General features: G+C 73.4%; 52 protein-coding genes (2 of these 52 cut by a window edge). 34 read left to right on the top strand and 18 right to left on the bottom strand.

The window, feature by feature from the left end:
* From C1N80_RS12705 to C1N80_RS12695, 3 genes are all read left to right on the top strand, one after another.
* Positions 1-825, top strand: partial view of a glycosyltransferase family 1 protein gene (locus C1N80_RS12705; protein WP_137771105.1) — the 3' portion only. 327 nt of this gene lie to the left of the window's left edge; the window shows 825 of its 1,152 coding nt (coding positions 328-1,152); the start codon falls outside the window, past its left edge; its stop codon occupies positions 823-825.
* Positions 826-953: 128 nt separating this feature from the next.
* Complete coding sequence (locus C1N80_RS12700; protein WP_137771104.1) at positions 954-1,709, top strand: gamma-glutamyl-gamma-aminobutyrate hydrolase family protein; 756 nt, start codon at positions 954-956, stop codon at positions 1,707-1,709.
* 77 nt (positions 1,710-1,786) lie between these two features.
* Positions 1,787-2,029 (top strand): hypothetical protein, encoded by a 243-nt coding sequence (locus C1N80_RS12695; protein WP_240811123.1) that lies wholly within the window; start codon positions 1,787-1,789, stop codon positions 2,027-2,029.
* Positions 2,030-2,103: 74 nt separating this feature from the next.
* Here the strand turns inward: C1N80_RS12695 and deoD are convergent, their stop codons facing one another.
* On the bottom strand, positions 2,104-2,826 hold the full coding sequence (gene deoD, locus C1N80_RS12690) for a purine-nucleoside phosphorylase (protein WP_137771103.1): 723 nt from the start codon (positions 2,824-2,826) through the stop codon (positions 2,104-2,106).
* Positions 2,827-2,907: 81 nt separating this feature from the next.
* On the opposite strand from deoD, the gene C1N80_RS12685 reads away from it, so the two are divergent.
* Positions 2,908-4,272 (top strand): MFS transporter, encoded by a 1,365-nt coding sequence (locus C1N80_RS12685; protein ID WP_240811122.1) that lies wholly within the window; start codon positions 2,908-2,910, stop codon positions 4,270-4,272.
* Here C1N80_RS12685 and C1N80_RS12680 read toward each other — a convergent pair.
* Together C1N80_RS12680 and C1N80_RS12675 are read right to left on the bottom strand one after the other, a co-directional pair.
* Entirely contained in the window at positions 4,259-4,885 is a 627-nt protein-coding gene (locus tag C1N80_RS12680; protein WP_137771101.1) for an L-threonylcarbamoyladenylate synthase, read from the bottom strand. The two genes, C1N80_RS12685 and C1N80_RS12680, sit on opposite strands and share 14 nt — an antisense overlap.
* A gap of 49 nt (positions 4,886-4,934) precedes the next feature.
* Positions 4,935-5,300 (bottom strand): DUF952 domain-containing protein, encoded by a 366-nt coding sequence (locus C1N80_RS12675; protein ID WP_137771100.1) that lies wholly within the window; start codon positions 5,298-5,300, stop codon positions 4,935-4,937.
* A 24-nt stretch (positions 5,301-5,324) separates the two neighbouring features.
* Between C1N80_RS12675 and C1N80_RS12670 the strand changes: the two genes are divergently transcribed.
* The 4 genes from C1N80_RS12670 to C1N80_RS12655 all read left to right on the top strand — a co-directional run bounded on the left by C1N80_RS12670 (position 5,325) and on the right by C1N80_RS12655 (position 8,129).
* Positions 5,325-5,666 (top strand): GNAT family N-acetyltransferase, encoded by a 342-nt coding sequence (locus C1N80_RS12670; protein ID WP_137771099.1) that lies wholly within the window; start codon positions 5,325-5,327, stop codon positions 5,664-5,666.
* A complete protein-coding gene (locus C1N80_RS12665) occupies positions 5,663-6,166 on the top strand; it encodes a low molecular weight protein-tyrosine-phosphatase (RefSeq protein WP_137771098.1) in 504 nt (167 codons plus the stop codon). Before C1N80_RS12670 ends, C1N80_RS12665 begins: the two co-directional genes overlap by 4 nt.
* Positions 6,163-7,614: an amidase gene (locus C1N80_RS12660; protein WP_137771097.1), complete on the top strand. Its 1,452-nt coding sequence runs from the start codon at positions 6,163-6,165 to the stop codon at positions 7,612-7,614. The genes C1N80_RS12665 and C1N80_RS12660 overlap by 4 nt, the downstream gene beginning before the upstream one ends.
* A gap of 83 nt (positions 7,615-7,697) precedes the next feature.
* Positions 7,698-8,129: an RNA-binding S4 domain-containing protein gene (locus tag C1N80_RS12655; RefSeq protein WP_240811311.1), complete on the top strand. Its 432-nt coding sequence runs from the start codon at positions 7,698-7,700 to the stop codon at positions 8,127-8,129.
* Between the two features lie 16 nt (positions 8,130-8,145).
* Here the strand turns inward: C1N80_RS12655 and C1N80_RS12650 are convergent, their stop codons facing one another.
* The gene (locus C1N80_RS12650) at positions 8,146-9,579 is read right to left on the bottom strand and encodes a PrsW family intramembrane metalloprotease (RefSeq protein WP_137771095.1); all 1,434 of its coding nucleotides are present in this window, start codon (positions 9,577-9,579) and stop codon (positions 8,146-8,148) included.
* Positions 9,580-9,861: 282 nt separating this feature from the next.
* Between C1N80_RS12650 and clpB the strand changes: the two genes are divergently transcribed.
* A complete protein-coding gene (gene clpB, locus C1N80_RS12645; RefSeq protein ID WP_137771094.1) occupies positions 9,862-12,591 on the top strand; it encodes an ATP-dependent chaperone ClpB in 2,730 nt (909 codons plus the stop codon).
* A 56-nt stretch (positions 12,592-12,647) separates the two neighbouring features.
* Here the strand turns inward: clpB and C1N80_RS12640 are convergent, their stop codons facing one another.
* The gene (locus tag C1N80_RS12640; RefSeq protein ID WP_137771093.1) at positions 12,648-13,925 is read right to left on the bottom strand and encodes a hypothetical protein; all 1,278 of its coding nucleotides are present in this window, start codon (positions 13,923-13,925) and stop codon (positions 12,648-12,650) included.
* Positions 13,926-14,046: 121 nt separating this feature from the next.
* Here C1N80_RS12640 and C1N80_RS12635 point away from each other — a divergent pair, with 121 nt between their 5' ends.
* On the top strand, positions 14,047-15,399 hold the full coding sequence (locus C1N80_RS12635; protein WP_137771092.1) for an MFS transporter: 1,353 nt from the start codon (positions 14,047-14,049) through the stop codon (positions 15,397-15,399).
* A gap of 93 nt (positions 15,400-15,492) precedes the next feature.
* On the opposite strand, the gene leuS is transcribed toward C1N80_RS12635, so the two are convergent.
* The 3 genes from leuS to panD form a co-directional block, all read right to left on the bottom strand.
* The gene (gene leuS / locus C1N80_RS12630; protein ID WP_137771091.1) at positions 15,493-18,414 is read right to left on the bottom strand and encodes a leucine--tRNA ligase; all 2,922 of its coding nucleotides are present in this window, start codon (positions 18,412-18,414) and stop codon (positions 15,493-15,495) included.
* A gap of 236 nt (positions 18,415-18,650) precedes the next feature.
* Positions 18,651-19,577 carry an AEC family transporter gene (locus C1N80_RS12625; RefSeq protein WP_137771090.1) on the bottom strand — a complete coding sequence of 309 codons (927 nt, stop codon included), beginning with the start codon at positions 19,575-19,577 and terminating at the stop codon, positions 18,651-18,653.
* 107 nt (positions 19,578-19,684) lie between these two features.
* Positions 19,685-20,110, bottom strand: a complete 426-nt coding sequence (panD, locus tag C1N80_RS12620; RefSeq protein ID WP_137771089.1) for an aspartate 1-decarboxylase — start codon at positions 20,108-20,110, stop codon at positions 19,685-19,687.
* Between the two features lie 58 nt (positions 20,111-20,168).
* Between panD and C1N80_RS12615 the strand changes: the two genes are divergently transcribed.
* Together C1N80_RS12615 and C1N80_RS12610 are read left to right on the top strand one after the other, a co-directional pair.
* A complete protein-coding gene (locus C1N80_RS12615; RefSeq protein ID WP_137771088.1) occupies positions 20,169-21,818 on the top strand; it encodes a DEAD/DEAH box helicase in 1,650 nt (549 codons plus the stop codon).
* Positions 21,815-23,218, top strand: a complete 1,404-nt coding sequence (locus tag C1N80_RS12610; protein ID WP_137771087.1) for an L-serine ammonia-lyase — start codon at positions 21,815-21,817, stop codon at positions 23,216-23,218. Before C1N80_RS12615 ends, C1N80_RS12610 begins: the two co-directional genes overlap by 4 nt.
* Here the strand turns inward: C1N80_RS12610 and C1N80_RS12605 are convergent.
* A complete protein-coding gene (locus C1N80_RS12605; protein WP_137771086.1) occupies positions 23,199-24,320 on the bottom strand; it encodes an AMP-binding protein in 1,122 nt (373 codons plus the stop codon). The genes C1N80_RS12610 and C1N80_RS12605 overlap by 20 nt on opposite strands.
* Before the next feature lie 266 nt (positions 24,321-24,586).
* Between C1N80_RS12605 and acs the strand changes: the two genes are divergently transcribed.
* Positions 24,587-26,566, top strand: a complete 1,980-nt coding sequence (gene acs, locus C1N80_RS12600) for an acetate--CoA ligase (protein ID WP_137771085.1) — start codon at positions 24,587-24,589, stop codon at positions 26,564-26,566.
* Positions 26,567-26,666: 100 nt separating this feature from the next.
* On the opposite strand, the gene C1N80_RS12595 is transcribed toward acs, so the two are convergent.
* Genes C1N80_RS12595 through C1N80_RS12585 form a run of 3 tightly spaced genes read right to left on the bottom strand, consistent with a single transcriptional unit; the run spans position 26,667 to position 29,598 of the window.
* Positions 26,667-27,605 carry a DUF4097 family beta strand repeat-containing protein gene (locus C1N80_RS12595; protein ID WP_137771084.1) on the bottom strand — a complete coding sequence of 313 codons (939 nt, stop codon included), beginning with the start codon at positions 27,603-27,605 and terminating at the stop codon, positions 26,667-26,669.
* Positions 27,602-28,258: a response regulator transcription factor gene (locus C1N80_RS12590; RefSeq protein ID WP_137771083.1), complete on the bottom strand. Its 657-nt coding sequence runs from the start codon at positions 28,256-28,258 to the stop codon at positions 27,602-27,604. Before C1N80_RS12590 ends, C1N80_RS12595 begins: the two co-directional genes overlap by 4 nt.
* Positions 28,255-29,598, bottom strand: coding sequence for a histidine kinase (locus C1N80_RS12585; RefSeq protein ID WP_137771082.1), 1,344 nt, complete (start codon positions 29,596-29,598; stop codon positions 28,255-28,257). Before C1N80_RS12585 ends, C1N80_RS12590 begins: the two co-directional genes overlap by 4 nt.
* Before the next feature lie 142 nt (positions 29,599-29,740).
* Between C1N80_RS12585 and C1N80_RS12580 the strand changes: the two genes are divergently transcribed.
* From C1N80_RS12580 to rlmB, 4 genes are read left to right on the top strand one after another with little or no spacing between them, the layout of a single operon-like run.
* A complete protein-coding gene (locus C1N80_RS12580) occupies positions 29,741-30,865 on the top strand; it encodes a LacI family DNA-binding transcriptional regulator (RefSeq protein WP_240811121.1) in 1,125 nt (374 codons plus the stop codon).
* A 57-nt stretch (positions 30,866-30,922) separates the two neighbouring features.
* Positions 30,923-31,420 (top strand): phage holin family protein, encoded by a 498-nt coding sequence (locus C1N80_RS12575; RefSeq protein ID WP_137771080.1) that lies wholly within the window; start codon positions 30,923-30,925, stop codon positions 31,418-31,420.
* Between the two features lie 54 nt (positions 31,421-31,474).
* Positions 31,475-32,923 carry a cysteine--tRNA ligase gene (gene cysS, locus C1N80_RS12570; RefSeq protein ID WP_137771079.1) on the top strand — a complete coding sequence of 483 codons (1,449 nt, stop codon included), beginning with the start codon at positions 31,475-31,477 and terminating at the stop codon, positions 32,921-32,923.
* 15 nt (positions 32,924-32,938) lie between these two features.
* On the top strand, positions 32,939-33,877 hold the full coding sequence (gene rlmB, locus C1N80_RS12565; protein ID WP_137771078.1) for a 23S rRNA (guanosine(2251)-2'-O)-methyltransferase RlmB: 939 nt from the start codon (positions 32,939-32,941) through the stop codon (positions 33,875-33,877).
* An 84-nt stretch (positions 33,878-33,961) separates the two neighbouring features.
* On the opposite strand, the gene C1N80_RS12560 is transcribed toward rlmB, so the two are convergent.
* Both C1N80_RS12560 and C1N80_RS12555 read right to left on the bottom strand, forming a co-directional pair.
* A complete protein-coding gene (locus tag C1N80_RS12560) occupies positions 33,962-35,203 on the bottom strand; it encodes a DUF4032 domain-containing protein (protein WP_137771077.1) in 1,242 nt (413 codons plus the stop codon).
* 123 nt (positions 35,204-35,326) lie between these two features.
* On the bottom strand, positions 35,327-36,412 hold the full coding sequence (locus C1N80_RS12555) for an ABC transporter ATP-binding protein (protein WP_137771076.1): 1,086 nt from the start codon (positions 36,410-36,412) through the stop codon (positions 35,327-35,329).
* Between the two features lie 191 nt (positions 36,413-36,603).
* On the opposite strand from C1N80_RS12555, the gene C1N80_RS12550 reads away from it, so the two are divergent.
* Both C1N80_RS12550 and C1N80_RS12545 read left to right on the top strand, forming a co-directional pair.
* Positions 36,604-37,308 (top strand): peptide deformylase, encoded by a 705-nt coding sequence (locus C1N80_RS12550; protein ID WP_137771075.1) that lies wholly within the window; start codon positions 36,604-36,606, stop codon positions 37,306-37,308.
* 94 nt (positions 37,309-37,402) lie between these two features.
* Positions 37,403-38,143 carry a hypothetical protein gene (locus C1N80_RS12545; RefSeq protein ID WP_137771074.1) on the top strand — a complete coding sequence of 247 codons (741 nt, stop codon included), beginning with the start codon at positions 37,403-37,405 and terminating at the stop codon, positions 38,141-38,143.
* 95 nt (positions 38,144-38,238) lie between these two features.
* Here C1N80_RS12545 and C1N80_RS12540 read toward each other — a convergent pair whose 3' ends face one another.
* Entirely contained in the window at positions 38,239-38,751 is a 513-nt protein-coding gene (locus C1N80_RS12540; RefSeq protein ID WP_137771073.1) for an inorganic diphosphatase, read from the bottom strand.
* A gap of 67 nt (positions 38,752-38,818) precedes the next feature.
* Between C1N80_RS12540 and C1N80_RS12535 the strand changes: the two genes are divergently transcribed.
* From C1N80_RS12535 to C1N80_RS12465, 15 genes are all read left to right on the top strand, one after another.
* Entirely contained in the window at positions 38,819-40,219 is a 1,401-nt protein-coding gene (locus tag C1N80_RS12535) for a D-alanyl-D-alanine carboxypeptidase/D-alanyl-D-alanine-endopeptidase (protein ID WP_137771072.1), read from the top strand.
* Complete coding sequence (gene tilS / locus C1N80_RS12530) at positions 40,219-41,301, top strand: tRNA lysidine(34) synthetase TilS (protein WP_137771071.1); 1,083 nt, start codon at positions 40,219-40,221, stop codon at positions 41,299-41,301. Before C1N80_RS12535 ends, tilS begins: the two co-directional genes overlap by 1 nt.
* Positions 41,302-41,351: 50 nt before the next feature.
* Positions 41,352-41,906, top strand: coding sequence for a hypoxanthine phosphoribosyltransferase (hpt, locus tag C1N80_RS12525; protein WP_137771070.1), 555 nt, complete (start codon positions 41,352-41,354; stop codon positions 41,904-41,906).
* 1 nt (position 41,907) lies between these two features.
* A complete protein-coding gene (gene ftsH, locus C1N80_RS12520) occupies positions 41,908-43,983 on the top strand; it encodes an ATP-dependent zinc metalloprotease FtsH (RefSeq protein WP_137771069.1) in 2,076 nt (691 codons plus the stop codon).
* A gap of 1 nt (position 43,984) precedes the next feature.
* Positions 43,985-44,548, top strand: coding sequence for a GTP cyclohydrolase I FolE (gene folE / locus C1N80_RS12515; protein WP_137771068.1), 564 nt, complete (start codon positions 43,985-43,987; stop codon positions 44,546-44,548).
* Positions 44,549-44,563: 15 nt separating this feature from the next.
* Positions 44,564-45,427 (top strand): dihydropteroate synthase, encoded by an 864-nt coding sequence (folP, locus tag C1N80_RS12510; RefSeq protein ID WP_370296999.1) that lies wholly within the window; start codon positions 44,564-44,566, stop codon positions 45,425-45,427.
* The gene (gene folK, locus C1N80_RS12505) at positions 45,424-46,323 is read left to right on the top strand and encodes a 2-amino-4-hydroxy-6-hydroxymethyldihydropteridine diphosphokinase (RefSeq protein WP_137771066.1); all 900 of its coding nucleotides are present in this window, start codon (positions 45,424-45,426) and stop codon (positions 46,321-46,323) included. The genes folP and folK overlap by 4 nt, the downstream gene beginning before the upstream one ends.
* Positions 46,320-46,826: a DUF3180 domain-containing protein gene (locus tag C1N80_RS12500; RefSeq protein ID WP_137771065.1), complete on the top strand. Its 507-nt coding sequence runs from the start codon at positions 46,320-46,322 to the stop codon at positions 46,824-46,826. Before folK ends, C1N80_RS12500 begins: the two co-directional genes overlap by 4 nt.
* An 88-nt stretch (positions 46,827-46,914) precedes the next feature.
* A complete protein-coding gene (locus tag C1N80_RS12495) occupies positions 46,915-47,532 on the top strand; it encodes a PH domain-containing protein (RefSeq protein WP_137771064.1) in 618 nt (205 codons plus the stop codon).
* Complete coding sequence (locus C1N80_RS12490) at positions 47,529-49,205, top strand: PH domain-containing protein (protein ID WP_137771063.1); 1,677 nt, start codon at positions 47,529-47,531, stop codon at positions 49,203-49,205. The genes C1N80_RS12495 and C1N80_RS12490 overlap by 4 nt, the downstream gene beginning before the upstream one ends.
* On the top strand, positions 49,202-50,107 hold the full coding sequence (locus tag C1N80_RS12485) for a Rossmann-like and DUF2520 domain-containing protein (RefSeq protein WP_137771062.1): 906 nt from the start codon (positions 49,202-49,204) through the stop codon (positions 50,105-50,107). Before C1N80_RS12490 ends, C1N80_RS12485 begins: the two co-directional genes overlap by 4 nt.
* Positions 50,104-50,964 carry a pantoate--beta-alanine ligase gene (gene panC / locus C1N80_RS12480; protein ID WP_137771061.1) on the top strand — a complete coding sequence of 287 codons (861 nt, stop codon included), beginning with the start codon at positions 50,104-50,106 and terminating at the stop codon, positions 50,962-50,964. The genes C1N80_RS12485 and panC overlap by 4 nt, the downstream gene beginning before the upstream one ends.
* A gap of 43 nt (positions 50,965-51,007) precedes the next feature.
* On the top strand, positions 51,008-52,516 hold the full coding sequence (gene lysS / locus C1N80_RS12475) for a lysine--tRNA ligase (RefSeq protein WP_137771060.1): 1,509 nt from the start codon (positions 51,008-51,010) through the stop codon (positions 52,514-52,516).
* 1 nt (position 52,517) lies between these two features.
* Entirely contained in the window at positions 52,518-52,727 is a 210-nt protein-coding gene (locus C1N80_RS12470) for a hypothetical protein (RefSeq protein ID WP_137771059.1), read from the top strand.
* A 111-nt stretch (positions 52,728-52,838) separates the two neighbouring features.
* Positions 52,839-53,168, top strand: a complete 330-nt coding sequence (locus C1N80_RS12465; protein WP_137771058.1) for an Lsr2 family protein — start codon at positions 52,839-52,841, stop codon at positions 53,166-53,168.
* A gap of 89 nt (positions 53,169-53,257) precedes the next feature.
* Here the strand turns inward: C1N80_RS12465 and C1N80_RS12460 are convergent, their stop codons facing one another.
* The 3 genes in view from C1N80_RS12460 to C1N80_RS12450 are tightly spaced (each overlapping or abutting the next) and all read right to left on the bottom strand, a layout consistent with a single transcriptional unit that may run on beyond the window.
* On the bottom strand, positions 53,258-54,193 hold the full coding sequence (locus C1N80_RS12460; protein ID WP_137771057.1) for an aldose 1-epimerase family protein: 936 nt from the start codon (positions 54,191-54,193) through the stop codon (positions 53,258-53,260).
* Positions 54,190-54,963 (bottom strand): LUD domain-containing protein, encoded by a 774-nt coding sequence (locus C1N80_RS12455; RefSeq protein ID WP_137771056.1) that lies wholly within the window; start codon positions 54,961-54,963, stop codon positions 54,190-54,192. Before C1N80_RS12455 ends, C1N80_RS12460 begins: the two co-directional genes overlap by 4 nt.
* Positions 54,960-55,483, bottom strand: the end of a protein-coding gene (locus C1N80_RS12450) for a lactate utilization protein B (protein WP_137771055.1). It continues 1,060 nt past the right edge of the window; 524 of the gene's 1,584 nt are visible here — the last part of the coding sequence; its start codon lies off the right edge, out of view; its stop codon occupies positions 54,960-54,962. Before C1N80_RS12450 ends, C1N80_RS12455 begins: the two co-directional genes overlap by 4 nt.

Here is a 55,483-nt window from a genome sequence, read left to right as displayed (position 1 = left end):
GCCGCGCAGAAGGCCGGCGTCCCCACCGTCGCCGTCTACCAGACCGACATCCCCGGCTACACCGCCAAGTACGGGATGCCGTTCCTCGAGGCCGCGTCCTGGCAGCTGCTCAAGGACGTCCACAACCGTGCGACCGTGAACCTCGCGCCCTCCACCGCGACCCGTGACCAGCTCGCGGCCCACGGGGTGGAGCGGCTCGCGCTGTGGCGCCGCGGCGTGGACACCTCCCTCTTCTCCCCGTCGCTGCGCAGCGCCCGGCTGCGGGCCCGCTACGCGGAGGCCGACGAGAAGCTCGTGGTCTACGTGGGCCGCCTCGCTCCGGAGAAGCAGGTCGCGGATCTCCAGGTCATCCATGACATGCCGGGGGTGCGGCTGCTCGTGGTGGGCGACGGGCCCGAGCGGGACGCGCTGCGCCGGGCCATGCCGCGGGCGCGCTTCGCGGGGTTCCGCTCCGGCACGGACCTCGCCGCGCACCTCGCGAGCGCGGACCTCTTCATCCACCCCGGCGAGCTCGAGACCTTCGGGCAGACCATCCAGGAGGCCATGGCGTCGGGGCTGCCGGTCATCGCCCCGCGCCGCGGGGGACCGGTCGATCTCGTGACGCCGAGCCGGACCGGCTGGCTGTACACGCCGGGCATGCTCGACGAGCTCCGCGACCACGCCGCGGATCTCCTGTTCGACGACGCGAAGCGGCTCGCGTTCGGGCGGGCGGCGCTGGACTCGGTGCGCAAGCGCACCTGGCCGGTCCTCGCCGAGCAGCTCCGCGGCCACTACGCGACGGCGATCGCCCGGCACGCGGACGTGCACCAGCGCACCGTCCGCTGAACCGGGAGCGCGCCGTCGCATCCGGTCGCCGTCACATTCGGCCACAGATGTCGCCGCGGGTGCGCGCGATGGGGTGACATGGTCCTGTCGCCGCACGGCGGCCACCCTGCCCGCGGAAAGGACCACTCATGGCGCAGCGCCCCACCACCCGTCGCCCGCTCATCGGCGTGACCGCAGGGACCGGCCGCATGATGTCCGGCGCGTGGGAGGGGCACGAGGCCGTGACCCTCACCGCGCACTACGTCCGCGCGATCCGCGAGGCCGGCGCCCGTGCCGTGATCATCGCCCCGCAGGACGAGTGGACGGACGAGGAGGTCCAGGACCTCGACGGCCTCGTCCTCACCGGCGGCACCGATCTGGACCCCGCGCTCCTGGGCGAGGCCCCGCGGGAGACCGACATGGCGGCGGACCCGGCGCGCGACGCCTTCGAGACCGCGCTGTACCGTGCCGCGCGCCGCACCGGGGTGCCCGTGCTCGGCGTCTGCCGGGGCCTGCAGCTCGTCGTCGTCGCCGAGGGCGGCGACCTCCACCGTCATCTCCCCGTGGACCTCCCCGCGCATCCGCTCACGGGCATCGTCCCGACGCCCGTGACCGCGGAGGTCGACGCGGACAGCGACACCGCGCTCGCTGTCGGCACCCGCGCCGAGGTCACCGCCTTCCACCATCAGGGCGTGCGCGAGGTGCCCTCCTCGCTGCGTGTCGTGGCCCGCCACGCGAGCGGCCTCCCGCTCGCCGTCGAGGCCGTCGCCGGCAGCCCCGTCATCGCGGTGCAGTGGCACCCCGAGCTCGAGAGCGGGTACGGACCGGGGGAGGGCCTGTTCGCGGCGCTCGTCACGGCGTTGCGCACGGCGGGCCGGTCCGCGGCACCGTCGGCGCTGGTCTAGGATGGGCCACGACCGTCTGCGCCCCGTCCCGAACCCGGGACGGCAGGCGCGCCCGGGAGGAGCGGAGGAAGCAGAGCATGAGCACTGAGCAGGCCATCGTCGCCAAGGGCGATCACGTCGAGACCGTCGAACCGGCCACCACGTCGGAGGGCAACAGCACCGTCCTGTCGATCGTGCTGTTCGCGCTGCTGTTCGTCCTCTTCGCGGGCGGGCTGTACGTGCTGAGCCTGTTCACCCCTGTGACCTTCATCGTGGGTCTCGCGATGGTGCTGCTCTCGCTGTACCTCACCTTCGACACGGTCCCGCGCTTCCTCGTCTGACGAGGAACGCCCCGCGACGACACGGGCCCGGCACCGCGAGGTGCCGGGCCCGTCCGCGTCCCGGGATCATCGGGTCATGAGGATCGCCCGTCCATCCGGACGATCGTCTCGAGCGCCATCACGACCATGTCCTCGAAGGTCTCCTGGCGCTCCTGGGCGCTCGTCTCCTCGCCCGTGACGAGGTGGTCGGAGACCGTGCACAGGGCCAGCGCCCGCCGACCGAACTGCGCCGCGAGCGTGTACAGGGCCGCCGCCTCCATCTCGATGCCGAGCACGCCGTAGCCGGCGAGCGTGCTCGTGACCTCGGGGGCGGGGGAGTAGAACTGGTCCGCGGAGAACAGCCCGCCCGCGACGACCGGCAGCAGCCGCTCCTCGCCGACGGAGGCCGCGATCCGCGCCAGCTCGAAGTCCGCGGCCGGGGCGAAGGTGACGTCCCCGAACCGGGCCCGGTTCATGGCGGAATCCGTGGAGGCCGCGACGCCGAGCACCACGTCCCGCACGCCGACCCGCTCCGAGAGACCGCCGCAGGTGCCCACCCGGATGATGGTCTCGACGTCGTAATCGCTGAACAGCTCGTGGGCGTAGATGGCGAGCGAGGGCTGGCCCATGCCGGAGCCCTGCGCGGAGACGCGGACCCCCGCGTAGGTGCCGGTGTACCCGAGCATGCCGCGCACGTCGTTGTACTGGACGGGGTCCTCGAGGAAGGTCTCGGCGATCCACCGCGCGCGGTAGGGGTCGCCGGGCATGAGCACGGCAGGGGCGATCTGGTCCGGAGCGGCTCCGATATGGGTCGACATGCCGCCAGCGTACGGTCGCGCGGCGCCCGGGCGGCGCGGCGCGCTGTCGCCCGGGGCACGAGGGCAGCACAATGGTGCCCCGTGAACGCTCACTCCCCGCAGCCCGGCGATGCCCGGCCCGCCACGCCCTCGCCCGGCGTCGCCGCGGACGCCCGCCGCGCCCGCTGGGCGGTCTCGCTGCTCTTCTTCCTCAACGGCGCCTCGTTCTGCGCGATCCTGCCCCGCTACCCCGAGCTGGTCGAGCACATCGGGCTCAGCAACGCCGCCTTCGGGCTCGCCGTCGGGCTCGGCCCCCTCGGAGGGCTCACCGCGGGCCTCACCGTCGCCGCCCTGATGACCCGGTTCGGCTCCGCGCGCGTGAGCGTCGCCGCCCAGGTGGTCGCCTCGACCGTGCACCTCGCCGTGTACGTCTCCGGATCCTGGCTGTGGCTCGCCGTCTCGCTGTTCCTCGCCGCGGCGGCCGACGCCGTCACCGACGTCGCCATGAACTCCCACGGCATGCGCGTCGAGCGCCGCTACCGCCGCTCGATCATGAACAGCTACCACGGCTGGTGGTCGCTCGGCGCGGTCACCGGCGGCCTCCTCGGCTCCCTCGCAGCCCAGATCGCCCTGCCCACCTGGGGACAGGGCGTGCTCGGCCTCGTGGTCTTTGGCGCGCTGGCGCTGCTCGCCCTGCGCGGCATGCTCCCCGGGCACGACACCCTCGAGAGGGAGCAGGCCGCCCCCGGCGGGGCCACCGCCCAGGCGGCGCCGTCGGCCGCCTCCGGCGGGGCCACCGCCCAGGCGGCGCCGTCGGCCGCCTCCGCCGCCGAGGTCCCCGCGGACCCGGCCCCCTCCGGCCTGCGGATCGCGGGCATGGCGCCGCGCGCGCTCGGGCTCGTGCTCGCCCTCGGCATGCTGCTCGTCTTCGCCGGCTCCACCGAGGACGCCGGCAACACCTGGGGCGCCCTGTTCATGACGTCGACCTACGCCGTCGGCCCCTTCGTCGCGGGCATGGCCTTCGTGGCCCTGCAGGGGGCGCAGACCGTCGGACGCTTCACCGGGGACGCGGTCGTGGACCGCCTGGGCGACCGGACCACCGCCCGGATCGGCGCGCTCGTCTCCGCCGCCGGCATGTCCTTCGCGCTGCTCGTGCCGAGCCCCGTGACCGCCGTGATCGGCTTCGCCCTCGCCGGCTGGGGCGTCGCGACGCTGTTCCCCGCCGTGTACCGCGCGGCGGACGAGGTCCCCGGCGTCCCCCACGGAGTGGGCATGACCGTGGCCGGCTGGCTCGCCCGGCTCGGGTTCTTCGTCTCCCCGCCGATCATCGGCGCGCTCGCCGACGCCCTGACCCTGCGTCACGCCCTGTGGCTCGTGCCGCTCTACGCGCTGGGGATCCTCGTGGTCTCCGGCGCCCTCGCGGGGCGGGACCGCGGCGTGGAGGAGGGGAGCGTCAGAACCGGCTGACGTCCCCCGCGCCCTCCCGGGCGATCACGAGCTCCCCGGAGGAGAGGTCCACGACGGTCGTCGGCTCGATGCCCACCTCACCCGAGTCGATGATGACGTCCACCCGGTTGTCCAGCAGGTCCTGCACCACCCAGCCCTCCGCCGGCGGGTCCTCCTGGCCCGGCAGCAGCAGCGTCGAGGAGACGATCGGCTCGCCGAGCGCCTCGACGAGCGCATGGGCCACACGGTGATCGGGGATGCGCACGCCCACCGTGTGCTTCTTGGGGTGGGACATCCGCCGCGGCACCTCCTTGGTGGCCGGCAGGATGAAGGTGTACGGGCCCGGCGTCGCGTTCTTCACCAGGCGGAACACGGGGTTCGAGACGATGACGAACTGCCCCAGCTGCGCGAAGTCCGCGCACACGAGCGTGAAGTGGTGGTCCTTGCCCACCTGGCGGATGCGGCGGATCCGCTCGAGCCCCTCCGGGGAGTCGAGCGTGCAGCCCAGCGCGTAGCAGGAGTCCGTGGGATAGGCGATGAGACCGCCGTCGCGCAGCACGCGCACGGCCTGGTCGATGTTCCGCGCCTGCGGGTCCACGGGATGGATGTCGAGGTAGCGAGCCGAGGGAGCCATGCTCGATGCTACGTCCGCAAGCGCCGCGACGGCGGCATCCGCACATCAATCAGGCGACGACGACGAACTCGCGGCCGATCCACTTCGTGCGGCGCAGCCGCTGCACGGCGCCGATCGGGAGCGGTCCGTTGATGTGCGGGTAGCCGCGGCCGCGGCCGTCCCGATCCGCCTCGATGTCCACGGCGACGCCTGTCGCCTCGACGCGCGCGACGTCGATCTCGAGGATCACGAGGTCGGCAGGACGGTCCGGGTACACGCGCTTGGCGACCATCGAGACCTGCTCGGGCCAGCAGGCGTGCAGGAATCCCACCTCGGTGAGATCGCGACCCCGGGTGGAGCAGGTGTAGGTGCCCTCCCGGACGGCCGCCTCCCAGGCGGCCAGCTCGGTGATGTGCCAGATCAGGGGCGAGGGCATGAGGGGCAGTGTAGCGTTCCGTGCATGCACGAGAAGCCCGGCGGACCCCCGCACGTGCGGCTGGTCCACGACGAGGATCGCGATCGCTTCGAGGCGCTCGCCGGCGACGGCGTCGTCGGCGTGCTCGCCTACGGGCCGGACCCGCTCCGCGAGGGCGTCCGCGACCTGCGCTCCACGGTGGTCTCCGCGGAGCACGGCGGGCAGGGAATCGGCTCCGCGCTGGTCCGCGCCGCCGTCCAGGACTCCCGTGAGCGCGGCCTGCGTCTCACCGCGACCTGCTGGTTCGCCCGCGCCTGGCTCGAGCGGCATCCTGAGCACCACGACCTCCTCGCCGACGTCCCCGAGGAGGGGAAGGACCCCCGGTGACCTATCGCATCCTCACCGTCTGCACCGGCAACATCTGCCGGTCGCCGATGGCCGAGTTCCAGCTGCGCGCCGCCCTCGAGGAGGCCGGCCTCGGCGACCGCGTCGACGTCGCGAGCGCCGGGACCACCTCCTACGAGGAGGGCAACCCCGTGGACCCCCGCGCCGGGGCCCTCCTGCGCGAGCACGGCATGGACCCCTCCGCGCACCGCGCCCGCGCCGTGACCCGCGAGGAGCTGTCCCGGGCGGACCTCGTCCTCGCCCTGGACCATGACCACGTCCGACCCCTCGAGCGCCTCGCCGGCGAACGGCTCGGCGAGCGTATCCGCATGCTGCGCTCCTTCGACCCGCAGGCCGGGGAGGACCTCGGCATCCGCGACCCCTGGTACGGCGGCGACGAGGACTTCGAGACCACCTACACGCAGGTGGACGCGGCCCTCCCGGGGCTCGTGGAGCACGTGCGCGGCGCCCTCGCCGCGGGCGGGCACGGCACCGCCTCATGAGCGCCCTCGGGACCGCCGCCGCGCTGCGCGCCGGGGACCTCGACGCCCGGGAGGTGACCGAGCAGGCCCTCGCCGCGGCTGCGACCCGCGGAGCCGCCGTCGGCGCCTTCGCCCACGTCCTCGACGAGCTCAGCCGGGAGCAGGCCGAACGGGCCCAGCACGAGCTCGAGGACGCCCGCCGCGCCGGGCGTCTCGAGGACCTCGCCCGCCGCCGGCCCCTGCTCGGCGTCCCGCTGCCCGTCAAGGACCTCACCCGCATCGCCGGCCAGCCCTTCGAGGCCGGGAGCACCGCGCTGCGCGGCACGATCGCGGAGGTCACCGACGGCGTCGCCGCACGGATCCTCGACGCCGGCACGGTGACGATCGGCAAGACCACCACGCCCGAGTTCGGCATGCCCGCGTACACGGAGCCCGCGACCGGTGCCCCGGCCCGCACTCCCTGGGACGTGCGGCGCACGGCCGGCGGATCGAGCGGCGGGGCCGGTGCCGCGGTCGCGAGCGGGGTCGTCGACCTCGCCCACGGATCCGACGGCGGCGGGTCCGTGAGGATCCCTGCGGCCTGCTGCGGCCTCGTCGGGATCAAGCCCTCCCGCGGTCTCGTCTCGACAGGTCCCTTCGGCACCGAGGGCGCCGGGCTCGTCGCCGACGGCATGCTCGCCACCACCGTGCGCGACGCCGCGGCCGGCCTCGACCTCATCGCCGGGCCCCGTCCCGGCGACGCCCAGCCGGCGCCGCTCCTGCCCGGCGGCTACCTCTCCGCCTGCGAGGCCCCGGCGCCCGAGGGGCTCCGGATCGGCGTGCTCACGACGCCCCTCGCCGCCGAGGTCGACGTCCACCCCGCCGCCCTGCGCGCCGTGGAGCGCACGGTCGCGCTGCTGCGCGACCTCGGACACCACCCCGTGCCGGTCCCCGCCCCCTTCACCCCGCAGGAATGGCGCAGCTTCATGCCTCTGTGGACGGTGGGCGCCGCGACGATCCCCGTGCCCCCGGAGCGCGAGGGCGAGCTGCTGACGCTCACCCGCTGGCTGCGCGAGCAGGGACGCGGGTACAGCGGGACGGACCTGCTCACGGCGATCTCCGGCGTGCAGGCGCTCGCACGACGCACGGGGGAGGCCTTCGCGGATCTGGACCTCGTCCTCACCCCGGGGCTCGCGGGCCCGCCCGCCCGCCCGGAGACCCTCCAGCTCGACGACGGCGCCGCGGACTTCGACGCCCAGTGCGCCTTCACCCCGTGGACGAGCACCTGGAACATGACCGGCGCCGCGGCGATCGCGATCCCCGCGCACCGGGAGGAGGTCGATGGCGTGCTGCTGCCCTTCGGCGTCCAGCTGGGCGGCACCGGTCCCGGCGCCGAGGCCCTGCTGCTGCAGGTCGCCGCCCAGATCGAGCAGCACGACCCGTGGCCGCTGCGCGCCGCGGACGCCTCCCGGGGCGGGGCCGGCGCATGAGCGGGGCCGAGGAGGCCGCTGCGGCGGGCACGACATCAGGCGCGAAGGCGTCGGCAGGGCCCGGCGCGCCGGCGCCCGCACCCGTGCGCCCCGCTCCCACCGTCGCCGCGGTGCGCCTGGACACCTGGCTGTGGAGCGTGAGGCTGTACCCCACCCGCTCCGCGGCCACCGCCGCCTGCCGCGCGGGCCACGTGCGGCGCAACGGCGAGCCCACCAAGGCGAGCCAGAGGATCGCGGTGGGGGACGAGCTGCGCCTGCGCTCCCCGGGGCGCGAGCGCATAGTCGTGGTCACGCAGCTGCTCGGGAAGCGGGTGGGCGCGCCCGTCGCGCGCACCGCCTACGAGGACCACAGCCCGGAGCCGCCGCCGCAGCTCTTCGGCGCCCCGCCGCGACGGGACCGCGGCGCGGGACGCCCCACCAAGCGGGAGCGGCGCGCGCTGGACCGGCTGCGCGGCCGGGACCTGCCCGGCGCCGAGCACGACGAGGACCTGCCCGAGGACCGCGCCGGGCGCTGAACCCGACCGGACCGGCTCAGCGCGGCTGGCCGCTCGCGGCGAACAGCTGCTGGCGGTTGGTCGAGAGACGACCCAGCAGACCCGCCTCGAGGGCGACGACCTTGGGGTTCGCGCCGTCGGCCAGGAGCCGCTGGCGCACGGAGGCGAGATCCGCGCTCTCCCGGATGAACCGCTTCATGAGCGGCTTCGCGCCGATCTGCTTCGCCCAGGCACGCCCCTCACGGCGCCCCTTCCAGGTGGCGAGCATCGTGACCTCCTCGTGGGTGAGCCAGCCGGTGTTCGCGTAGTCGCCCAGGCGCACCCGGGTGAGGCGCGCCTCGTCCCAGACCAGCACGCCGATCAGGCACAGCCACAGCAGGGACAGCAGGGCCTCGAGCGCGAACATGATGATCGTGACGGTCCAGCCGCCGGCGAGGGAGGCGGTGAGGTTCCATCCGGCGTGCAGCAGCATCCCCGGGATCACGGCGACCACGAACACGAGCAGGCCCGAGATCGTGCCCCACTTGCGGGCGACGAAGCCCATGATCAGGCCCGTCAGCGAGGTGTAGATGGCGTGGCCGAAGATGTTCAGCGCGCCGCGCATGACGACCAGCACGGCGACACCGCCCAGGCCCATCTGATCGAAGCCGTTCGCGTAGTACAGGATGTTCTCGGTGAAGGCGAAGCCGCCGCCGATCAGCGCGCCGTAGATGAGGCCGTCCAGCGGCCCGTTGAAGTAGCGCCGGGCGAGCAGCATGAGGACCAGGAGCCCGAGGCCCTTCGTGGTCTCCTCGACGATCGGGGCGCTGATGACGGGGCCGAAGAAGCTCGTGACCGCCTCGCTGCCCGTGATCCGCCAGACGAGGACCGAGCCCAGGGTGTTCACCCAGAAGCTCACGAAGCTCGCGATGGCGGCACCCCACATCACCGCGATGAGCAGCAGCGGGATCGGCTGCGGGTCCCAGCGATCCGCGAGCAGGATGATCCCGACGATCACGACGAGGGAGAGGAACGCGAGGAAGCCCATGACGGGCCACCAGACGGGGCTCGAGGAGTACGACAGCGTGAGGTAGACGAAGAAGAAGCCGAGCACGAGGAGCAGGCCGATGCCGAGGACGGCCAGGGCGATCCAGGTGAGGACGGTGACGCGGGGGACCGGCTCCGCCTCGCGACCGACCTCCTGCACCCGGCGGGTCTGGGTCGCCCAGGCCGACTGCGGCTGCGGCTGGACGGGGCGCTGGATCTGCGCGGGGGCGTAGCGGGCCGCGGTGAGGCCCGAGGAGGGTCGCACGGAGGTGTCGTAGGAGCGGGGGATGCCGTAGTCGACGTACGGGGGCTGCGCCTGGAACCCCGGCGCACCCGCGGCGGGGGACCCTGCGCCGGGACGGGGCCGGCCGGTGGGCTGCTGTCCCGGCTGCTGGGGGCGACCCGGGGGCGGCGGCCCCGGATGGGCGGACGGCGGCTGGGTCATGGGAGGAGCGCCTTCGGGATCGGGGAGGGACGACGGCGGTGCGCGTCGCCCGCGGGCGGTGCGGGGGAGGGGAGAACGGTGGAACCGATGGTTCCCTCCTCTCCCCGGCGGGACGGTCTGGATGCGATGCTATCGGTGACGGTCGCCACAGTGAGGGGGTCGTGCCGGCTGTGGACGGGTCGGAGGGAAGCCCCGACCCGACACTCCCGCACCTTGAGCGGAATAGACTCAACTCTGTACCCGTTGCACCTCATGTCCCCCGCACAGCTTGGAAGGAGCGCCATGGAGTTCCAGTTCACCACCCGATCGCAGGAAGCGATCACCGCCGCCGCCCAGCACGCCGCAGAGCTCGGCAACCCCCAGGTCAGCTCCCTGCACCTGCTGCAGGCGCTGCTCGGCCAGGCGGACGGCATCGGCCGTGCCGCCCTCATCGAGGCCGGTGCCGATCCGGCCGCCGTCCTCGAGCAGGTCGCGACCGCGATCGGACAGCTGCCCCGGGTCAGCGGCGACGGCGCCGGCCATCCGACCTTCGTCGGCGCCGGCTATGACGCCCTCGAGGCCGCACGCCGCGAGGCCGACGCCGCCGGCCGCACCTACCTGTCCACCGAGCACCTCCTGATCGGCATCGCGCTCGGCACGGACGCCGCCGCCCGCCTCCTCCAGGCGGCCGGCGCGGGCCCCGCCGCCCTGCGCGATGCCGTCACCCGACTCACCTCCGGAGAGGATCGTATGAGCACCCCCGATTCCCAGAACCCCGAAAGCACCTTCCAGAGCCTCGAGAAGTTCGGCCTCGACCTCACCGAGCAGGCCCGCGAGGGCCGACTGGACCCCGTCATCGGGCGCGACACCGAGATCCGCCGCGTCGTCCAGGTGCTCAGCCGCCGCACCAAGAACAACCCGGTGCTCATCGGCGAGCCCGGCGTCGGCAAGACCGCCGTCGTCGAGGGCCTCGCGCAGCGCATCGTCGCGGGCGACGTCCCGGACTCGCTGCGCGGCAAGCGCCTGATCTCCCTGGACCTCTCCTCGATGGTCGCCGGGTCCAAGTACCGCGGCGAGTTCGAGGAGCGCATGAAGGCCGTCCTCGACGAGATCCGCACGAGCAACGGCCAGATCATCACCTTCATCGACGAGCTGCACACCGTCCTGGGCGCGGGCGGCACCGGCGACGGGGCGATGGACGCCGGCAACATGCTCAAGCCCATGCTCGCCCGCGGCGAGCTGCGGATGGTCGGCGCGACCACCCTGGACGAGTACCGCGAGAACATCGAAAAGGACCCGGCCCTCGAGCGCCGCTTCCAGCAGGTGTTCGTGGGCGAGCCCAGCGTCGAGGACACCATCACGATCCTGCGCGGCCTCAAGGACAAGTACGAGGCGCACCACAAGGTCTCGATCACCGACGCCGCGCTGGTCGCCGCCGCGACGCTCTCGGACCGCTACATCTCCGGGCGCCAGCTCCCCGACAAGGCCATCGACCTCGTCGACGAGGCCGCGTCCCGCCAGCGCATGGAGCTCGACTCCTCCCCGGAGGAGCTGGACATCCTGCGCCGTCAGGTCGATCGCCTGCGGATGGAGGAGATGGCCCTCCAGGGCAGCGAGGACCCGGGCAGCATCGCCCGCCTCGACTCCGTGCGCGGTCAGCTCGCGGACCGCACCGAGCGGATGACCGCGCTCTCCGCCCGCTGGGAGCGGGAGAAGGCCGGGCTGAACCAGGTCGGCGAGCTCAAGGCCCAGCTCGAGCAGCTGCGGATGCAGGCGGACCGCGCCCAGCGCGAGGGCGACCTCACCGCCGCCTCGAAGATCCTCTACGGCGACATCCCCGCGCTGAAGACCCAGCTGCGGGAGGCGGAGGAGTCCGAGGCCGCGGGGGAGGTGGGCGACGAGCGACCGCTCGTGGCCGACCACGTGGGTCCCGATGACATCGCCGAGGTGGTGGGCACGTGGACGGGCATCCCGGCCGGTCGCCTGCTGCAGTCCGAGACGCAGAAGCTGCTCGAGATGGAGGACATCATCGGCGAGCGGCTGATCGGTCAGCGGCGCGCCGTGGCCGAGGTCTCCGACGCGGTGCGCCGTGCCCGCGCGGGCATCGCCGATCCGAACCGCCCGACCGGCTCGTTCCTGTTCCTGGGGCCGACGGGCGTCGGCAAGACCGAGCTCGCGAAGGCGCTCGCCGAGTTCCTCTTCGACGACGAGCGGGCGATGATCCGCATCGACATGTCGGAGTACGGGGAGAAGCACACCGTCTCCCGTCTCGTCGGCGCCCCTCCGGGGTACGTCGGCTACGACGAGGGCGGGCAGCTCACCGAGGCCGTGCGGCGCCGGCCGTACTCGGTGGTCCTGCTCGACGAGATCGAGAAGGCCCACCCCGACGTCTTCGACATCCTGCTGCAGGTGCTCGACGACGGCCGGCTCACCGACGGCCAGGGGCGCACCGTGGACTTCCGCTCCACGATCCTCATCCTCACCTCGAACCTCGGCGCCCACGTGCTGCAGGACACGTCGCTGCCGGAGGCCGAGAAGCACGAGCGGGTCATGCAGGTGGTCCGCGCGTCCTTCAAGCCGGAGTTCCTCAACCGTCTCGACGACGTCGTCATGTTCGACGCGCTGCAGCGCGAGGAGCTCTCGCGGATCGTCTCCCTCCAGATCGAGGCGGTCGGCGCGCGGCTCGCGGACCGTCGGATCCGGCTCGACGTCGACGAGGCGGCGACGCACTGGCTGGCCGACGTGGGCTTCGATCCGCTGTACGGCGCGCGCCCGCTCAAGCGGCTGGTGCAGAAGGAGATCGGCGACGCGCTCGCACGGCTGATCCTGCGCGGTGAGGTGCTCGACGACGCCACGGTCGCCGTGCGCGTGGCGCCGGACGGCGACGGTCTCGCCCTGTCCGTCCTGGAGGGCGATCACCCGGAGGAGGACGTGGACGGCGAGGACCGGGGAGCGCCCGAGGACGGGGGGACCTCCGACGGGGCGACCGTTCCGGGCTCCGAGGACGCCTCCGGGGATCCCGCACTGCGCTGAGCTCGTGCCCGCGGGGAGGGCCGGACGGGTGAACCCTGTCCGGTCCTCCCGCCGTCTCAGGCGCTGCGGCGCTCCCACGGGAACGGCGCGTTCTCGAGCCGGTAGCGGTAGATCTCCTCGGTGTCGGTGATCTCGTCGACCTTCGCCTGCCAGGCCTCGCCCGCGCCGTGCATCGCCTCTCCCGCCTCCCGCAGCGCATCGCCGCTGCCGGGGGAGGCCATGTCCATGACATCGGCCCCGCGCCCGGCGACGGTGCCGATCGCCTCGCTGAGCGCGGGCACCGGGTTCGCTGTGAGCGCATCCGCGCTCGCTCCGAGGTGACGCAGCATGCCGCGCTCGCTGGCACGGGCCGCCCCGGCCCAGTCGCCCTCGCCCACGGACTCGGAGATCTCCGCGGAGGTCTGGGAGACGTTCGCGAACTGCTGGTCCACGGCGCCCGTGACGGTGTCGTAGACGGATCCCTCGCCCAGGGCGACGCCGGCAAGGTCATGGGGGATCCGGGCGAGGCCGACGATCGGTGTCGCGGCGCCCAGCCCCGCGGACTCCATCCGGGACTCGACCCCGTCGAGGAACTCCCTGCTGCTCTCGGTGAGCGTCGCGGCCGTCTGCAGGCCGCCCAGCCCGGGGACCTGGCCGAACAGGATCTTCCGGTTCGTGGAGGCCTCGGTGATCCGGTCCTGGTCCAGGGCGAACGGGGTGTCGTCCTGCACCGCGCCCCGTTCCGGCACCGGAGCGGGCACCGGGTCGGGCAGGCCGTCGGTGGGGTCGTGGGGCAGTGAGGGGAGCGTCGGGTCGATCGGGGCGGCGAGAGGACCGCCGAGCAGCGGGCGGATCTTCTCGAAGGTCTCCCCGGCGCGCTCGCGCCAGCGGTCGAGGGTCTCGTGGGTGTCGAAGGGCCTGTCCGGCCCGGAGGGGCCGATCGGGTGGCCGAGCGGGCCCCCGATCCACGGGCCGAGGTCACCGGGGCCGGGCAGTCCCGCACCGGTGGACGGTCGCAGGCGCCCGCCGAGGTCCCGGAGACCCTCGAAGGCGTCCATCCGCACCATCGCGTAGGGATCCCCGCCGCCCTCGGCGGAGGAAGCACGCTCCTGGGCGTCGCGGTGGCCCTCGAGCAGAGCCCGGCGCGCGGCGAGCAGATCGCACGCGCCGCCCAGGTCATCGGTGACCGCGGTGGTGCGCGAGCGGTGCGCCGCGGCGTCCGGCCCGGTCCAGTCGACGGAGGCGGAGGCGCCGCGGAGCAGTTCGATGAGGTCCCGCAGGAGCTCGATCCGCTCGTCGATGCTCTCGATGTACTCGTCCATGTCGAGGGGGTCGCATCCCCAGAAGGTGTCCATGCGGCGAACCTAGGCGCGGCGGTGCGGCGCGCGCCGGGCGGCCGGCCGGACTGTGGACGACGGTGTCCTGGGGAGGAACCATTTCTGCGGGGCGCCTCCCCGCGGTCCTACAGTGGCGCGCATGTCCTTCCCCCACACTCCCGACCATCCTGCTCCCGCGCCGGCCCCCGCCCGCCAGTCACGGGCGAAGACCCTGCTGGGCACCGGGATCGGCAACGCGCTGGAGTGGTACGACTGGAACGTCTACGCGTCCTTCGCCGTCTACTTCTCGGCGCAGGCCTTCGACAGCAGCGACCGCACCTCCGCCTTCCTCTCCACGATGGCGATCTTCGCCGTCGGCTTCGTCGCCCGGCCCTTCGGCGGCGTCGTCTTCGGCTGGATCGGCGACCGGGTGGGGCGCAAGCACGCGCTCTCCCTCGCCGTGCTCGCCGCCTCGATCGGGTCCCTGCTCATCGCCGTGCTGCCCACCTACGGCACGGTCGGCGTGCTCGCCTCCTTCCTGCTGCTCCTGGCCCGTCTGATCCAGGGCCTCGCTCACGGCGGCGAGCTCCCCTCCGCGCAGACCTATCTCGCCGAGCATGCCCCGCGCGAGCACCGCGGCTTCTGGGCGAGCTCGATCTACGTGACCGGCACCCTCGGCCTCCTCGCGAGCCTCGTGCTGGGTCTCGCGCTCAGCACGGCCCTCACCGAGGAGCAGATGGCGGCCTGGGGCTGGCGTGTGCCCTTCGCGATCGGCGCCGTGCTGGGCCTCGTCGCGCTGTGGATCCGCCGCTCGATGGAGGAGTCCGAGGTGTTCGAGGCCTCCCGCGCCGAGGACGGCACCGCGGGTCCCCGGGAGAACGTCCTCGTGGGCCTGTTCGTGCACTGGCGCACGAGCCTCCAGGTCATCCTCATGACCGCGGGGCTCACCGTCGTCTTCTACATCTGGTCCGTCTCCATGGCCTCGCTCGCCTCCCAGAACCTGGGGTACAGCGCCCAGCAGGCCTTCGGCGCCTCGGTGATCGGCAACGTCGTGCTCGTGCTCGTGCTGCCTCTCTGGGGCGCGCTCTCGGACCGGATCGGCCGGAGGACCTGCGCGCTCATCGCCCTCGTGGGCAGCGGCATCTGCTACCTGCCGATGGTCTCGCTCGTGGAGGGCGGGCAGATGTGGCAGCTCGTCGTCGCGATCAGCGTGCAGCTCGGGCTCATCGCCGGCTTCCTCTCCCACGCCCCGGCGATGTACGCGGAGATGTTCCCGACCGCGCGCCGGACGAGCGGTTTCGGCATCCCCTACGCGGTCGCGATCGCCCTGTTCGGCGGCACCGCCCCGTACCTCAACACCGCGATCGGTGATCAGCACCTCTTCGGCGTCTACGCGATCGTGCTGATCCTCGTCTCGAGCCTGACGATCCTCACCCTGCGCGAGACGCGGGGCAAGGACCTCTCCGAGCCCGTCGGCCCCGCGCGGAGCGCCGCGGCGAGCAGCGAGGCCTGAGAGGCCGGCGCCGGCGTCCACGGGGCACCGGACGCACGACGGGCCGCGGGGAGCAGCGCTCCCCGCGGCCCGTCCGCATCCGCGGAAGGTGCCTCAGACGACGATGTTCACCACGCGCGGTGCCTTCACGATCACCTTGCGCACCGTCTGCCCCTCGAGCAGCTGCTGGACCCGGCCCTCGGCCATGACCAGCGCCTCGAGCTCGGCCTCGCCGATCTCGGGATCGACCTCGACCTTGTGACGCACCTTGCCCTTGATCTGGACCACGCAGGTGACCGCCTCGGCCTTGGCGAGCTCCGGGTCGGCGACCGGGTAGGGCGCCCGCACGAGGGACTCCTCATGGCCCAGTCGCTGCCACAGCTCCTCCGCGAGGTGCGGGGCGAAGGGCGAGACCATGAGCACGAGCGGCTCGAGCGCGGCGCGTGGCGCGCCGTTCTCACCGGAGGTCTTGGTCAGGTGGTTCACGAGCTCGATGAGCTTCGCGATCGCCGTGTTGAACTGCATCTGCGCCATGTCCCGGGTGACACCCTCGATCGTGCGGTGCACGGTCTTCAGGGTCGCCGGCTCCGGCTCGGCGTCGGAGGCGATCAGCTCACCGGTCTCCTCGGAGACCGCCAGGCGCCAGAGGCGCTGGAGGAAGCGCTGCGAGCCCACGACGGCGCGGGTCTCCCAGGGGCGGGACAGGTCCAGCGGGCCCATCGACATCTCGTACACGCGCAGGGTGTCCGCGCCGTACTCCTCGTACATGTCGTCGGGGGCGACGGCGTTCTTGAGCGACTTGCCCATCTTCCCGTACTCCTGGGTGACCTGCTCGCCCTGGTACGTGAAGGTGCCGTCGGCCTCGGCGACGACCTCCTCCGCGGGGACGTGCACGCCCCGGGAGTCGGTGTAGGCGAAGGCCTGGATGTAGCCCTGGTTGAACAGGCGGTGGAAGGGCTCCTGGCTCGTGACGTCGCCGCGGTCGAAGAGCACCTTGTGCCAGAACCGCGCGTACAGCAGGTGCAGCACCGCGTGCTCCACGCCGCCCACGTACAGGTCCACACCGCCCGTGCCGCCCGCCTCGCGGGGGCCCAGCCAGTACTCCTCGTTCTCCGGGCGCACCAGGTGCTCGGTGTCCGTGGGGTCGATGTAGCGCATCTGGTACCAGGAGGAGCCGGCCCACTGCGGCATCGTGTTCGTCTCGCGCAGGTAGCGCTTGGGGCCCTCGCCCAGGTCCAGCTCGACCTCGACCCAGTCCGTCGCGCGGGAGAGCGGGGTCTGCGGCTCGGTGTCCTTGTCGTAGGGGTCGAAGGTCTTCGGGGAGAAGTCCTCGACCTCCGGCAGGTCCACGGGCAGCATCGAGGCCGGCAGCGGGATCGGGGTCTCCGGGTCCGCGGGGTCGTAGACGACCGGGAACGGCTCGCCCCAGTACCGCTGGCGCGAGAACAGCCAGTCGCGCAGGCGGTAGGTGGTGCGGGCGCGGCCGAACCCCTTCTCCTCGGCGAAGGCGGTGGCGCGGGCCTTCGCCTCGTCCTTGTCCAGGCCGTCGAGGTCCAGCTCGGCGGAGGCGGAGTTGATCTTCTCGCCCTCGCCGGTCCAGGCGCCGCCGGTGAAGTCCTCCGGCGGGCGCACGGTGCGGATCACGGGCAGCTCGAAGCGGTCGGCGAAGGCGAAGTCGCGCTCGTCCTCCGCGGGGACCGCCATGATCGCGCCGGTCCCGTAGCCCGTGAGGACGTAGTCCGCGGTGAACACGGGGATCTCGCGGCCGTCCATGGGGTTCACGGCGAACCAGCCGGTGAACACGCCGGTCTTCTCGCGGTCGTCCGCGGTGCGCTCCTCCGCGCCGAGGGACGCGGCGCGCTCCTGGTAGGCGGTGACCGCCTCGCGCGGGCTCGCCGCGCCGCCGGTCCACGCGTCCTTCGTGCCCTCGGGCCAGGCGGCGGGCAGGGCGGAGGCGTCCTCGAGCAGCGGGTGCTCGGGGGAGAGGACCGTGAACGTCGCTCCGAAGAGGGTGTCCGCGCGGGTCGTGAACACGTCGAAGGTCGCGTCCTCGACGCCGGCCAGCGGGAAGGTGACCTCGGCGCCGTGGCTGCGGCCGATCCAGTTGCGCTGCATCGAGCGCACCGACTCGGGCCAGTCCACGCGGTCCAGGTCGTCGATGAGGCGGTCGGAGTACGCGGTGATGCGCATGTTCCACTGGCGCAGGCGCCGCGTGAAGACGGGGAAGTTGCCGCGCTCCGAGCGGCCGTCGTTGGTGACCTCCTCGTTGGCCAGCACGGTGCCCAGGCCCGGGCACCAGTTCACCGGGGTCTCGGAGATGTAGGCGAGGCGGAAGGCGTCGGCCAGCTGCGCGATCTCGGCGTCGGAGGCGGAGGGGACCTCGGCGGCGGTGCGGCCGGCCCAGGCCTCGGGCAGCGTGATCGACTGCCGCTGGGCGAGCGCGAACGGGTCGACGGTCCCGGCGCGCAGCTCCTCGCGCAGCTCGGCGATCGGGCGCGCGCGGCCGATGATGCCGTCGGCGTTCTCGGCCGTGGGGTCGTACCAGGAGTCGAAGATGCGCAGGAAGATCCACTGCGTCCACTGCACGAACTCGCGGTCGGTGGTCGCGAGGGAGCGGCGGGAGTCGTGGGACAGCCCCAGGCGGTGCAGCTGGCGGCGCATGTTCGCGACGTTCGACTCGGTGGTCACGCGGGGGTGCGTGCCGGTCTGGACGGCGTACTGCTCGGCGGGCAGGCCGAAGGCGTCGTAGCCCATCGTGTAGAGCACGTTCTTGCCCAGCATGCGCTGATGGCGCGCGATGACGTCGGTCGCGATGTAGCCCAGCGGATGGCCCACGTGCAGCCCCGCCCCCGAGGGGTACGGGAACATGTCCATGATGTACATCTTCTCGCCGAGCTCCGCGGCGGAGCGCCCGTCGGAGAGCGCGCCGACGGGGTTCGCGGCACGGAAGGTGCCCTCCTCGTCCCAGCGCCGCTGCCAGCGCAGCTCGATCTGATCCGCCACCTCTGCCGTGTACCGGTGGGGTGCCTCGCTCATGGATGTCTCGCCTTCCTCGGATGGTGCGGAGCCTCCGCACGACGGTCCTGACATGAAGAAACCCCCGCACAGGCGAGGGGAGCCGCGCCGGTCCCGAGCTCCGCGCCCGGCACCGTGGTGCGGGGGAGGCGGGATTGTCCGACGCGGCTACGGAAGCAGGAGCCGTCGAGTCACCCGGCCATGCTACCGCGCGTCGTGCGGGTCGGTCCTGCCTGCCCGGGGGAGCCGGTCGGGAGTCACACGCCGAGCAGCGCGGAGACGGCGAGCAGCGCGAGGACCGTGCCGATCGTCGTGATGAGGACCGTGTCCCGGGCGAGGTTCTCCGCGGCCTGGTAGCGGGCGGCGGCGACGTAGACGTTCTGCGCCGTGGGCAGGGCCGCCATGACGACGACCTCGTACAGCCCGTGGCCGCTGAGGCCGAACAGCAGCCCGATGCCGAGCGCGAGCAGCGGCATGAGCACGATCTTCGCGATCGAGGAGATAGCGATGAGGCCTCGGTAGCCGTCGTCCTTCGCGAGCGGCCTCGACCCGTGCAGGGAGAGCCCGTAGGCGAGGAGCATCGCGGGGATCGCCATGTCGCCGAGGGAGGAGAACGGCTCGAGGACCACCTCGGGCAGCCGCACGCCGGCGCCGGCGAGCACCCCGCCCACGGCGGCCGCGATGATCGTCGGGTTCGCACCGATGCTGCGGGCGACGCCGGCGAGCCCGAGCCTCGACTCCTGGGTCTGCGTGTGCAGGACGAAGAGGTACAGGGGCGTGTAGACCGCCTGCTGGAAGAGGATCACCGGCAGGGCGTGCGAGATGTCGCCGAGCACGTACGCGGCGATCGGGAAGCCCATGTTCGCGCCGTTGACGACGGAGCCGCTGATCGCGGCGATCGTGAGCTCGGTGCCGCGGCGCTTCGTGAACAGCCGCAGGCCCACCCACAGCAGCACGCCCATGAGGAGCCCGGAGATGCCGGCCACCGCCATCGGCACCGAGAACACCTCGCGGGGGTCGGACCCGAGCAGGCCCACGAGCACCAGGGCGGGGGAGGCGAGGAAGAAGGTCGCGCGGTTCAGGACGTAGCGGCCCTGGGGGCCGAGGATCCCGGTGCGCCCGGCGATCCATCCGATCGCGATGAGCGTCCAGACGATGAAGAACCCGGCCAGGACCCCGCTCATCGGGCGGGGGAGGGCACGGGGGTCAGCACGGTCCCGATCCTATAGGGGTGGGTGGATGTCCGCTGCTGAGGTCCAGCGCGCGGGACGGAACCCGGCCGGGGGAGCGGTCAGCGTGCCCCGACGCTGTGGCGGCCGCTGATCTGGTCGGCCATGCCCGGGACCGGCTCGGCACCGTCGTGGCCGAGGGCCACGATCCGGTTGAGGTCATCGACGTGGACGACCTTCGGCTCGTGCTCGGCGACCTCGCGCTCGTCGAGCTGGCCGTAGCCCATGATGATGACGAGGTCCCCCGGGGCGACCAGATGGGCGGCCGCGCCGTTGATGCCGATCACACCGGTCCCGGCGTCGCCGCGGATCACATAGGTGGTCAGGCGGGCGCCGTTGGTGATGTCGGCGATCGTCACCTGCTCGTTCTCGACCAGGCCGGCGGCATCCACGAGATCGGCGTCGATCGTCACCGATCCCACGTAGTGCAGGTCCGCCTGGGTGACCGTGGCACGGTGGATCTTCGAGGTCATGAGAGTGCGCAGCACGTGCACCAGTCTCCCATGCGCGATGATGGGGGCGCCCGCATCCGTCAGGAGGATCACGATGCCCAAGGCTCGCCGCCGTTCCACCCACCGATCCAGCCGGTTCGAGGACATGGCCCTGCCCGAGGAGCTGCTCGGCGTGCTCGCCGAGCAGGGACTCGACCGCGCCTTCGAGATCCAGGAGGCGATCCTCCCGGACGCCCTCGCGGGTCGCGACGTCCTCGCCCGCGCGGAGACCGGCTCCGGCAAGACCCTCGCGTTCACGCTCGCGATGACCGCCCGCTTCCGGCACCGCAAGGTGCACCGCCGTCGGCCGCTGGGCATCGTCCTGGTCCCCACGCGTGAGCTCGCCGTGCAGGTCGTGGACACGATCCACCCCTTCGCCCGCGCCATCGGCGTGCGCGCCCAGCTCGTCTCCGGCGGCATGAACATCGACAAGCAGGCCGAGGCCCTGAACCGCGGCGTCGAGATCGTCGTGGCCACGCCCGGCCGCCTCATCGACCTCGCCGAGCGCGGCGGGATCTTCCTGGACCGCGTCGAGACCACGGTCATCGACGAGGCCGACCACATGGCCGATCTGGGCTTCCTGCCCCAGGTGCGCGACATCCTCGCCGCGACGGAGATGGGCACCCAGAAGATGCTCTTCTCGGCGACGCTGGACGGTCAGGTCGAGGAGATCGTCGACACCTTCCTCGTGGATCCGGTCACCCACGAGACCACCCCGGTCGCCGCGGCCGTCGAGACGATGGCCCACCACGTGCTCGCGATCGCCCCCTCCGCCAAGCGCGAGGTGACCGCCCAGCTCGCGAACCGCGAGGGCCGCACCCTCGTGTTCACGCGCACGCAGCTGGGCGCGGAGCGCGTCGCCCAGGAGCTCATCGAGGTCGGGGTCCCCGCCGCGGCGCTCCACGGCAACAAGCAGCAGGGCCTGCGCACCAACGTGCTCGCCGGGTTCCGGCAGGGCGCCTACCCGGTGCTCGTGGCGACCGACGTCGCCGCGCGCGGCCTGCACATCGACGACGTCACGATGGTGATCCACGTCGACCCGGCCGACGACGTCAAGGAGTACGTCCACCGCTCGGGCCGCACCGCGCGCGCGGGCGCCGCCGGCACCGTCGTCACCCTCGCGCTCCCGCACCAGGTCAAGGTCACCCGCTCCGTGCTCGAGGGCGCGAAGGTCGAGGGGACCTGGGCCGACGCCCCCGACGCCTCGGTCGAGGCGATCGCGGCGCTGGGCGGTCGCACGCCGCTGGGCGAGCCGGCCGAGGACCCCGCCGCGGTGAAGTACAAGGGCGCCCCGCGCAAGCTCGACCTCAGCCGCAAGGGCGGGGCGAGCGCGCGCAGGGCGGAGGAGCGCCGCGCGAACGAGGAGCGGCGCGCCTCCTGGGAGGAGGAGCCGGAGAGCGGCTCCGGACGCCGCGGCGGCGGTCGCCCCGGCGGCGCCGGACGTGCCGGCGGTGCCGGGTCCCGGGGACGCTCCGGCGCCCCCACCCGCGCCCCGCGCGGAGGGGCCTCCGGCCGTGGCCGCGCCGAGGGCGCCGAGCAGGGCGGCCGCGGTCGCCACGGCGCAGCCGACACCGGTCGCGGGCGGCGCGGCGGCGATGCCGGTCGCGGGCGCTCCGGGGGGTCCGACGCCGGTCGCGGCACAGGGCGCGGAACCGGCCGTGGCCGCGGCCCCGGCGCAGGCGGGAAGGGCCGCGGCTCGCGATGAGCATCAGCCTGTTCGACATGTTCAAGATCGGGATCGGCCCCTCGAGCTCGCACACCGTCGGACCGATGCGGGCGGCGGCGCTCTTCGCCCGTGAGCTCCTCGCCGATCCCGGGCTCGCCCCGCGGGTGGCGGACGTCACCGTCCACCTCTACGGCTCGCTCGCGGCCACCGGGGCGGGCCACGGCACCCTCGACGCCGTCGTCATGGGGCTCGAGGGCGCCGACCCCGAGACCGTGGACCCGGTCGCCGCCCGGGAGCGGGTCGCGCGCATCGAGGCGGAGGGCGGCCTGCTGATGGGCGGCACCGTGCCCGTCTCCCTGCGGCCCTCCACGATCGTCCTGCACCCGCTGACCTTCCTGCCCCAGCACTCCAACGGGATGACCTTCCTCGCCCTCGATGCCGTCGGCGAGGAGATCGCGCGGCGACCCATGTTCTCCGTGGGCGGCGGCTTCGTCGTCGATCAGGCGGACATGGACCGTCCGCTCGCCGAGCTCGCCGCGGAGGACGACGGCCGGGCGATCTTCACGACCGGCGCGCAGCTGCTGCGGGTCTGCGAGGAGCGCGGCATCTCGATCTCCGAGGCGATGCTGCTGCGGGAGCGGCAGTGGCGCAGCGACGAGGAGATCCGTTCCGGGGCGCTCGCGATCTGGCAGGTCATGAGCGAGTGCATCGATCGGGGCGTCCGCACCCAGGGGGTGCTGCCGGGCGGCCTCGAGGTGAAGCGACGCGCCGCCTCCTGGTTCGACTCGCTGAGCGTCGAGGACCCGGTGCGCCTGCCGATGAACGCCTTCGAGTGGGTCTCCCTCGCCGCGCTCGCCGTCAACGAGGAGAACGCGGCGGGCGGTCGCGTCGTCACCGCGCCCACCAACGGCGCCGCCGGGATCATCCCCGCCGTGCTCCACTTCGCGACCCGGTACATCGAGGGCGTGGACCCGGACGAGATCGCGGTGCGCTTCCTGCTGACCGCCGGGGCGATCGGCTCGCTGTACAAGGAGCACGCGTCGATCTCCGGCGCCGAGGTGGGCTGCCAGGGCGAGGTCGGCTCGGCGTGCTCGATGGCCGCGGCCGCGCTGTGCGAGGCCATGGGCGGCAAGCCCGCCCAGGTCGAGAACGCGGCGGAGATCGCGATGGAGCACAACCTCGGGCTCACCTGCGACCCCGTGGGCGGGCTCGTGCAGGTGCCGTGCATCGAGCGCAATGCCATGGCGGCCGTCAAGGCGATCACCGCGGCGCGTTTCGCGCTGCGCGGCACGGGCGAGCACTTCGTGTCCCTCGACGCGGTCATCGAGACCATGCGGCAGACGGGCAAGGACATGTCCGAGCGCTACAAGGAGACCGCCATGGGCGGGCTCGCCGTGACGATGGGCCAGGGGGTCCCGGTCAGCGTCCCCGACTGCTGATTCGCACCTCGCGCGGGACGGAGGAGGCGCCGAGCCGGTCCCGGACCAGCGCCCGCACCCCGTGCGGCGTGATGACGCGTCCCTCCTCGTGCTCCTCCTCCTCGAGCACCACGTGGGCCACGGTGCGCCGGCCGAGCTCCTCGTCGGGCACGAAGCGCAGGTGCACCGAGCGGATGCCGTCCTGTGACTGCAGCAGTCGCACCACGCCGCGGGGATCGCGGAGCATGCCGGGGCTCGCGTCCGGGGCGTCGGCCCGGGCGGTCACGTGCACGGAGCCCTGCTCGTCGATCTCGCCGTGGTCGGTGACGAGCCAGCGTCGGCGGGTGAAGGAGGTGCGGGTGCGCAGCACGCCGTCCCGCACCCGGATCTCCACGCCGTGGAGGGGCCGGCCGTCCACGGTGAGGGTCCCGGTCTCGACGCTCCCGTAGACGTCGTGGACCCGGGAGTGCCAGTGGCGGGCGAGGTCCGCGCGCAGCTCGTCGGGCAGGACGTCGGTCGTGGAGACGATCCGGTCGATGCGCAGCGGCACGTGGCCGCTGAGCTCGCGGTCCGCGGCGAGGACGTCCGCGAGGTGCACGGGGGTGCCCACGAGCATCCGCGGCGAGGTGCGGTGGAGCAGGGCGACCCGGTCCACGACGCGCAGATGGCTCACGTCCACGAGCGGGGACCCGGCGCTCAGCGCGGAGAGGGCGAGCAGCAGCCCGTGCGCGTGGACCCCGGGGATCGCGGTCGCCACGCGGGCACCCCTGCGCATGCCGATCCGGCGGGCGAGGTCGGTGAGGGTGCGCAGCTGCGACGCGGTGAGCGGCCCCCGCTCGAGCACCCGGGGGGCGCCGGTGGTGCCGCTCGAGCGCAGGTCGAGGTGGCCGTGGCCGGCGAGCGCCGTGACGAGCACCTGGCGCAGCGGCGCCCAGGGCGGGAGGTCGCCGAGCCGGGGGCGCTCCGCCCCCCGGCGCTCGAGCAGCTGGAGATGCCCCTGGAGGTCGCCGGCGGTGAGCTCGCCGTGCACGTCGATGAGCACCACGGAGCGGGGTCGCGTCGCGGCCCGCAGCCGCAGAGCGGTGCGGGCATGGGCGAGTCGGCCGGGACGGAGCAGTGCCATGGTCACCGCACCCCTGCGTGCGGGCGCGGCGCGCTCTCCCCGGTGCGGGCGGGGAGGTGCGGACCGGCGGCGCCGCGGAGCGGGCCGTCGGAGGAGGGGAGTGCCATGGGCACCACCGTAGTCGGCTCGGGGGCCGCCCCGCCGGACCGCCCGGGGACGTCGCCGCGGGAACCTCGGACCGCGACCTGTGGCCTGGGTCTCAGGCGCTATGGTGGGTGCCGAACCGAACGCCCAGGGCCCTCGCGGGCCCAGGAACAGGAGCGCTGATGTCCGACGACGCCGTCACCGGGATCGACCACCTCGGCTCCGGGAGCCGCACCTTCCCGCCGCCCACCGAGTTCGTCCAGAACGCCGTGGCGCGCCCCTCGCTCTACGAGGAGGCCGCTCGTGACCGCCTCGGCTTCTGGCGCTCGCGCGCGCAGCTGCTGAGCTGGAAGACCCCGTTCACGGAGACGCTGGACTGGTCGAACCCGCCGTTCGCGAAGTGGTTCGCCGACGGCACCCTGAACGCCGCCTACAACGCCGTGGACCGCCACGTCGAGTCCGGCCACGGCGACCAGGTCGCGCTGCTCGCGGAGTACGAGGACGGCTCCGACGGCACCTACACCTACGCCCAGGTGAAGGACGAGATCTCGCGGATGGCGAACGTGCTCACCGATCTCGGTGTGCGCACCGGCGACCGGGTCGCGATCTACCTCCCGATGATCCCCGAGGCCGTCTTCGCGATGCTCGCCTGCGCCCGCCTCGGCGCCCCGCACTCGGTGGTCTTCGGCGGCTTCAGCGCCGATGCCCTGCGCTCGCGCATCGAGGACGCCGAGGCCCGCGTGGTCATCACGGCGGACGGCCAGTTCCGCCGCGGCAAGGCGATGGCGCTCAAGCCCGCGGTCGACGAGGCGCTCGCCGGCGGCGGCGCGTCGGTCCAGAAGGTGCTCGTGGTGCGCCGCACCGGTGGGGACGTCGAGTGGACCGAGGGCCGCGACGTGTGGTGGCACGAGGCGCGCGAGACCGCCTCCGTCGAGCACGAGCCCGTCTGGGTCGAGGCCGAGCACCCGCTGTTCATCCTCTACACCTCCGGCACCACCGGGAAGCCCAAGGGGATCGTCCACACCACGGGCGGCTACCTCACGCAGACCGCGTACACGCACCGCGCGGCCTTCGACATCAAGCCCTCCACGGACGTCTACTGGTGCACGGCCGACGTCGGCTGGGTGACCGGGCACAGCTACGTCGTCTACGGGCCGATGGTCAACCGCACCACCCAGGTCATCTACGAGGGCACCCCGGACACCCCGCACCAGGGCCGCTGGTGGGAGATCGTCGAGAAGTACAAGGTCACCCAGCTGTACTCCTCGCCCACCGCGATCCGCACCGCGATGAAGTGGGGCGAGGAGATCCCCGCGAAGTTCGACCTCTCCTCCCTGCGCCTGCTGGGCAGCGTCGGCGAGGCCATCAACCCCGAGGCATGGATGTGGTACCGCCGCGTGATCGGCGGCGACCGCTGCCCGATCGTCGACACCTGGTGGCAGACCGAGACCGGCGCGCTCATGATCTCGCCGCTCCCGGGCGTCACCGCGACCAAGCCGGGCAGCGCGCAGGTGCCGCTCCCCGGCATCAGCGCCGAGGTCCTCAACGACGCGGGCGAGCCCGTGGAGAACGGCCAGGGCGGCTACCTCGTGCTCACCGAGCCGTGGCCGTCGATGCTCCGCGGCATCTGGGGCGACCCGGAGCGCTTCGAGGAGACCTACTGGTCCCGCTTCCCCGGCAAGTACTTCGCCGGGGACGGCGCCCGCAAGGACGAGGACGGCGACATCTGGCTGCTGGGCCGCGTGGACGACGTCATGAACGTCTCCGGTCACCGTCTCTCGACCACCGAGATCGAGTCCGCCCTCGTCAGCCACGAGTGGGTCGCGGAGTCGGCCGTGGTCGGCGCGGCCGACGAGACCACCGGTCAGGCCGTGGTCGCCTTCGTCATCCTGCGCTCGGGCACCGAGGACGCGATCGCGGAGGCCGGTGGCGAGGACAAGGCCGTGGAGATCCTGCGCCAGCACGTGGGCAAGGAGATCGGCCCGATCGCGAAGCCGAAGCGGGTCCTCCTGGTCACGGAGCTGCCCAAGACCCGCTCGGGCAAGATCATGCGCCGCCTGCTGCGCGACGTGGCCGAGAACCGACAGGTCGGGGACACCCAGACCCTCGCCGACTCCTCGGTCATGGATCTCATCCAGAAGGGCCTCACCGGCAAGGGCTGACCGGGACGAGCGGTCAGCATCCGAGGCGCGGACCGGACCGGCAGCGAGGACGCCGGCCGCGACGGGATCCCGTCGCGGCCGGCGTCCTCCTCCTGCGGGGTCAGCGGGTGATGACCACGTCCCCCGACGAGGACTCCACCGCGATGTGGCCGACGATGTCGCCGTCGGCCCCGGTGATGAGCGGATCGACGCGCGTCTCGCCGAGGTCGGTGACGGCGTCGACGGTGCGGCGCGCCGTGCCCGGCGCGCGGACGGTGACGCTGCCGAGGTCCGCGGCGATCCGGACGTCCCCGGCGGCATCGGGGGCGAGCCCCAGGTCGACCTCACCGGTGTCGCTCGTGATGTCGACGCCGGAGGTGACGGGGGCGGCGAGGTCGACGGAGACGTCGCCGAAGTCCGTCGCGACCGTGAGCGGGCCGGTCACCGTGAGGTCCTGCAGGTCCACGGCGCCGGTGTCGGCCTGCACGTCCAGGGCCGAGAAGGAGCCCTGGGCCTCGACGTCGCCGTAGTCCAGCTGGATGTCCAGGTCGAGGTCGAGGTCCTCGGGGACCACGAGCAGGAGGTCCCGGGTGTCGTCGAGCCACGGCACGGGGTTCCCACCGGAGGGCTGGCGCACCGAGATCGCCGGGTGCTGGGCGGTGCCGGAGTCCGTGAACCGTGCGAGCACGGTCTCCCCGGCCGGCGGCGGCGTCGTCGCGCCGGACTCCACGAGGGAGAGCGTGACCTGCTGCGCGTCCGCCTCCCGGACGACGGTCACGTCGCCCACATCGGCCTCGAGCGAGAGCGCGGTCGGGCTGCCGAGCTCCTGCGTGGAGGCGACGGTGGTCATGTTCCGGTCGAGGTACCAGGGGATGAGCACGCTCGCCGCGAGCAGCACCAGGACCAGCAGGACGATCAGCGAGCCCAGGAGCACGCTCGCCGTGCGCCACGGGCGGTCGCGGCGAGGATCCGGGGTGAGGTGCCGGGGCGGGTCGAGACGGTGACGGGGCTCCGCGGCCGGCGCGGCGGCGGGGGCGGGAGCAGGAGGCAGGGCGGTCATGAGCGGTCCTCCGATTCCAGGTAGCGCAGCACCGCCATGACACGGCGGTTCTCGCCGTCCACGGGCGGGAGGTCGAGCTTGGTCAGGAGCGAGGAGATGTGCTTCTCCACGCTCCCCGCGGAGACGAACAGGGCATCGGCGATCGCCTGGTTGGAGCGACCCTGCGCCATGAGCGAGAGCACCTCCCGCTCGCGCGGAGTGAGCTGCTCGAGCACCCTCCGGCGCCGGGAGCGCACGAAGATCTGCTGGACCACCTCCGGGTCGAGCCAGGTGCCGCCCCGGCCCACCTCGTCGACCACGCCGAGGAAGTCCTCGACGTCGGCGACGCGGTCCTTGAGCACGTAGCCGAGGCCCCGCGGGGAGTCCGCGATGAGCTCGGAGGCGTAGCGCTCCTCGACGTACTGGGAGAGCACGAGCAGGGCGACGTCCGGGTCCTGCGCCCGGATGAGGGTCGCCGCCCGCACCCCCTCGTCGGTGAAGCTCGGGGGCATGCGCACGTCGATCACGGCGAGATCGGGGGAGTGCTCGGTGACGGCGTGGAGCAGCGGGGTCGCCTCGCCCACAGCGGCGACGACCTCATGGCCGGCGTCGGTGAGCAGGCGCTCGAGGCCCGCCCTCAGCAGCACGGCGTCGTCGGCGATGACGATCCTCATCGGGTGGCCTCCTCAGGGGCGGGGACGGCGACGCGGGCGGGCGTCGCGGGGGAGCGGGGCGGAGCGGCGTCGGGCAGGGGGACCACGGCGAGCAGCACGGTGCCGCCGCCCTCGGGGCTCGCGACCTCGAGCAGGCCGCCGGTCGCGCGCACCCGGTCGGTGAGGCCGGCGAGCCCGGTCGAGCGGCCGTCGCGGTGCACGCGGGCGCCGCCGCGGCCGTCGTCCTCGATGCGCACGCGCAGGGAGTCCTCGGTCTGGGCGAGGGTCACCGAGGCGCGGCGCGCCCCCGCGTGCTTGGCGATGTTCGTGAGCGCCTCGGCGACGACGAAGTAGGCCACCGCCTCGCGCTCCCGGTCCAGCGGGCGGGGCAGGTCCACCTGGAGGTCGACAGGCACCGCGGAGCGGGCGGCGAGCGCGGAGAGCGCCGCGTCGAGCCCGCGGTCGGTGAGCACCGCCGGGTGGATGCCCCGGGCGAGCTGGCGGAGATCGGTGATGACCGCCTTGGTCTCCGAGTGCGCCCGGGTGACGAGCTCCTCGGCGCGGTCCGGGTCCGTGCGGATGCTCTGACGCGCCATGCCGAGCGTCATGCCGAGCGCCACCAGCCGCGGCTGCACGCCGTCGTGGAGGTCCCGCTCGATCCGCAGCCGCTCCTGGGCGGCGGCGTCGACCGCCCCCTGGCGGCGCACGGCGAGCTCGGCGACCTGGCCGCGCAGGTCCTCCTCGGAGCCGGAGATCATCGCACGGGCGAGCCCGCGGTCCGAGAGCGCACCCAGCACGAGCATCAGCAGGGAGACCACGAGCGCGGCCGCGCCGATCCCCGCGAGTCCCCAGCGGGGGAGCTCGACGGTGCCCAGGGTCAGCGCGCCGTGGCGCACGGCGACGTCGACGGCGACCCAGGAGACGAACAGGGCCACGAGCGAGAGCAGGGCGAAGACCCCGGCGACGAGCATCGCGAGATGGTGGTGCAGCACGCCCTTCCAGAACCAGCCCGAGCACACGTCGAGCCACATCCCGTGCAGCCACCCCGCGAACCCGGTGCGCGCCGAGCGGCGGCGCGCGGGCACGATCACCTCGAGGCCGTGGACGGCGACCGCGCGGCGGCGCTCCACGATCACGGCGGCCCGCATGGCGACCACCCACGGCACGAGAAGCAGGAACCCGCTGCCGAGAGCCGGCAGGCTGCCGATCCCGGTCAGCAGCAGGGTCAGCGAGATCCAGAACCAGGTGAGCAGGAGCATCCCGCCGATGACCACGGAGGCCAGCGAGGCGGGGGTCACCCGGGCGCGGCGCGGGGCCGACCGGGTGCGGCCGGGGGCCGGCGGGGCGGAGGTGTCGTCCATGGACAGGACACTATGCGGCGGCCCGCGACCGGCCCCACCGGGGACTCCGACGGATCCCGCGGGGGATAGCCCCCGCCCCGACGTGGCGGGGGACTCGCCCGGGAAGGCCCGTCCCCGCCCACCGATGCGGTTCAATGGGTCCATGAGCAGTGACGCGAAGACCCCGGCCGGCGACCCGGCCCCCACCGAGCGCGACGAGGCGGCCTCGTCCTCGACCTCCCCCCAGGGCTCGCTGCGGGACGTGGCCAACTCCCTGGGCATCTCGAGCGCGGTCGCCCTGCGCGCCCTGCGCGGCATGGACGACATCCGCCCCGCCCTCCGCCGCCGCGTGCAGGAGGAGGCCGAGCGCCTCCGCTTCCCGCTGGAGGAGCTCGCGGGCGAGACCGACCACCGCGGCGTCGTCGCCGTGCTCGTCAACACGATGCGCAACACCTGGATCTCCGACCTCGTGCGCTCGATCCGCATCGAGCTCACCGCGACCGGCCGCACCGCCGTCGTGGTCCCGACCCGTCGCCGCGTCCCCGAGTACCCCGTCGCCGCGGACACCGACGCGATCGAGTCCCTCGTGCGGCTCGGCGTGGACGGCTTCCTCATGGTCTCCGACCTGGCGGACATGGACAGCGTCATCGCGGCGACCGGCGACCGCCCCTTCGTGGGCATCGGCTGCTCGCAGGAGTACGTGGGCCGCATCGACACCGTCCGCATCGACGACGAGGTGGGCCAGGGCCTGCTCGTCGACCACCTGGTCGGCCTGGGCCACCGGGACATCGCGCACGTCGGCGGGGTCGGCGCGGCCGTGGCCCGCGAGCGCGCGGACGCCTTCCGTCGCGCCATGGCGCGCCACGGCCTCGAGGACCACGCGCGCATCGAGCCCGGTGACTTCACCGAGCAGGTGGGACAGACCGCCGGCAACATGCTGCTGCGCGGCAGCCACGTGCCCACCGCCGTCACCTGCGCGAACGACGTGACCGCCGTGGGCGTGCTCTCCGCCGCCCGCGAGGCCGGCTTCTCCGTGCCGGACCAGCTCGCCGTCGCCGGCTACGGCAACACCTCGCTCGCCTCCTCCGGCATCGCCCAGCTCACGAGCGTCGACCCGAACTCCGATCGCCTCGGGGCGCTCGCCGCGCAGTTCCTCGTGGAGCGCGTCTCCGGCCACGAGGTCGAGGCCCGGGACGTCGCCGTCGCCCCGACGGTCGTCGTGCGCCGCTCGAGCTCCGCCGGCCCTCGGGCCGAGTCGCCCAAGCGCAAGCGGATCTCGGTCGACTGACCGCCGGCCCCGCGTCACCCTTTCCTGACCCTGCGAACCCTGCGATAGGCTCCGACCATGATCAACACCACGAACGATCCGAGCACGCCGCCGACCCAGCGGTCCATCGGTGAGCTCGTCCAGTCCATCAAGGACGAGATCCTCGGCGTCGTCCATCACGAGATCGACATCGCCAAGAAGGAGCTCACCGCCCTCGGCATCAAGGTCGGCATCATCGCCGCCTGCGCCGCGGTGCTGCTCTTCCTCCTGCTCTCCGCCTGGGTGATGCTGCTGTTCGCCGCGGCCACCGGGCTGCAGGCCCTGGGGCTGCCGGCCTGGGCCTCCTTCCTCATCGTGGCGGGCGTGTTCATCCTGCTCGGCGCGATCGCCGGCCTGGTCGCCTTCCTCGTCTCCAAGAAGCTCAAGGCCCCCGAGACCACGATCGAGACGGCGCAGTCCGCCGTCGGCGCGGTCCAGGGCAAGCGCCGCAGCAACACGGTCTCCTACGACGACACCTTCGAGGAGCTCTACGGGAAGCCGGCGGCCACGACCGCCACCTCCTCCAGCTCCTCCTGAGACCCGCGCCCCACCAGGGCGATCCCGGGCCGCGCGCCCGGTACCCTGGTCGGCGTGACTCTCCACCTGCACGACACCGCCACCCGCACCACCACCGCGCTCACGCCGGTGCGCGAGGGGGCGGTGTCGCTGTACGTGTGCGGCCCCACCACACAGGGCGGCCCGCATCTCGGGCACCTGCGCACCTTCCTCGCCTTCGACGTGCTCGTGCGCTGGCTCGAGCGCAGCGGGTACGCGGTCACCCACGTCCGCAACGTCACCGACATCGACGACAAGATCCTCGCGAAGGCCGCGGAGAACGACGCCGAGTGGTGGGCCTGGTCGCTGCGCTTCGAGCGTGACTTCCACGCCCTGCTGGACGCCGTCGGCAACCGTCGACCCGATTACGAGCCGCGCGCCACGGGCCACGTCCCCGAGATGATCGCGTTCATGGAGCGGCTGATCGAGCGCGGCCACGCCTACCCGGACGGCCGGGGCTCCGTGTACTTCTCCGTCGCGTCGCTCCCCGAGTACGGGGCGCTCACCCGCCAGAGCCCGGAGGACATGCAGGACTCCGGCGAGGAGACCGAGCCCGGCAAGCGGGACCGCCGCGACTTCGCCCTCTGGAAGGCCGCGAAGGACTCCGAGCCCGCGACCGCCTCGTGGGACACGCCCTGGGGACGCGGCCGGCCCGGCTGGCACCTCGAGTGCTCCGCGATGAGCCTGAAGTACCTCGGGGAGACCTTCGACATCCACGGCGGCGGCCTGGACCTGCGCTTCCCCCACCACGAGAACGAGCAGGCCCAGTCCCACGCCGCGGGCCACGGCTTCGCGCAGCGCTGGATGCACTCGGGCATGCTCACCGTGGACGGGCTGAAGATGGGCAAGAGCCTGGACAACTTCGTCACCGCCGCGCAGGCGCTCGCCGAGAACCCGGTGCCGGTGGTGCGGCTCGCCCTCGTCTCCGGCCACTACCGCGCCAACGTCGAGTACAACGCGAGCTCGCTGCGCGAGGCGAAGACGGTCTGGGAGCGCTTCGGCGCCGCCGCCCGCCGTGCCGCCGAGCAGCTCGCGGGCACCGAGCACGCCCCCGCCGCCGCACCCGACGTCGATCACGGCGCCGTGGAGCTGCCGGCGGAGTTCACCGCCGCGATGGACGACGACCTCGCCGTCCCCGAGGCGCTCGCCGTCGTGCACCGCGAGCTCTCCGCGCTCAACGCCCTGCTCGCCGCCGGCGGCGAAGCGTCGGAGGTCGCGGCCGGGCTCGCGCGGCTGCGCGCGATGCTCGACGTCCTCGGCCTCGACCCCCTCGGCGCGCAGTGGCAGGACGCCGGCGCCGGGGACGAGACCGAGCACCACGCCCTGGACGCGCTCGTCCAGGCACAGCTGAGCGCACGGGCGGCCGCCCGTGCGGACAAGGACTGGGCGCGCGCGGACGAGATCCGCGATGCCCTGACCGCTGCCGGCATCCGCGTCGAGGACGGGGCCGACGGCGCCCGCTGGACGCTCGCACCGCGCAGCTGAGGAAGAAGGAACCCCATGGCAGGCAACAGCTCACGGCGCGGCGCCATGCGCCATTCGAAGAAGGGCGCGACCGTCGGCTCCGGCGGTGTGCGCCGTCGCGCCCTCGAGGGCAAGGGCCCCACGCCCAAGGCCCAGGACCGCCCCGGTCACAAGGCCTACGCGGGCGGCGCGAAGAAGAGCTCCGGCGCGAAGGCGAGTCCCGGCAGCGACCAGGTCGCCGGGCGCAACTCTGTGCTCGAGGCACTGCGCGAGGAGGTCCCCGCGACCCAGCTCATGCTCATGACCCGCATCGAGGTCGACGAGCGGGTGCGCGAGATCATGCGCCTCGCCGCCGCGCGCAACCTCCCCGTCACCGAGGTGCCCCGCTCCGACCTGGACCGCCGCACCGACCACGCGGTGCACCAGGGCGTCTCGCTGACGATCCCTCCGTACCAATACGCGGAGGTCGACGAGCTCCTGCAGATCGCCTCCGACGCCTTCGAGCCGCCGCTGCTGATCGCCCTGGACGGCATCACCGATCCCCGCAACCTCGGAGCGATCCTCCGCAGCGCCGACGCCTTCGGCGCGCACGGCGTGATCCTCCCCGAGCGTCGCAGCGTGTCGATGACCGCGAGCGTCTGGAAGGTCGCGGCGGGCGCCGCCGGCCGCGTGCGCGTCGCCCAGGTCACGAACCTCAACCGCACGCTCTCCTCGCTCAAGTCCCAGGGCGTGTTCGTGCTGGGCCTGGACGCGGACGGCGACGTCACCAGCCGCGAGCTCGAGCTCGGCACCCAGCCGGTCGTGCTGGTCGTCGGCGCGGAGGGCAAGGGCCTGTCCCGGCTCGCGCGCGAGACCGCGGACCAGGTCGTCTCGATCCCGATGGCCGGCCGCACGGAGTCCCTCAACGCCTCCGTCGCCGCCGCGATCTCCCTCTACGAGATCGCCGGCGTGCGCGCCGCGCAGGGCCGCGCCTGACCTCGCTCCACCAGCACGAGAGGGGCGGCACCGGACGGTGCCGCCCCTCTCGTGCGCCCGGGGCCGTGAGCGGCCCCGGCGGGTTCAGGACTCGATGATCGGCAGCGCCGAGGTCTCGGTCGTGACGAGGGACTTCTCGTCGGGACGGTGGACGAGCACGGTGAGGATGTAGTCCCGGACCGTGTCGTCGAGGCTGACGTCCGCGCCGCGCTCCTCGGAGAGGAACCACTTGTGCTCGAGCACCTCGTGGAAGAACTCGGGCGGCTCGAGCTTGGAGCGCATGCCGCGCGGGATCGCCCGCACCACGGGCTCGTACTGCCGCTGCAGCCACTCGTGGGCGACGAACTCCTCCTCCTCGGCCTGCTGCTCGGTCGCGGCGCGGTAGTGGTCGAGGTCGTTGAGCAGCCGGCGGGCCTGGTTCTCCTGCGCGTCGATGCCCGTCAGCCGCATGAGCCGGCGGGCGTGGTGGCCCGCGTCGACGACCTTGGGGCGGATCGAGAGCGAGGTCCCGTCGAGGTCCGTGGTGATCTCGAGCTCGCCCACGTCGAAGCCGAGCTTGTTGAGCTTCTCGATGCGGGCGGAGACCCGCCAGCGGTCGTCCGTGGAGAACTGCTCCCGCGCGGTGAGCGCGTCCCAGAGGTCGTTGTAGCGGCGCACGAGGTCGTCGCCCACCTCGACCGGGTCCGACTCCGGGTCGATCATGTCCCCGGCCTGGAGGTCCATGAGCTCGCCGATGATGTTCGTGCGGGCCAGGTCGAGATCGTAGCTGCGCTGGCCGTCGGAGAGCTGCTCGTGCAGGCTGCCGGTCTCGACGTCCACGATGTACGCGGCGAAGGCGCCCGCGTCACGGCGGAAGAGCGTGTTGGACAGTGACACGTCGCCCCAGTAGAAGCCCTCGAGGTGCAGACGCACGAGGAGCACCGCGAGCGCGTCGAGCAGCCGGTGCGCGGTGTCCTGCCGGGAGACCTGGCTGAACACGGCGCGGTAGGGGAGCGAGAACTGCAGGTGCCGGGTGATGAGCACGGCGTCCAGCGGATCGCCCTGCGGCGTCGTGCGGCCGGAGATCACCGCGAACGGCGTCACCGCGGGGATGCCGAGCCGGCCCAGGACCTTGAGCATGTCGTACTCGCGGCGGGCGAGCGTGTGGTCGATCTCCTTGAGGGCGAGCACACGGCCCGAGACCCGGGCGAAGCGGACCACGTGACGGGAGATGCCGCGGGGGAGGGCGGCCAGGATCTCGTCGGGCCAGTCCTCCAGCGGCTGCTCCCAGGGCAGGTCCAGCAGGGCCGGATCCGCACGGGACGCGGTGATCTCCAGGGGTGCCATGGCTCCATTGTCCCCCAGGTCGGGGTCACCTCGCACGGGAGATGCCGGGACCTGCGCCCCCGGGGAGGGGCGACGGGCGCCCGGCCGGTGGCCGGACGCCCGTCGAGGACGAGTCCTGGGAGGTCAGTCGCCGAGACGCTGGCCGGACTTCACGTCGAACAGGTGCAGGTGGCCCTCCTTGGGGCGGAAGTACACCGTCTCCCCCTTCATCGGGGGGCGGCGGCCGTCGACGCGGGCGATGACCGGCTTGGCGGTCTCGTCGGCGCCGGCGAGGCGGCCGTAGACGTAGGCGTCCGCGCCGAGCTCCTCGACCACGTCGACCTCGACCGCGAGGCCCTGGCCGTCACCGACGAGCTCGAGGTCCTCGGGGCGCACACCCACGGTCACGGAGGACTCGTTGGTGTCGGAGAGGGTGGTGCGGTCCACGGGGAGGGTCGCGCCGCCGAACTGCACGCCCTGATCCGTGAGCTTCTCCTCGATGAGGTTCATCGCGGGGGAGCCGATGAAGCCGGCCACGAAGACGTTGTCCGGGTGGTCGTACATGCGGCGGGGGGTGTCGATCTGCTGGAGCACGCCCGCGTTGAGGACGGCCACGCGGTCGCCCATCGTCATGGCCTCGGTCTGGTCGTGGGTCACGTACACCGTGGTGACGCCGAGACGACGCTGCAGCGAGGCGATCTGGGTGCGGGTGGACACACGCAGCTTCGCGTCGAGGTTCGAGAGCGGCTCGTCCATGAGGAACACCTGGGGCGAGCGGACGATCGCGCGGCCCATGGCGACACGCTGACGCTGACCGCCGGAGAGCGCCTTCGGCTTGCGGTCGAGGTACTCGGTGAGGTCGAGGATCGCGGCCGCGTCCTCGACGCGCTTGCGGATCTCCGCCTTCGGGGTGCCCGCGATCTTCAGGGCGAAGCCCATGTTGTCCGCGACGGTCATGTGCGGGTACAGGGCGTAGTTCTGGAAGACCATCGCGATGTCGCGATCCTTCGGGGGGACGTCGGTGACGTCGCGGTCGCCGATGAGGATGCGACCCGCGTCGATCTCCTCGAGACCGGCGAGCATGCGCAGCGAGGTGGACTTGCCGCAACCCGAGGGGCCGACGAGGACGAGGAACTCGCCGTCGCCGATCTCGATGTTGAGGTTGTCCACGGCCGGGCGCTCCTGGCCCGGGTAGACGCGCGAGGCGTTGTCGAACGTGACGGTAGCCATGGTGATTCCCTTCACCGGCAGGTACGTGCCGGACGATCCGTTGTGAAGTAGTACTGCTCAGTGCTCACCGGTACTCCGCAGGATCGCGTGGTGCTTCCCTGCACCGGCAGGGAGAGTGTAGCCCATCTCTCCTGTGACAGGGACCACCGTCTGCCCAGGTCGGCTGCGCACCGGTGGCCCATACTTGTCCGGTGGACATCTCCGATCTCGCCCGCCGCCTCCTCGACCGTCGCGACAGCGCGGACGCGCCGCTGCGCATAGTCCAGACGGGGCACCCCGCGCTGCGCCGCCGCGCCGCGGGCGCCGTCGCACGTCTCGACGCCGGCCTCGCCGAGCTCCTGCCCGAGCTCGCCGACGCGATGACCCTGACCATGCGCGAGGCGCCCGGGGTCGGGCTCGCCGCCCCGCAGATCGGACTGCCGCTGCAGATGGTCGTCGTCGAGGACCGCTACGCCGGTGACGAGGGGGAGGACGAGGAGGACGACCTCCTCGAGCGCCGCCCGCTCGCCCTGCGGGCCCTGCTCGACCCCGCCGTCGAGCTGCTCGGCACCGAGCAGGTCTACGCCTGGGAGGGCTGCCTCTCCGTGGACGGCTTCAGCTCGATCGTCCCCCGCTCCCGGCGCGTGCGCCTGCGCGCGACGGAGCTGCTGCCCACCGGTGAGCTGCGCGATGTCGACGAGGAGCACCGGGGCTGGACAGCCCGCATCCTCCAGCACGAGACCGACCACCTGCACGGCGTGCTCTGCCACGACCGATCGGTCCCGCGCTCCTTCTCGGGCAACACCTACGTCCCCCGCCTCGCCGAGCTGCCCGAGGCCGTGCGGCGCCTGGGCCTGACCGGGGACATCGAGCGCCTCGGCGACGGCGAGGTCGTCGTCGACACCGCCCGCCGCTGAGGACCGGCGCCGCCCCGGACCGCGCCGCGCAGGGCGGTCCCGGGCTCTCCGGGTAGGTTGTCCCCGTCCCACCACCGACGGAACGGAGCACCCGGTGACCTCGACCGACAACACCCCCGCCCAGATCCCCGCGGAGGAGGGCGACAGCGCGCTCGACGAGCGCTGGATCGCCGTGCTCGACTCCGCGGTCGCCGCGCAGGCGCCGCTCGCGCGCCGCTACGTCGCGCACCTGCGCGCCGCGCACCCCGAGGCGGACCGCGCCGAGCTGCTGCGCATGATCTCCCGCCGCTTCACGCTGCTCGCGACCGCGAGCGGCGCCGGGATCGGCGGCGCCGCCGCCCTCCCCGGCATCGGCACGATCGCGGCGATGGGACTGACCGTCGGCGAGGGGCTCAGCTTCGGCGAGGCCGCGGCCTTCGCGATGCTCGCGACGGCGGAGATCCACGAGATCGACATGCGCGACCGCAACACGCGCCGGCTCGTGCTCATGGCCGTCCTCAGCGGGGAGCGCGGCGAGCAGATCATCGCCCGTGCGATGGGTCGCTCCGGCCACCAGTGGGGGAGCGTGCTCGCCGGCGGCGGCGTCGTCCCCTCGCTCGTGACGAAGCAGGTCTCGAAGTACGTGCGGCGCCGCGTGCTCTCCCGCAGCGGCAGCCTCTGGCTGGGCCGGCTGCTCCCCTTCGGGATCGGCGCCGTGATCGGCGGGGCGGGCGCCCGCGCCGTCTCCCGCAGCGTCGTATCCGCCCTCGAGGACATCTTCGCCCAGGCCGTCACCGTCCATGGGGAGACCGTCGAGGGGACCGCGCCGGACCAGGTCGACGCCCGCCGCGGCTGACCCCGGCGACACCCGCACCCGACGTCGAAGGGCCCCGGATCACAGGATCCGGGGCCCTTCCGCTCGGTCGGGGCCGTGCCTCGGACGCGCCGCGCTCAGTCGACGCGGGTGAACTCGTTCTCGTGCTCGGTGCCGACGGCGCGCTCGTAGGAGCGACGGATCTCGGCCTCGGCGTCCGAACGGCCCTCCCAGTGGGCGCCCTCGACGCTCTTGCCCGGCTCGAGGTCCTTGTAGACCTCGAAGAAGTGCTGGATCTCCAGGCGGTGGAACTCGGAGACGTCCGTGAGCTCCTGACGACGCACCTGACGGCGGTCGCCGACGGGCACGGCCACGATCTTGTCGTCGCCGCCGGCCTCGTCGCGCATGCGGAACATGCCCAGCGCACGGCAGCGGATCAGGCAGCCCGGGAAGGTCGGCTCCTCGAGCAGGACCAAGCAGTCCAGCGGGTCGCCGTCCTCACCGAGGGTGCCCTCGATGAACCCGTAGTCATCGGGATAGCGGGTGGCGGTGAACAGCATCCGGTCCAGCCGGATGCGACCGTTGTGGTGATCCACCTCGTACTTGTTGCGGTTCCCCCGGGGGATCTCGATGGTCACGTCGAATTCCACGACTGCCGCTCCATTGCTCCTGGCCCAGCGGGCTCTCGTACTGACCTCGACACTCTATCGTGGGGGAATGGTCTCCGAGCGCATATGGCGGAACACGGCGATCGCGCTGTGCGCGGCCGTCCCGCTGAGCTTCTACGTGGTGGGCGACCTCGCCGACGCCTTCCCGGGGGTCCTCACGACCGTCTCCTCCGGGAGCGGTCAGGAGGCCGGCCCGCGTGCCGTCGCCGAGGACGACGAGCGCGTCACGGTGCCCGCCCCGAGCGGCGGGATAGCGCCGAGCGTGGACCCGGAAACCTCCGCCGACCTGGCCTCCCGTATGGACGAGCACGCCTCCGAGCCGGTGGTCGACGGGAACCTCGCCTACAGCGTCGTGGACGCCGGGACCGGCGAGGTGATCGCCGAGCGCGACGCCGGGACGGCCCGGGTGCCCGCGTCGACCCTCAAGCTGCTCACCGCCGCCGCGCTGCTGAGCGAGGTGGACCCCGGGGAGACCCTGACCACACGGGCCCTCGTGAGCGACGGCACTGTCGTGCTGCAGGGCGAGGGTGACATGACGCTCGACGAGGGCGACCTCCGCACTCTCGCGGAGGGTGCCGCGGGGCTGGCCCGCGAGCAGGGGAGCGGCACGGTCCACCTCGCCGTGGACACCTCCGCGATCCAGGGCGGGGAGAACCCCGCATGGGGGAGCAACGGGACCGCGGGCGGCTGGGTCACCCCGACCGCGGCGATGGCTCTGGACGAGGGGTGGCTCGACGGCGAGGAATACGGACCCAAGTCCACCGATCCCGTCGGGGACGTCGCCTCCCGCTTCGCCGAGCTGCTGGGGGAGCAGGGGGTGGACGTGGAGGGGTCCGTCTCCGAGGGGACCGCGCCGGAGGGCGCCGCCGCCGTCGAGGTCGAGTCCGCGCCGCTCTCCGAGATCGTCCGCCACACCCTCCAGATCTCCGACAACACGACCGCCGAGCTGCTCGGCCACCTGCTCGCCGCCGCCCGCGGCGAGCCGACCACGCCCGAGGGTGCGGCCGCCGCCCTCACCGACGGGGTCCGCGAGCTGGCCGCCGAGGTCGGTGTGCCCTCGAGCGACCTCGACGACCTCGTGATCCGGGACGCCTCGGGCCTCTCGACGCAGAACCGGGTCCCGCCCGCTCTGCTCGCCGCCGTGCTCGGCGAGGTCGCCTCTGGCGGCGTGCCGGCCCTCACCCCGATCCTCTACGACGTGCCGATCGCCGGGCTCTCCGGGACTCTCGCCGAACGGTTCTCCGAGAAGGAGGCGAGCACCGCCCGCGGCCTGGTGCGGGGCAAGACCGGCTACCTGGGCGGGTCCTCGGCGCTCGCGGGGACCGCCGTCCTCCCCGACGGCCGGACCGTCGGCTACTCGATCGTCGTCCACGGCTTCGACGGCTCGCGCGCCGCGGAGGCCCGCGCCGCGGCGGACGCCGTCGCCGCCGAGCTCGTCCAGGGCGAGTGATGGCCGGACCGCCGCCCGTCGTCGCCCGCGCCCGCACGGCGGTGCGGCTCGCGCTCACCGAGCGGATCGAGCAGCTCGCCGACGACACCGACGCCGCCCGCTACACCCCGACCCTCGTCGTGGGGCTCAGCGGCGGGGCGGACTCCCTCGCCCTGCTCGCCACCACGGTGTGGGTGGGACGCCGCATGGGCCTCGGCACGCTCGCCGCGATCGTCGACCACGGTCTCCAGGAGGGCTCCGCGGGAGTCGCCGAGCGCGCCCGGGTCCAGGCGGAGGACCTCGGTGCGGAGGCGATCGTGCTGCACGTCGCCGTGGACCTCACGACCGGCGGCGGCGTCGAGGCCGCCGCGCGCACCGCCCGCCACGAGGCCCTGGTCCACCTCGTCGAGGAGCGGGGTTCGCTCGCGCTGCTGCTCGGCCACACCCTCGACGACCAGGCCGAGCAGGTGCTCATGGGCCTCGCCCGCGGCGCCGGGCCCCGCGCACTCGCCGGGATCCCGCGCCGCCGCGGCGCGATCCTGCGACCGTTCCTCGGTAGCGGCCGCGACGAGAGCACCTGGCTGCGCCGCGCGGACACCGAGGAGATCTGCCGCGTGCACGAGCTCGAGTGGTGGGAGGACCCGATGAACGCGGACGAGTCCCTGCTCCGTGCCCGCGTGCGCCACCGGGCGCTCCCGCTGCTGCGGGAGCTGCTCGGCGAGCAGATCGATGAGAACCTCGCCCGCACCGCCGAGCTCGTGCGCCCCGACGCCGACCATCTCGACGCCGAGGCCGAGGAGCTGCTCGCGGCCCTCACCCGCGACGGCGGCGAGCTCCGGGAGGAGCGGGACCTGCTGCTGTTGGACGTGCACGCCCTCGCCGCCGCCCCGACCCCGCTGCGCACCCGGGTGCTGCGCGACGCCTCGCGCCGTGCGGCGGCCGCCGCGGGCTCCTCCTCGGGCAAGTCCCTGCTGCGCCGGCAGGTGCTCGCCGCGGACTCCCTGACCGTCACATGGCACGGTCAGGCAGCGGTGCCCCTTCCGGGTAGGATCGAGGTCGCTCGTCGCGACGGAATGCTGGTATGGCGAAGGGGTGACCCCTGAGGACCTCGAGGCGCGGCGACCGCACCCACGCACCCACGGAGGAGACCCGCGTGCCCCAGACGCACATCCACCCCGACGTCGATCGCGTGCTGCTGACCGAGCAGCAGATCGCCGATCGGCTCGCCGAGCTCGGCCGGCAGATCGCCGAGGACTACGCGGACGAGCCCCCGATCATGGTGGGCGTGCTCAAGGGCGCCGTCATGGTCATGGCGGACCTCGCCCGCGCGACGGACCTCAGCGTCGAGATGGACTGGATGGCCGTCTCCTCGTACGGATCGGGCACCAAGTCCTCCGGCGTCGTCCGCATCCTCAAGGACCTCGGCGCGGACATCTCGAACCGCCACGTGCTCATCGTCGAGGACATCATCGACTCGGGGCTCACACTGAAGTGGCTCCTCGCGAACCTGCGCTCGCGCGGCCCGAAGTCCGTCGAGATCGCGACCCTGCTGCGCAAGCCGGACGCCGCGAAGGTCGAGATCGACGTGCGCTACCTCGGCTTCGACATCCCCAACGAGTTCGTCATCGGCTACGGGCTCGACTACGCGGAGACCTACCGGAACCTCCCCTACGTGGGCGTCCTCAAGCGCTCGGTCTACGAGGGCTGACATGGCGAACGACCCCTCCACCTCCCGGTCCGGGCGGCGCAAGCGCCCGTTCACCTCCATCGCGATCTGGGTGGTGGTGGCGCTGCTGGCCGGCATGGTCCTGTTCACCTTCCTCGGTCGGGACGGCTACCAGCAGGTCGACACCGAGCAGGGGCTCGAGCTGCTCAAGGGCGGCACCGTCGAGCAGGCCAAGATCATCGACGGCAACCAGCAGCGCGTCGACCTCGTGCTCACCGAGAACTACAAGGACGGCGACGAGGACAAGGGCAAGAAGGTCCAGTTCTCCTACGTCACCGCCCGCGCGGACGACGTCGTCTCCGCCGTCACCGCCGCGGATCCCGAGAAGGGCTACACCGACGAGATCGCCACCAGCTCCTGGTGGTCGACGCTCCTGGTGTCCTTCCTGCCGCTGCTGATCTTCATCGGCCTGTTCTGGTTCCTCATCATGAACGCCCAGGGCGGCGGCGGCCGGGCGATGCAGTTCGGCAAGTCCAAGGCGAAGCTGTTCAACAAGGAGTCCCCGAAGGTCACCTTCGCGGACGTCGCGGGCGCCGAGGAGGCCGTCGAGGAGCTCGACGAGATCAAGCAGTTCCTCGTGGATCCGGGCAAGTACCAGGCCGTGGGCGCCAAGATCCCCAAGGGCGTGCTGCTGTACGGCCCTCCCGGCACCGGCAAGACGCTCCTCGCGCGGGCCGTGGCCGGCGAGGCGAACGTGCCCTTCTACTCGATCTCCGGCTCCGACTTCGTGGAGATGTTCGTGGGCGTCGGCGCGAGCCGTGTGCGCGACCTCTTCTCGACGGCGAAGGAGAACGCCCCCGCGATCATCTTCATCGACGAGATCGACGCCGTGGGCCGCCATCGCGGCGCCGGCATGGGCGGCGGCCACGACGAGCGCGAGCAGACGCTGAACCAGATGCTCGTCGAGATGGACGGCTTCGACGAGAACCAGAACGTCATCCTCATCGCCGCCACCAACCGCGTGGACATCCTCGACCCGGCGCTGCTGCGCCCGGGCCGCTTCGACCGCCAGATCGCGGTCGAGGCGCCCGACCTCAAGGGCCGCCTGCACATCCTCACCGTGCACGCGAAGGGCAAGCCGCTCGCGCACGACGTCGACCTCGAGGCCGTCGCCCGCCGCACGATCGGCATGTCCGGTGCGGATCTCGCGAACGTGCTCAACGAGGCCGCGCTGCTCACGGCCCGCTCCGGCAACCAGATCATCGACAACCGGGCGCTGGACGAGGCGATCGACCGCGTCTCCATGGGCCCGCAGCGGTATTCGAAGGTCATGTCCGAGCGCGAGCGCCAGATGACCGCGTACCACGAGGGCGGCCACGCGCTCGTGGCGGCGGCCATGAACAACTCCGCCCCGGTCACCAAGGTGACGATCCTGCCGCGCGGCCGCGCGGGCGGCTACACGATGGTGGTCCCCACCCAGGACCGCAACTACCAGTCCCGCAACGAGCTGCTGGACCGCCTGGCCTACGCCATGGGCGGCTACGCCGTCGAGGAGAGCATCTTCCACGACGTCACCACCGGTCCCAGCTCCGACCTGCAGAACGCGACGAAGATCGCGCGCACGATGGTCACGCAGCTCGGCATGAGCGGGAAGATCGGCCAGGTCGCCCTCTCCGGCGACCAGGACGAGGTCTTCGTGGGCATGCAGCAGGGCCAGGGCCCCGCCTACAGCGCGGAGACGGCGAGCATCGTGGACCAGGAGGTCCGCGCGCTGCTCGACAACGCCCTCGACGAGGCCTGGGCCGTCATCTCCGAGAACCGCGACGTGCTGGACCGGCTCGTCGAGGAGCTCCTGGAGAAGGAGACCCTCAACGAGCACGACCTCGCCGCGATCTTCGCGGACGTCCGCAAGCACCCGCGGCGCGAGGTGTGGCAGTCGGACACCGACCGCCCCGCCCTCGCCCCGCCGAGCGTCGGCGTGAGCACGACCGGCACGGGAACCGAGTCCCACGACGCCGGGGAGCCGCTGCAGCCGGGCGCCCCCGAGCTGCCCCATCCGGGCGGCGACGGCCCCGGGATCCCGGGCGCCCCCGGTCAGAGCGACGGGACGGGGTACTGAGATGCCGGTCGACCTGGACCGCGTCGCCGCCGGTGTCCGCGAGATCCTCGCGGGCATCGGGGAGGACCCCGACCGCGACGGGCTGCGCGACACCCCGGCGCGGGTGGCGCGCATGTACGCCGAGGTCTTCGAGGGACTCGACAAGGACGCGCACGAGCCGCTGTCCACGACCTTCGAGATCGACCACCAGGAGCTCGTGCTGGTGCGGGACATCCGCTTCCACTCGCTGTGCGAGCACCACCTGCTGCCCTTCCACGGCGTCGCCCACGTGGGCTACATCCCGGGGAACGGACGCGTGACGGGGCTGAGCAAGCTCGCCCGCCTCGTCCACGTGTACGCGCGGCGCCCGCAGGTGCAGGAGCGGATCACGACCCAGATCGCGGAGGCCCTCATGGAGGAGCTCGGCGCGGCCGGCGCGATCGTCGTCCTCGAGGCGGAGCACCAGTGCATGTCCATGCGCGGCGTGCGCGCCGAGGGCGCCCGCACCGTGACCAGCGCCGTGCGCGGTCAGCTGCGCGACGGCGCGACCCGCGCCGAGGCCATGAGCCTCATCCAGCGGGGCTGAGCCGTGGGCACGCCGGTGCGCCGACCCCGGGGGCTGCCCGCGTCCCTGGGGGAGGACCGCACGCTCGTCATGGGCGTCCTCAACGTCACCCCCGACTCCTTCTCCGACGGCGGCCACCACGACCGCTACGAGGAGGCCGTCGCGCACGCCCGGCTCCTCCTCGAGCAGGGCGCGGACATCATCGACGTGGGCGGTGAGTCCACCCGCCCGGGCGCTCCCCGCGTCGACGAGCAGGAGGAGCTGCGACGCGTGCTCCCCGTGGTCGCCGCCCTCGCCGCCGAGGGGGTCACTCTGAGCGTGGACACCATGCGCTCCTCCGTCGCCGCGGCCTCCGTCGAGGCCGGTGCGCTCATCGTCAACGACGTCTCCGCGGGCTCCGCGGACCGCGACATGGGCACCATCGCCGCGGGCCTGCGCACGCGACTGGGCACCCCGCCGGTGTTCATCGCGATGCACTGGCGCGGCCACAGCGACGTCATGAACGACCTCGCCGTCTACGAGGACGTCGCCGCGCAGAGCGCCGCCGAGCTCGACGCCCGCCTCGAGGCGCTCCGCACCGCAGGGCTCGAGGACGACTTCCTCGTCGCGGACCCGGGGCTCGGCTTCTCCAAGACCGGTGACCAGAACTGGGAGCTGCTCGCGCACTGGGAGTCGATCGCCTCCCACGGCCTGCCCGTGCTCATCGGCGCCTCCCGCAAACGCTTCGTGGGGGCGCTCGACGTGGACCGCGACGCGGCGACGGCCGCGATCAGCGCCTACAGCGCGGAGCGCGGCGCCTGGGCCGTGCGCGTGCACGAGGTGCCCGCGAACCTCGCCGCGGTGCGGGTCGGCGACCGCCTGCGCCATGCCCGGGGGACCCGACAGGAGGAGCGCGCATGAGCCTCGCCGCGACCGAGCCCGCCCGCGACCGCATCGACGTCGCCGGGATCCGCGCCTGGGGCCGCCACGGCGTGCTCGCCGAGGAGACGGAGCTCGGCCAGCAGTTCGTCGTGGACGTCGCCCTGCACGTGGACACCGCCGCCGCCGGCCGCAGCGACCGTCTCGAGCGGACCGTGAACTACGCCGAGGTCGCGCGGATCGCCCGCGAGGAGATCGAGGGCGAGCCCGTCGCGCTCGTCGAGACCCTCGCCGAGCGCCTCGCCGCCCGGGTGCTGGGGACGATCGGCGACCCCCTCGTGCGCCGCATCGAGGTGACCGTGCACAAGCCCGCGGCGCCCGTCGGCCTGCCCGTGGACGACGTGCGGCTGCGGATCGTCCGCGACGCCGAGCCCGTCGACGCGGTGCTCGCCGTGGGCACCAACCTCGGTGACCGCGAAGAGCACCTCGCGCGGGCGCTGGAGCTCCTGGACCGCACGCCCGGTGTCGAGGTGGACTGGACCTCCCCGGTGGTCGAGACCGACCCGGTGGGCGGGGTCGAGCAGGACGCCTTCCTCAACGCCGTGATCGGCGTGCGCACCGCGCTGTCGCCCTTCGCGCTGCTCGCGCAGTGCCAGCGCCTCGAGCAGGACGCCCGCCGTGAGCGCCTCGTGCGCTGGGGCCCGCGCACCCTCGACGTCGACGTCATCGCCTACGGCGCACACACGAGCGAGGACGAGGAGCTCACCCTCCCGCACCCGCGCGCCCATGAGCGCGCCTTCGTGCTGGAGCCGTGGCGGCTCGCCCGGCCCGGGGCCCTGCTGCCCGGGCGCGGCGAGGTCGCCGCCCTCGCCGCGGTCGCCCCCGACCGGGACGGCCTGCGCCCCGGCCCCGCGATCCCGGGGTACGCGCGCTCGTGAAGCCGCTGAGCATCCCGCTGCTGGTGCTGATCTGGCTGATCGGCACGGGCCTCGGCGCGCAGGTCCTCGACGTCATGGCGGCCCGCGGTCGCAGCGTCCCGGTCACGGGCTGGCTCACCACGGTCGTCGAGCTCGCGCTCATCGGCGTGCTGCTCGTGCACGGCCTCCCGCTGCGGCGCTACATGGTCGAGAGCCGGGACCGCGACGAGCACCCCACGCTCGCCCCGCGCCGTCACCAGATCGACCTGCCCACCGCCTACCGGACCGTGCTGATCGCCCGGGCCTGCGCCTACACGGGCGCGATCGTCGGCGGGCTGTTCTCCGGGCAGGCGCTGTTCCTCCTGGTCACCGGCACCGGCGATCTGTGGACCGCGGTGGTGCCGAGCACCGCCGCGGCCCTCGCGGGCACTGCCCTGGGCGTTCTGGGCGTCGTCGTGGAGCGCTGGGGCACGCTGCCCCCGCAGGACGGCGAGGGCGGGGAGCGCGCGCACGTCGGGTCCTGAGCCGGGCGGCGACGGGGGCGACGTCCGTCGGAGCGTCCCTCGACCTCCGGGGAGCCCTGCGCCCCGGCATCGATGACACGATGTCCCCATGACCTCCTCGCCCGACGAGCCCACCGCGCCGCACGAGCCCACCGCACCCGGCGAGCCCACCGCGCCGGTCGAGCACAGCACGCCGCACGGGACCGCCGCCGGGCACGAGCCCGCCCCGACGATCCGCGACGGGAGGCTGCTCGGCGTCGACGGGCTGCGCCCGGTCTCGCCCTCGCTCGTCCCCGCCCGCTACCTCGCGGCGATCCCGGGGTACGTGATCGCGCTCGCCCTGGCCGTCGGCGCCGTCGTGCTCGCCGCGATCACCTCCTGGTGGTGGATCGCCGCGGTCGCCGTCGTGCCGCTCGCCGTGATCGTCCAGTCCCTGCTGCTCACCCCGCGCCGGGTGCGGGCGATCGGCTACCTCGACGGCGAGCAGGAGCTCGTGATCGCCCGCGGGGTCATGTTCCGCACGGTCTCGACCGTGCCCTACGGCCGAGTGCAGTCCGTGACGATCGGCGAGGGGCCGATCGAGCGCCGCTACGGCCTCGCGACCCTCGAGCTCACGACCGGCGCCTCCGACGAGGCGCCCTCGCTGCCCGGCCTCCCGCGGGACGAGGCGGAGCGCCTGCGCGGCCTCCTCGCGGAGCGCGGCGTGGACCGGATGGCGGCGCTGTGAGCTCCGCGCTCCCTCCGGGGCACCGTCGCACCCACCCGCTGACCCCGCTCGTCACCGGGTGGCGGATCGTGGTCGGCGCGGTCGCCGTGCTCACCGCGCAGAATCTCGCCGCCCTCGTGGGGGACTTCACCGTGCGACGGCTGCTGATCGGCCTGGGGGTCCTCGGGGCCGCGGTGGTCATCGGCGTCGTGGTCTCGGCCCTGTCGTGGTGGGCCACGAGCTACGGCGTGGACGCGGACGGCGTGGTGCGCCGCAGCGGTCTGCTCAGCCGCACCCGGCAGTTCGCCCCGCGCGCCCGGATAGAGTCGGTCTCCCTCGAGCGTCCCCTCCTCGCGCGCCTGCTGGGCCTCGCGAAGGTGCGGATCGAGGTCGCCGGCGGCGGCGAGTCCTACCTCGACATCGCCTACGTGCGCTCCGCGGAGGCGGAGGACCTGCGGCGACGGATCCTCGAGGTCGCCGCCGGGACCGTGCCCGGGGCCGGACCGGCGACCGTGGACGGACCTGCGCCCGGGGCCGGGGCGTCGGCCGACGGCGGGCCCGCGGGCGCGACCGGAGCAGCCGGCGCGGAGACGTCGGGGACAGCGGCGGCGAGGGCCCCGGGGACGCCCGTCGATCCCGGGGCTGCGCCGGCGATTGGAGCCGCGGCGACGTCGTCGCCGGGAGCACCCGATCCCGCGGACCGTCCCGCAGGGGAGGGGGACCTCGCCGCGAGGGCCCGGGCGATCCTGCACGACGGCGTCACCGACGGCGAGCTGATCGCCGAGATCCCCACCGAGCGCCTGGTCCGCTCCCTGCTGCGCGACAGCTCCTTCCTGCTGGGCCTCGCCGCGAGCGTCATCGGCCTGGGCGTGACGATCGCGCTCGCGATCTGGCAGGAGGGGCTCTCGATCGCCATCCTCGTGCCGCTGCTCCCCGCCGTGATCGCGGTCCCGCGCTACGTGTTCGGCCGCATCGAGAGCGGCTGGGGCTTCGTCTCCCGCGTCTCCGACTCCGGGCTGCGGATGCGCCGCGGCCTCGCGAACACCCGGGCGGACACGATCGCCCCGGGCCGCATCCAGCGCCTCGAGCTGCGCCGGCCGCTGCTGTGGCGCGCCCCGCGCTGGACCGCTGTGACCGTCACCGTCGCGGGCATCGACGAGGACGAGGACGGCGGCGCCCGCAGCGTGCTCCCCGTGGGCACCCCGGACGAGCTCGCGTCGACCATCGGCCACCTCGCCCCGCCGCTGGGGACCGGCGACGACCTCGCCGCGCTCGAGCGGCTGCTCACCGCGCCCGCCCGGGAGCTGCCCGGCCTGCGCGCGCCGCACCCCCTGCAGTGGTACGCCCGGCGCACCGTCGTCACCGTCCTGCTCCCCGGCGCCGTGGTGCGCCGCAGCGGTCTCCTCGCCCGGCGGGTGCAGATCGTCCCCCGTGACCGCGTCCAGGAGCTCTCCGTGGGGGACGGCCCGCTCGCCCGCCGGCTCGGGAGCCTCGACCTCTCCGTCGCCGTCGCCGGTCACACGGTCGAGCTCGACGCCCTGCCGCGGGCCGACGCCCTCGTGCTGCACGCCGCCCTCGCCCTCGACGCCGCGACCGCGCGCCGCTACACCAAGCGCGACGGCTGGCCCGTCCCGCCGCTGGCCGCGGCCGCACCGGCCGCCTCCGGCGCATCACGGACGGGGGAGGGGCGATGAGCGCCGACGCGCCCCGGCTCGGCATCGGCATCATCGGCGCGGGCCGCGTGGGCGCCGTGCTCGGTGCGGCGCTGCGCGCGGAGGGCCATGCGATCACCGGCGCCTACGCCGTCTCCGACGTCTCCCGCGAGCGGGCGGCGGAGCTCCTGCCCGGGGTGCCGCTGCTCGACGTGCCCGCGATCGTCGAGCGCAGCGAGCTGCTGCTCCTCGCCGTGCCCGACGACCAGCTGGGCCCGCTCGCCGCGGGCATCGCCGCGACGGGACTCGTGCCCGGAGGCCAGCTGGTCGTGCACACCTCCGGCCGCTACGGGACCGAGGTGCTCGCCCCGCTCGCCGAGGCCGGGTGCGCGACGCTCGCGATCCACCCCGCCATGACCTTCACCGGCACCCGCGACGACCTCCCGCGACTGTTCGGCTGCCCCATGGCGATCACGGCGAGCGAGCTCTTCGCCCCGATCGCCGCGGCGCTCGTGGTCGAGCTCGGAGGGGAGGGGTTCGTCCTCCCCGAGGGGGACCGCGCGCTCTACCACGCGGCCCTCGCCCACGGCGCGAACCACCTCGTCGTGCTCGTGGACCAGGCCCGCGAGGCGCTCGCGAGGATCGGGATCGAGGAGCCCGGGCACCTGCTCCGGCCCCTGCTCGAGGCCGCCCTGGACAACGCCCTGCGGCACGGCTCCGCCGCGCTCACGGGACCGGTGGTGCGCGGGGACGCCGGCACCGTCGCCTCCCACCTCGGCGCGCTCGACGACCTCGACGCGACCGCTCTGCCCGGTGATCCCGCGGACACCTCCGCCACCTACCGCGCCCTCGCGCGCGCCGCCCTGGACCGCTCGGGACTACCCTCCCTCACGGAGCAGCGGATCCGCGCCCTGCTCGAGGACCCCGACACGGAGGACGCATGACCCGCCCCGGCACCGATCGCACCACCGACCTCGTCACCACGAAGGCCGCCCTCCGCGAGGCCCGAGCGGCCCTGCCGGGGACCGTCGCGCTGGTCCCCACGATGGGCGCCCTCCACGACGGCCACCTCGCGCTCGTCGCCCGCGCCCGCGAGGTCGCGGACCACGTGATCCTCAGCGACTTCGTCAACCCCCTCCAGTTCGGCCCGGGGGAGGACTACGAGGCCTACCCGCGGGACCTCGACGCGGACCTCGCCGCCGTCGACGGGCTAGTGGACCTCGTCTTCGCGCCCTCGGCCGAGGAGATGTACCCCGTGCTGCCGCCGACCGTCTCGGTGAGCGCCGGCCGCGCCGGGACGCTCCTCGAGGGCGCCGCCCGTCCCGGGCACTTCGACGGGGTCGTCACGGTCGTCACGAAGCTGCTGACGCTCGCCGCGCCCGACGTCGCCGTGTTCGGCCGCAAGGACGCCCAGCAGCTCGCGATCCTCACCCGCCTCGTCGCCGACCTCGACCTCCCCGTGCGGATCGAGCCCGTGGAGATCCAGCGGGAGCCCACGGGCCTCGCCCGCTCGAGCCGCAACACCTATCTCTCCGACGCCGGCCGTGAGCGCGCCCTCGTGCTCTCCCGCACGATCACGGCGGCCCAGGAGGCCGCGCCCTCCGTCGGCGCCGTCCTCGGGACCCTCGCCGACGCGCTCGGGTCGGACGAGGCGGAGTGGGCCTATGCGCTCGCCGTGGACCCCGCGACCCTCGACCCGATCACCCCGGAGCACCGCGGGGAGGCCCTCGTCGTCCTCGCCGCCCGGGTCGAGGGCACGCGCCTGCTCGACGCGACCGTGGTGTCGCTGACAGCACCCTGAGCTCACGGGCCCCGTCCGGGGTGGTCGTGGGACAATCGCGTCCATGAGCAACGAGACCCCCGCCGCCGAGCAGCCGGACACCTCCGACCAGATGGCGGTCCGCCGCTCCAAGCGGGAGCGACTGCTCGACCGCGGTGAGGAGGCCTACCCGGTCTCCGTGCCGGTCACCACCACGATCGCGGCGGTCCGTGCCGAGCACGGCGAGCTCGAGGCCGGGCAGGAGACGCAGGTCGAGGTGGGCATCGCCGGCCGCATCGTCTTCCAGCGCAACACCGGCAAGCTGTGCTTCGCGACCGTCCAGGACGGTGCGGGCGAGCGCATCCAGATCATGCTGAGCCTCGCCGAGGTCGGCGAGGAGCGCCTGACCCAGTACAAGGCGGACGTCGACCTCGGCGACCACGTGTTCTTCCACGGCCGCGTGGGCGCCTCCCGCCGCGGCGAGCTGAGCATCTTCGCCGATGCCTGGCAGATGGCCGCGAAGGCCGTGCGCCCGCTCCCGGTGCTCCACGCGGACCTCTCCGAGGAGTCCCGCGTGCGCCGCCGGTACGTGGACCTCATCGTGCGCCAGCAGGCGCGGGACACGGTGCGCCAGCGCGCCGCCCTCATGCGCTCCCTGCGCGGCTCCTTCGACCGCCGCGAGTTCGTCGAGGTCGAGACGCCGATGCTGCAGGTGGTCCCCTCGGGCGCCGCGGCACGCCCGTTCGTGACCCACATGAACGCCTTCGACCTCGACCTCTACCTGCGGATCGCACCGGAGCTCTTCCTCAAGCGCGCGGCCGTGGGCGGCCTCGACCGTGTCTTCGAGATCAACCGGAACTTCCGCAACGAGGGCGCGGATTCCACGCATTCCCCGGAGTTCTCGATGCTCGAGGCATATCAGGCGTACGGGGACTACAACACGATCGGCGAGCTGACGCAGCAGCTCGTGCAGGAGGCCGCGGAGACGGTCACCGGATCCCAGGTCGTCACGCTCGCCGACGGCACCGAATACGACCTCTCCGGAGAATGGGCGAAGATCACCGTCTACGGCTCCCTCTCGGAATCCCTCGGCCAGGAGATCACCCCGGAGACCACCGTCGAGGAGCTGCGCGCGATCGCTCGTTCGCTCGATCTCGATCTGGACCACCCGAAGTTCGGCCACGGGAAGCTCGTCGAGGAGCTCTTCGAGCACCGCGTGGGCGACCACCTCCACGCTCCGACCTTCGTCCGGGACTTCCCGGTCGAGACGAGCCCGCTCGTGCGCGCGCACCGGGACACCCCCGGGGTCGTCGAGAAGTGGGACCTCTACGTGCGCGGCTTCGAGCTCGGCACCGGCTACTCCGAGCTCGTGGACCCCGTCATCCAGCGTGAGCGCTTCGAGCAGCAGGCGCGGCTCGCCGCGCAGGGCGACGACGAGGCGATGCTCCTGGACGAGGACTTCCTCGAGGCGATGGAGTACGCCCTGCCGCCCACGGGCGGCATGGGCATGGGCATCGACCGCCTGCTCATGGCGCTCACCGGGCTCGGCATCCGCGAGACGATCCTCTTCCCGCTCGTGAAGCCGGGGGCCTGAGATGGACAGTGGATTCTGGTACGAGGCCGGCTCCCTGCTCCCGCCGGTCGCCGTGGGGCTCGTGTTCTGGTTCGTGATGCGTGCGCTGCTGCGCTCGGACAAGAGTGAGCGCGACGCCGAGAAGGCGGCGGAGAAGGAATACCGCCTTCGTCACAAAATCGACGATCCCGATGCGGCCGGCGGAACCGGAACGGCGCGGAATTCCTCATGAATTCGGCGCGGCGGTTGTGTATATTCGGCCGCCGCGCACATAATGGTGCACGACCATCGACCTCCACTTCTCACGAAGTCGGAGAACACTGTGTACTGAGGAGGTACCGACATGGCCCGGAAGACCTATGTGGAGCTCGTCGACGACATCGACGGCTCGACGGCGGAGCAGACGGTGAGCTTCTCGCTCGACGGCGTCTCCTACGAGATCGACCTCTCCGAGGAGAACGCCGCGAAGCTGCGCGAGGACATCGGCGAGTGGACTGCGAAGGCCCGCCGCGTGGGCGGTCGCCGCTCGACCACCCGCGCCGGCCGCGCCGCCTCCTCCGGCGACTCCGCCCGCATCCGCGAGTGGGCCCGCGAGAACGGCTACGAGGTCCCCGACCGCGGCCGCGTGGCCGCGTCGCTGCGCTCCGCCTACGAGGAGGCCCACCGCGACTGATCCGCGGTGATCCGAGAGCTCGGGCCCGTCACCCTCCGGGGGTGACGGGCCCGAGCTCGTCCTGCGGTGCGCCGCTCAGCGGCGGGCGGTCACCAGCCGCGGATCGACCAGGCCGCGGTGTGCTCCGCCTCCGGACGCAGGCGCACCACGTCGGCGCCGGAGCGGAAGGCGTCCGGGGGGCAGGTCATCGGCTCGGTCGCGAGACCCAGGCGGTGGTTCTCCGGCTCGGGGCGGTCCCCGGTGTGCAGCTGCAGCCACGGGCACTCCTCGCCCGCGCTGAGCTCGACGCCCGTGCCGCCCGGGGCGGTGACCGTCACGGTCAGCCGGCCGTCCTCGTCCCGTGCGAGATCCGTGAACGCGTGGTCGATGAAGAGGTCGCCGATCACGCGCGGCGACGAGAAGTCGAAGTCGGAGCCCGGGGCGACCGGGGCGGTGCCGGTGGGCAGCAGGCGGTCCTCGGTCACCGTGAGCACGGTCGCCGCGGCGACCTGCAGGGTCCAGGTGTCCAGCGGCTCCGGCCCCGCGACGAGGTAGGGGTGGGGGCACACGCCGTAGGGGGCGTCCGCCGCACCGAGGTTCCGGGCGGTGACGGTGGTCGTCAGGCCCGTGCCCTCGTGCAGCGCGTAGCGCACCGTGAGCAGCAGGTGGAAGGGGTAGCCGGGGGTGGGGAACAGCTCGGTGCGCAGCACGAGCTCGTCCTCCCCGGCCTCGGCGACCGCGAACTCCTGGAAGGAGACCAGGCCGTGGAGGGCGTTGCCCCGCTCGACCTCGGTGATCGGGGTCTGCAGCTCCTGGCCGTCCCAGGTGTAGGCGCCGTCCCCGATGCGGTTCGGCCACGGGGCGACGATCGCCCCGCGGTAATGGGCCATGGGGCCCTGCTCGGGGCTGCGGACCAGCAGGTCGCGGCCGCCGACGGTGAGCGACTCGAGGGTCGCGCCCACGGTCGAGACCTCGACGCGGTACGGCCCGGCGGCGAGGGCGAGCAGCGCGCCGCGGTCGCGGGAGGCGGGGGAGGGGACGGTCATCGGTAGGTCTCCTGGGAGGTCGGGGCGGAGGCGGAGGTGCCGTCCGGGGCGGGGGAGTCGGGCTCCGGCTCCGGCTCGGGGTCGACGAGGACGACGTGCAGCTGCCGGGGACCGTGGACGCCCTCGACGCGCTCGAGCTCGATGTCGCTCGTGGCGCTCGGCCCGGAGATCAGGGTCCAGGGGGAGGCGGGGTCCTCGCCCATGCGCTCGATGCCCTTGGGCACGCCGAGCACCACCTGGTCGGCCTGCACCACGACCACGTGGCGGTCCGGGACGAGGGTCAGCGCCCGGCGTCCGGAGAGGTCGTCGGAGCGCAGCACGAGGGTGCCGGTCACGGCGATCGCCGTGTGGCAGCCGGTGAGGACCGCGTCGATGACGTCGAGCTCGCGGGGACCGGGGGTGCCGTCGTCGACCTGCACGGTCGCGGCGACCTGCGCGGTCCACCCCTCGGGGACGCCGGGCGGGACGATCACCGATCCGGCGCCGTCGAGCGCCTCGGCGATCGCGGCCGGGAGCTGGGAGGGCGTCGTGCGGTGGACGGTCGCGCGGTAGTCCGCGATGCGCTGGGCGAGCACGTCGCGCACCTTGGCGGGGTCCGTGGAGACCTCCTGGCGGTCGTCGGCCCGCTGGTAGTCGCGGGGGACGTCGGCCGCCTCGGTGACCGCGTCGCGGCGGGGCACGTCGAGGGCGGCGCGGAGCCGCGCCATGATCTCCTCCTTGGCGCTCAGCCCCGGGGTGCGGACGGGGCGGGCGGCGGGCCTCGTGCTCATGCCTGGTCCTCCTGCTGCTCGTCGCCGCCGGTCGCCGGTGCGGCGCCCGCTCCGGACGCCGATCCCGCGGCGCGCTGCTTCTCGTGCTGGTCCCACCAGGAGCGGAAGGACGGTCCGGGCTTGGGCAGGTCGCGGTGGTCGGTCCAGCCCGGGACGATCGGCAGCGCATGGGGCAGCGTGCCGATGTTCTTCCCCGGCATCACCTTCGCGAGCGTGCCCGCCGAGCGGACGGCGATGTCGTAGGCGCGGGGGGAGGACATGAGCCGGCTCGCGCCCTTCATCGACACGTCCCAGGCGCCGTGGAACTCGCCGCGGGTGCCGCGACGACGGTCGACGTCCTTCGCGCGGAGGTGCACGAGGATCGCGGGGATGTCGATCTTCACCGGGCACACGTCGTAGCACGCGCCGCACAGGCTCGAGGCGTACGGCAGGGTCGCCGAGGGGTCCTCCGCGTCCTGCACCCCGGTCATCTGCGGGGAGAGGATCGCCCCGATCGGGCCGGGGTAGGTCGAGCCGTACG

The organism is Brachybacterium sp. SGAir0954 (assembly GCF_005490785.1).
Taxonomy (GTDB): Bacteria; Actinomycetota; Actinomycetes; order Actinomycetales; family Dermabacteraceae; genus Brachybacterium; species Brachybacterium rhamnosum.
This window is presented reverse-complemented; position numbering and strand designations above follow the sequence as displayed.

What these genes read in the sequence shown, in the direction of transcription:
- C1N80_RS12700 (WP_137771104.1), top strand. Translation starts at nt 954, where the DNA reads ATGGCGCAGCGCCCCACCACCCGTCGCCCGCTCATCGGCGTGACCGCA.
- C1N80_RS12695 (WP_240811123.1), top strand. Translation starts at nt 1,787, where the DNA reads ATGAGCACTGAGCAGGCCATCGTCGCCAAGGGCGATCACGTCGAGACC.
- deoD (WP_137771103.1), bottom strand. Translation starts at nt 2,826, where the DNA reads ATGTCGACCCATATCGGAGCCGCTCCGGACCAGATCGCCCCTGCCGTG.
- C1N80_RS12680 (WP_137771101.1), bottom strand. Translation starts at nt 4,885, where the DNA reads ATGGCTCCCTCGGCTCGCTACCTCGACATCCATCCCGTGGACCCGCAG.
- C1N80_RS12675 (WP_137771100.1), bottom strand. Translation starts at nt 5,300, where the DNA reads ATGCCCTCGCCCCTGATCTGGCACATCACCGAGCTGGCCGCCTGGGAG.
- C1N80_RS12670 (WP_137771099.1), top strand. Translation starts at nt 5,325, where the DNA reads ATGCACGAGAAGCCCGGCGGACCCCCGCACGTGCGGCTGGTCCACGAC.
- C1N80_RS12660 (WP_137771097.1), top strand. Translation starts at nt 6,163, where the DNA reads ATGAGCGCCCTCGGGACCGCCGCCGCGCTGCGCGCCGGGGACCTCGAC.
- C1N80_RS12650 (WP_137771095.1), bottom strand. Translation starts at nt 9,579, where the DNA reads ATGACCCAGCCGCCGTCCGCCCATCCGGGGCCGCCGCCCCCGGGTCGC.
- clpB (WP_137771094.1), top strand. Translation starts at nt 9,862, where the DNA reads ATGGAGTTCCAGTTCACCACCCGATCGCAGGAAGCGATCACCGCCGCC.
- C1N80_RS12640 (WP_137771093.1), bottom strand. Translation starts at nt 13,925, where the DNA reads ATGGACACCTTCTGGGGATGCGACCCCCTCGACATGGACGAGTACATC.
- C1N80_RS12635 (WP_137771092.1), top strand. Translation starts at nt 14,047, where the DNA reads ATGTCCTTCCCCCACACTCCCGACCATCCTGCTCCCGCGCCGGCCCCC.
- leuS (WP_137771091.1), bottom strand. Translation starts at nt 18,414, where the DNA reads ATGAGCGAGGCACCCCACCGGTACACGGCAGAGGTGGCGGATCAGATC.
- C1N80_RS12625 (WP_137771090.1), bottom strand. Translation starts at nt 19,577, where the DNA reads ATGAGCGGGGTCCTGGCCGGGTTCTTCATCGTCTGGACGCTCATCGCG.
- C1N80_RS12615 (WP_137771088.1), top strand. Translation starts at nt 20,169, where the DNA reads ATGCCCAAGGCTCGCCGCCGTTCCACCCACCGATCCAGCCGGTTCGAG.
- C1N80_RS12610 (WP_137771087.1), top strand. Translation starts at nt 21,815, where the DNA reads ATGAGCATCAGCCTGTTCGACATGTTCAAGATCGGGATCGGCCCCTCG.
- C1N80_RS12605 (WP_137771086.1), bottom strand. Translation starts at nt 24,320, where the DNA reads ATGGCACTGCTCCGTCCCGGCCGACTCGCCCATGCCCGCACCGCTCTG.
- acs (WP_137771085.1), top strand. Translation starts at nt 24,587, where the DNA reads ATGTCCGACGACGCCGTCACCGGGATCGACCACCTCGGCTCCGGGAGC.
- C1N80_RS12595 (WP_137771084.1), bottom strand. Translation starts at nt 27,605, where the DNA reads ATGACCGCCCTGCCTCCTGCTCCCGCCCCCGCCGCCGCGCCGGCCGCG.
- C1N80_RS12590 (WP_137771083.1), bottom strand. Translation starts at nt 28,258, where the DNA reads ATGAGGATCGTCATCGCCGACGACGCCGTGCTGCTGAGGGCGGGCCTC.
- C1N80_RS12585 (WP_137771082.1), bottom strand. Translation starts at nt 29,598, where the DNA reads ATGGACGACACCTCCGCCCCGCCGGCCCCCGGCCGCACCCGGTCGGCC.
- C1N80_RS12580 (WP_240811121.1), top strand. Translation starts at nt 29,741, where the DNA reads ATGAGCAGTGACGCGAAGACCCCGGCCGGCGACCCGGCCCCCACCGAG.
- C1N80_RS12575 (WP_137771080.1), top strand. Translation starts at nt 30,923, where the DNA reads ATGATCAACACCACGAACGATCCGAGCACGCCGCCGACCCAGCGGTCC.
- rlmB (WP_137771078.1), top strand. Translation starts at nt 32,939, where the DNA reads ATGGCAGGCAACAGCTCACGGCGCGGCGCCATGCGCCATTCGAAGAAG.
- C1N80_RS12560 (WP_137771077.1), bottom strand. Translation starts at nt 35,203, where the DNA reads ATGGCACCCCTGGAGATCACCGCGTCCCGTGCGGATCCGGCCCTGCTG.
- C1N80_RS12555 (WP_137771076.1), bottom strand. Translation starts at nt 36,412, where the DNA reads ATGGCTACCGTCACGTTCGACAACGCCTCGCGCGTCTACCCGGGCCAG.
- C1N80_RS12535 (WP_137771072.1), top strand. Translation starts at nt 38,819, where the DNA reads ATGGTCTCCGAGCGCATATGGCGGAACACGGCGATCGCGCTGTGCGCG.
- tilS (WP_137771071.1), top strand. Translation starts at nt 40,219, where the DNA reads ATGGCCGGACCGCCGCCCGTCGTCGCCCGCGCCCGCACGGCGGTGCGG.
- ftsH (WP_137771069.1), top strand. Translation starts at nt 41,908, where the DNA reads ATGGCGAACGACCCCTCCACCTCCCGGTCCGGGCGGCGCAAGCGCCCG.
- folE (WP_137771068.1), top strand. Translation starts at nt 43,985, where the DNA reads ATGCCGGTCGACCTGGACCGCGTCGCCGCCGGTGTCCGCGAGATCCTC.
- folK (WP_137771066.1), top strand. Translation starts at nt 45,424, where the DNA reads ATGAGCCTCGCCGCGACCGAGCCCGCCCGCGACCGCATCGACGTCGCC.
- C1N80_RS12495 (WP_137771064.1), top strand. Translation starts at nt 46,915, where the DNA reads ATGACCTCCTCGCCCGACGAGCCCACCGCGCCGCACGAGCCCACCGCA.
- C1N80_RS12485 (WP_137771062.1), top strand. Translation starts at nt 49,202, where the DNA reads ATGAGCGCCGACGCGCCCCGGCTCGGCATCGGCATCATCGGCGCGGGC.
- panC (WP_137771061.1), top strand. Translation starts at nt 50,104, where the DNA reads ATGACCCGCCCCGGCACCGATCGCACCACCGACCTCGTCACCACGAAG.
- lysS (WP_137771060.1), top strand. Translation starts at nt 51,008, where the DNA reads ATGAGCAACGAGACCCCCGCCGCCGAGCAGCCGGACACCTCCGACCAG.
- C1N80_RS12470 (WP_137771059.1), top strand. Translation starts at nt 52,518, where the DNA reads ATGGACAGTGGATTCTGGTACGAGGCCGGCTCCCTGCTCCCGCCGGTC.
- C1N80_RS12465 (WP_137771058.1), top strand. Translation starts at nt 52,839, where the DNA reads ATGGCCCGGAAGACCTATGTGGAGCTCGTCGACGACATCGACGGCTCG.
- C1N80_RS12460 (WP_137771057.1), bottom strand. Translation starts at nt 54,193, where the DNA reads ATGACCGTCCCCTCCCCCGCCTCCCGCGACCGCGGCGCGCTGCTCGCC.
- C1N80_RS12455 (WP_137771056.1), bottom strand. Translation starts at nt 54,963, where the DNA reads ATGAGCACGAGGCCCGCCGCCCGCCCCGTCCGCACCCCGGGGCTGAGC.